This window comes from Halocynthiibacter styelae, assembly GCF_016123485.1.
GTDB classification, from domain to species: Bacteria; Pseudomonadota; Alphaproteobacteria; order Rhodobacterales; family Rhodobacteraceae; genus Halocynthiibacter; species Halocynthiibacter styelae.
Genome location: NZ_JADCKQ010000008.1, coordinates 113738 through 171408 on the forward strand (window position 1 = coordinate 113738; position 57671 = coordinate 171408).

Consider the following 57671-nt stretch of genomic DNA (forward strand, 5'->3'; position numbering starts at 1 on the left):
GCCAGCTGAAACGCGATAAAGGTTCCCACAAGGAACCCCACAACGCCCCAGAATGCCGTTGCGATTACGCCGAATCGTACGACGTCATCCATATATTCTGCGCTGGACGGTTTACGCGGCTCATCCGCGCGCCGTACCTGCCAGAGAAAAAGTCCGCCCGCGACAAGCATAATAATCACCGCGTGTACCTGGTAGGCGATGTCGCGCGCATAGGATGCCGCTATCGCTGCCAGCAGGGTGATCACTGCAAGCGCAGCTATTTTCACATAGTCCCACATGAAGTTGCTCCTTCCGTCGCGCCCCCGGATTCGGAGACGCATTTTCCCGTGTATCAGTGCTATGGAATGAGGGGGTCCTTCATTCCTTGATCCATGTCAAACATTTAACCCTGGCTGCGGGTTAATGTCGCTACAGTTATTCTGGAACATGGAGACCTCAGATGGGGTATAACTCAGTTTTGAGCGTCCTGCCGGACACGGACCCTGGACAGTCGGCTCTTTCCGCTGCGATCGAAATTACACGGCAGGCAGATGCGCATCTTGATGTGCTGGCGCTTGGCATTGACCGCACACCGACCGCCCACCTCTACGCAGGCGCTAACGCATTGATTCAACAGGATGCCCGCAATGATGCGGTGCAGAAAGCAGCGGATATTTCTGATGCTGCAAAAGCCCGGCTTCAGGCCGAAGATATCCGCTGGGCGGTGGATGACGGGGTGGTGCATTTGCCGCTTCTTAATCGCTTTGTCGCCAGTCGCGCGCGCTTTGCAGACCTGGTGATCATGCCACAACCTTACGGCGAAGGCAAAGGCGCGGAACACGAGGCAATTTGCGAATCGGCCCTGTTTGATGCGCGTGTACCCCTGCTGGTCTGCCCGCAGGAGTTTGAGAAAATCGACGCCCGCCGCATTGTGATCGGCTGGAACGAAAGCCCCGAGGCCCTGGCCGCAATTCGCGCGGCCCTGCCGGTGATGCAGGCGGCGGATCTTGTGTCGATTGCAGTGATTGATCCACCGGCACACAGCCCGGATCGGTCTGATCCCGGCGGCCCATTGTCAAAAATGCTGGCGCGTCACGGGATTAATGCCGAGATTTCTGTTCTGTCGAAATCCATGCCGCGCGTGTCTGACGTGTTGATGCGTCATATGTCGGATATTGATGCCGGATTGCTGGTGATGGGGGCTTACGGGCATTCCCGTTTCCGTGAGGCGATCCTGGGCGGTGCAACACGCGATATGTTGCAGAACATTAAACAGCCTGTGTTGTTTGCCCACTAAGAAAAAAGGCCCGCTATTGCGGGCCTTTTCTTTATCCTACGTGGCGTAATCGTCACCGGTTTCCCGATAGAGCAGTTCTATATTGGGAACGCTGACGTTTCGGTTTTTTTCAACCGCAATAATGCCTTCACGCTTCAGGGCTGAAATTTGACGGCTGACGGTTTCCAGGGTCAATCCCAGATAATCCGCCATCGCTTCACGTGTCAGCGGCAGTTCAAAGTTGATTTCGATCCCCAGAGGATCCGCAGTTTTTTCGTGCTGTCGGCGGGCGATGAATGTCAGCAGGCTTGCGATTTTTTCGCGTGCGGTTTTGCGCCCCAGCAGCAGCAGCCATTCCCGCGCGGAATCCAGTTCATCCAGCGTCATTTCCAACAGACGCTGGCTGATATGCGGGGTTTTCGCAAGCAGGGTCTCAAAGGGGGCAAGGCGGAAACAGCACATGACCACATCGCTGGTCGCTGTCACATCATAAGGCGCGGTTTCACGCCCCGGACGACCGACAAAATCTGATGGCAACAGAAGACCGGTCATCTGCGTACGCCCGTCTTCCATCGTCTGGGACAGGGCGGCAACCCCTTTGACAACAGATCCGACAAATTCCAGTTTATCACCGGCAAAAATAATCGGCTGGCCAGCCTCATAAGTGCGGTAATACTTAACTTTATCAAGCTCTTCCAGTTCCGCGCCATTGCAATGGGCACAGACCGCGCGTTCACGGATCGGGCACATATCGCAGGCCCTGGGCCGGATATCCGGTGTCATATTATCCATCATATGGTCTTGTCCTGTCGCGCATTTCGGAAACAAGATACTGTTTCACACCCGCCTATAACACGCGGGGCTGATTATGAAATGACATAGATTCCTTTAAATCTCAACCGTATCTGCGGCAGAGAGATCAAACGCCGCAGCCATCAGGGCACGGGTGTATTCGGTTTCCGGCGCCTCAAAGATCTGCTGTGCCTCGCCGCTTTCCACGACATCGCCATTGCGCATGACAATCATCTTGTGGCTGAGCGCACGCACAACCTTCAGGTCATGGCTAATGAACAGATAGGCCAGTCCGTATTTCTTCTGAAGATCGCGCAGAAGGTCCACAATCTGCACCTGAACCGTCATATCAAGAGCAGAGGTCGGTTCATCCAGCACCACAAGTTGCGGACGCAGGATCATGGCACGGGCGATGGCGATGCGTTGGCGCTGACCACCGGAAAATTCATGCGGGTAGCGGTCCATCATGGATGGATCAAGGCCGACTTCCTGCATGATTTCAGAAACCATTTCCCGTTTGCCACGTCCATCCGTCATGCCATGCACATCCAGCCCTTCGGCAATGATCTCCATCGCGGACATACGCGGGGACAGCGACCCGAAAGGATCCTGAAACACGATCTGCATATCTTTACGCAGATCCCGCAGGGTTTTGCCCCTGCGCGCGCGAATGTCTTCTCCGAGAAACACAATCGGGCCTTCAGAGCGGATCAGTCGCATGATCGCAAGGGCAAGGGTCGTTTTCCCCGAACCGGATTCACCCACAATGCCCAGGGTCTCCCCTGCCCGGACGCTGACGCTTGCCGCGTTCACAGCTTTCACATGCCCCACGGTTTTACGCAGAAGCCCGCGATAGATCGGGAACCAGATGCGCAGATCATCGGTTGAAATGATTTCCTGCGCGTCTGCGTCGACCGGCACCGGATCGCCCGAAGGTTCGGCTGACAGAAGGGTTTGCGTGTAGGGGTGTTGCGGGTTGGTGAAAATGTCTTCCACCGGGCCGCTTTCAACCACCAGGCCTTTTTCCATCACATAAACCCGATCCGCAAACCGGCGCACGATTTCAAGGTCATGGGTGATGAACACAAGGCTCATGCCTTCGGACTTCTGAAGATCGGCCAGCAGTTCCAGGATCTGGGCCTGAATGGTGACGTCAAGCGCGGTTGTCGGCTCGTCCGCGATCAGAAGGTCGGGTTTGTTGGACAGGGCCATGGCAATCATCACACGCTGACGCTGGCCGCCGGACAGCTGATGCGGATAGCTGTTCAGGCGGTTTTCAGCGTCGCGAATACCGACCTTGTGCAGCAGTTCCAGAATACGAGCGTCTGCTTCAGCACCGCGCAGGCCCTGATGCAGAAGCAGGCTTTCCGCCAGCTGTTTGCGGATTGTGTGCAACGGGTTGAGCGATGTCATCGGTTCCTGGAAAATGAAACTGATGTCATTGCCGCGGACTTCACGCAGTTTGGCCTCTGACGCTGTCAGCATTTCGTCGCCGCGATAACGCACATTGCCTGTCACCTCTGCGCTGTCCGGCAGAAGGCCCACGGTGGAAAGCGCAGACACGGATTTACCGGAACCGGATTCACCGACGATGGCGACGGTTTCACCCTGTTCTACATGCCAGGTGACACCTTTCACAGCCCGGGTTTTCTCGCCGTCCTGGGAAAAGCTGACCTCAAGGTTTTCGAGTTCTAAAATCCGGGTCATTTAAACGTCTTTCGCGGATCAAAGGCATCGCGGACACCTTCGAAGATAAACACAAGCAGGGACAGCATCACCGCGTAAACCGTGAAAGCCGTGAAGCCCAGCCATGGGGCCTGAAGGTTCTGTTTTGCCTGCAATGTCAGCTCGCCCAGGGATGGGGCGGAAGACGGCAGACCGAAGCCCAGGAAATCAAGCGTGGCCAGCGTGGCAATCGTTCCAGTGATGATAAACGGCAGGAATGTCAGGGTCGCAACCATGGCGTTCGGCAACATATGGCGGAACATGATCACAGTGTTTGACACGCCCAGCGCTTTGGCTGCACGAACATATTCAAGGTTTCGCGCCCGCAGAAATTCTGCCCGCACAACGCCCACAAGCGCCGTCCAGCCGAATAGAATTGAGACGAAGATCAAGAGTGACAGGCTGCGCCCCAGGATCGCGAAAAGAATGATGATCACGTAAAGCGATGGGGTTGCCGACCAGATTTCCAGGATGCGCTGGAAGATCAGATCCACCCAGCCCCCGAAATATCCCTGAATGGCGCCGGCAAGAATGCCAATGACAGAAGCGATAGAGGTCACCACAAGCGTATAAACAATGGACAGACGGAACCCATAGATCACCCGGGCCAACACGTCGCGTTTGGTGTCATCGGTGCCCAGCCAGTTGTTCGCATCCGGTGCAGAAGGTGCGGCACCCGGGATATCGACGATGGTGTTGTAGCGATAAGGGATCAGCGGCCAGATAATCCAGCCTTTGTTAATTACTTCGCCTTCAATTTCGCCGTCCTGGGCGTCTTCCAGAATGCCTTCGGGATCATCCCAGCAGCTTTCCAGCCCGCCCGTAACGATCAGACATTGCACGTCTTCGTATTTATACTGCGCCTCGGTTGGCAGATCACCCCCGAAAGCGGTTTCCGGGTAGAAGTTGAAGATCGGCATATAGTAGCTGCCATTGTGTTTCATCAAGACCGGTTTGTCGTTGGCGTAGAATTCCGCGAACAGGGATCCGATGAACATCACGCTGAAGATAATCAGCGACCAGAAAGCCCGTTTATTGGCGCGGAAGTTGCGCAGGCGGCGTTGGTTCAGCGGGGAGAGGCGCATTTTACGAGGGGTCTCTGACATCAGGTTTTCCTCGATTCAAAGTCGATCCGCGGATCAATGAAGACATACATCAGATCAGAAATGATCCCGACGATGAGCCCCAGAAGACTGAAAGCAAACAGCGTACCGAAGACCACGGGATAGTCGCGGGAAACCACGGCTTCGAACCCAAGGCGGCCAATGCCATCCAGCGAGAAGAGGTTTTCAATAATCACGGAGCTGCCAAAAAAGACGCCAACAAAAACAGACGGGAAGCTGGCGATCACCAGGAGCATCGCGTTGCGGAAGATATGGCCATACAGTACCTGACCTTCCGACAGACCTTTGGCGCGCGCCGTGACCACATATTGTTTGCGGATTTCATCCAGGAAGGAATTTTTCGTCAACAGTGTCAGGGTCGCAAAGCTGGAAATCGTCGTGGCGATCACAGGCAGGGCAATATGCCAGAAGTAATCACCAATCTGGCCAAGCAGGCTGAGATCTTCGAACCCTTCAGACGTCAGACCACGCAGGGGGAAGATCTTCCAGTAAGACCCGCCCGCAAACAGAACCAGCAATAGGATCGCAAAGAGAAACCCCGGGATCGCATAGGCGACGATGATCACGCCAGACGTCCAGGTGTCAAAACTGCTGCCATCCCGCACGGCTTTGCGGATGCCCAGCGGGATCGAAATGATATACGCGATCAGCGTGGACCAGAGGCCAAGGGTGATAGACACCGGCAGTTTTTCAATCACCAGATCCGTAACAGAGATCGAGCGGAAGTAGCTTTCGCCAAAATCAAAGCGGATATAATCCCACATCATATTCAGGAAACGGATGTGCGCGGGCTTATCAAAGCCGAACTGGACCTCAAGTTCTTTGATGAAATCTTCCGGCAAGCCACGGGAACCGGCGTAAGATTCACCGTCCGACGTATCAATCCCCGCGTCCCCGCCACCAGCGATGGTTTCAAAGGCGTCGCCGCCCCCGTCCATCTGGGCAAGGATCTGTTCAATCGGCCCGCCGGGCACGAACTGGATCAGCGCAAAGTTGATGATCATAATGCCAACAAGCGTTGGGATGATCAGCAGAAGCCGCCTGAGAATATATGCGCCCATTGGGGGGATGCCTCCTGTTTACGGCCTGTTACTGGAAGGCACCGGCGGCTTCAAGCTCTGCCGCGCGATCTGCATTGAACCACCAGAAATCGAGATACCCCAGATCAAAGGGCGGCAGCGGATCGGGGTGTTCATACATGTCGTAATAAGCGACGGTATGAGAATCTTTGTACCATTGAGGCACCCAGAATTTTTCAGCCCGCAGCACACGATCAAGCGCGCGCACGGCAGTGACCAATTCTTCTTCGGTTTGTGCGCGGGTAATGTGACCAATCAGAGCATCAATCGCCGGGCTGTGTATGCCTGACTTGTTAAAAACTGACGTCATAGCGGTTTCGGAGCCGAAAAACTGCTTGAGGTTGTCACTCGGGAACCAACTCATTGGATAAGAGTAAGTAATAAAGTCGTAGTCATGCTTGCGTTCTCTGTCAGTCGCCTGTGCATTATCAACACGGTTGTATTCCGCATTCACGCCCAATGCCCGCAGGTTTTCAAGGTATGGATTCAGGATGCGATCAAAGCTGGGGCTATCGTTCAGAAACTCAATTGTCAGAAGTTCACCCGCAGCATTGCGGCGCATACCCCTGTCATCCACAGTCCAGCCAGCGTCATCCAACAGACGGGAAGCGGCACGCAGATTACGACGATCCAGCTGACGTGTCCCTGACGCCGGTGCAAGAGCAGCTTCCTGATCAAGGACACCATCCGGCAAATGTTCGGCAAGGGGTTCGAGCAAAGCAAGTTCAGCCTCAGACGGCAATCCTGTTGCCTCCCGGTCTGAATTTTCCCAGAAGGAATTCACACGTTCATACAGCCCGTAAAACAGGGTTTCATTGGACCATTCAAAATTGAACATCATGCCAATCGCTTCGCGCACACGCTGATCTTCGAATGGTTCCTGGCGCATATTGAAATTAAAGGACTGAGCCTGCCCCATATCCCCATTTGGAAGTGATACTTTGTTGATCCAAGCCCGATCCATTGCCGGGAAGTCATAGCCTGTAGCCCAGATCCTGGAGGAAGCTTCATTGCGGAACGTATAGCTGCCACCTTTGAAGCCTTCAAAAGCGGCCTGGTAATCTGCGTAATATTCCACACGGATATGGTCAAAATTGTTGCGCCCGATGTTCATCGGCAGATCTGCACCCCAGTAATCCGCGCGGCGGCGATAAGTGATAGACTGACCAACATCGAGTTCATCCAGTTCATAGGAACCAGATCCCAGCAACGGTGTCAGGCTGCTTTCTTCAAGATCCAGACCTTCTGCTTCGTAGTGCGCCTTGGAAAACACCGGCAGACCACCGACCGTCTGCGGCAGATCGCGGGTCGGGATCCCTTCGTGGAAAGTGAATTTTACGCGATGGGTATCAAGGACTTCGGCGCTGGCCACCTGTTGAGACAGTACGGCACGATAGCTGGGAAGACCTTTGGTTACGAATGTTTCATAGGTGAAAACAACATCTTCTGCGGTCACCGTGGAGCCATCGGCAAAACGCGCCTCGGGGCGCATATTGAAGATGACCCAGCTGCGGTCTTCCGGGTACTCCAGGCTTTCGGCCAGCAGGCCATAAGACGCCCCCTGTTCATCGGCTGTGCTGGTCAGAAGGCTTTCAAGGCCGATATTGGCCAGCCCGCCTGCGCGCCCCTTGGTGGAATAGGGGTTCATTGAATCAAAGGAACCGAACCCCCAGATCGAAATCTCGCCGCCTTTGGGGGCTTCGGGGTTTACATAGGGCAGATGGGTGTAGTCCGCGGGCAGGGCCAGATTGCCGAAGGTGGAAATCCCGTGGGAGGTGATCACATCCTCAGATTTCGCAGGCAGGGCCAGTGCCGCCATGGCAAGCGTTGCAAAGGCAAATCCCAGCAGTTTGTTTCCGTCCTGCTTCAACGCGCGTGTGGCGATCTTGGCGTTCATCTGCCTCTCCCTGCTGGTTTTTATTCAATTTAGTTAAAACCCATCCTGATTACGAGGCAATAACAATCAAGTTGATAATCTGTGAACACTGCGTGTTGTGCGTGAAATCGCCTGCAACGGAATCAAAAAACCGCCCCGGAGGGCGGCTTTTCATAATAACAGGTCACTCAGATCAGTTGAGTGTTGCCAGCCATGCGATGATGTTTGCACGATCCGCATCTTTTGGCAGACCGTTGAAGGACATTGCAGTCCCTGGTGCATAGCCTTTCGGGCTTTCCAGGAACGCGTTCAGGGCGTCGATATCCCAGCTGCCTTCCAGACCGGTCAGAGCGCCGGAGAAGCCGAAGCCTTCTTCAACAGCGATACCGCGATCCACAACACCAAAGAGGGATGGGCCTGTGCCGTTTACGCCTGGCTCAACAGAGTGGCAGCTGCGGCATTTGTTGAACACGCGTTCACCCTTGCCGATGTCCGCTTCTGCAACCAGTGTTGCGAAATCAACTTCTTCGACTTCTTCACCACCGTGGCTGTCGCCGGCTTCGATCGGATAGGCATCCGCATGCGCTTCACCATGACCGCCGTGCGCATCAGGACCGCCAGTGTGATACAGGCCTTCTGCCGCCCATTTACCGAGAAGAAAGATCAGGAAAGCGCCACAGAAGCCGCCGAGGATCTTGGTGAAAGTCATAGTGTCGAACATATCGCTTTTCCGTTTTGGATGTCGCTAATACCGTGCCGGACGGGGTTTCAGCCTATCTATCCGCTTCCCCTGGTGTGACGCAAGATGTAGTTTGTGCGACGAACCGCCCCTTTCGTGAAAAATGTGGCGGAAAACGGATCTGAAACAGGACAATAGTGATGAAAACAGGGAAAATCGCATTCCAGGGCGCATTGGGCGCCTATTCCCACGAAGCCTGCGTGAACGCACGCCCGAATCTTGATCCCCTACCCTGTCAGACCTTTGAAGACGTGATTGCGGCCGTGAACAGCGGAAAAGCCGATCTTGGCATGCTGCCGATTGACAATTCCACCTATGGCCGTGTTGCAGATATGCACCGTTTATTGCCTGACAGCGGGCTGCATATCGTTGATGAAACTTTTGTCCGTGTGCGTATCAGCCTGCTGGCACCGGAAGGTGTTGCGCTGGAGGACATTCATACAGTGCGCGCCCATCTTGTGCTGTTGCCGCAATCCGCAGCGTTTCTGAAAGCACATAACATTGAAGGTATTGCTGCGGTGGACAGTGCCGGCGCCGCTGAAGATCTGGCCCGGAACAAAACACCAGGTGAAGGTGTGCTTGCGTCATCCCTGGCCGGGAAAATTCACGGATTGAATATTCTGGCGGAAGGTCTGGAAGACTACGGCCACAACACCACCCGTTTTGTTGTGATGGGGCGTGAGGCCGATACCACCCGCCGGGGCGATGCCGGAATGGGCATGGTCACAAGCTTTATTTTCCGCGTCCGCAATATTCCGGCAGCGCTTTATAAGGCGATGGGTGGCTTTGCGACAAACGGCGTCAACATGACCAAGCTGGAAAGCTATATGGTTGACGGGTCTTTCATGGCGACGCGATTTTATGCTGAAATTGAAGGCCATCCGGATGACGACGGTGTGCGCCGTGCGATGGAAGAGCTGCAGTATTTCACATCAGAGCTGATTCTTCTGGGATCCTATCCCGCCGCACAGAAACGTCACTGAGCTGCCGGGCGCACTGCCCGGCAAAAGCACAGCTTCAGACCTGTTCAACTTCTTCTTCAAGGCGCAACCCGAAGTCAGACAATCGTTTCTTAAGCTTCCTGTTCAGACTGCCTTTTGCCAGCTTCAGTGACTGGATCAGAAGGCGCCCGCCCATCGTTTTAGGCCGGGTATCAATTGCAACGTGAATCCGGGTACGGTTGCGGGCAAGGGACACGAATTCCGTGACCACTTCGGAACGCACACCTGCCCCTTCGATAACATAGATAACGCTGTCAGGGGCGTCGCACCCGACAAGTTCCACCTGAAGATCCCGGGCGCGTCCACGCAATTTAACCCTGACATCCCAGCCCAGCTGTGCACCTGGCTGCGTCAAAACAGACCGTCGCGTCACCTCGACACCGCGTTCAAGGGCAGCCCTTTCAATGGCAGCGAAATCTGAACACCTTGCAAATACGCCTTCAACCGGAGCTTCCAGGTCATGCTTCGCCGTAAATTTCATTTCTCACCACTTCTTTAAAAAACACGATCAGGTTACTTTAACGTATCTGACAGCCAGTGAAACAAAATAAAATGCGCAATTGCGCCTTCCCGTGCAGGCAGAATTTCCGGGTGCTCCCCGCGCATCGCTTTTGCCATCTCTTCCCGAGAGATCCACCTGGCATCTTCGATCTCAGACGGGTCTATCTTTATATCCCTGCTGGTCGCTTCGCCCGCACACCCAAACATAAGCGATGAAGGAAAAGCCCAGGGCTGACTGGCCAGATATGAGACAGGGCCAACGGTAATCCCCGCTTCTTCGTTAACTTCACGCCGAACGGCGGCTTCAAGCGTTTCGCCGGGTTCGACAAAGCCCGCAAGCAAAGAATACATACCTTCCGGCCAACCGGGGCTGCGACCGATCAGAACATCGTTCCCATGCGTGATCAGCATAATCACAACCGGATCAGTCCGCGGAAAATGCGGGGTTTTGCAGGACGGACAGTTTCTCTGCCAGCCGCTTTCCGCCATCTCACTTTTCGTGCCACATTTCGCACAGAACTGATGGCTTTCATGCCAGGAAAAAAGTGCCTTAGCTGTGGCCAGAACTTCTGCATCCGTTGCAGACAGTTGTGTCATCACACTGCGCAATTCCCGAAAACCTGCCCCGTCTGGCACGTTTGGGTGCGTATAGACTGTTGTATCGTGAAACTTGCTGAAACTATCTGCATCAAAATCATCCGGCACCCACGAAGAGATGTCTATTGCAAAGCAGCTGTATTCCCCGTCAAAGCCAAGAAATACCGGGGAGTCCTGCCCATGTTGGAACAAGTCATGCGTGACAGGAAGAGAAACGGACCGGACAGCTGGCGTATCTGACACCAGAACACGCCCGCGCCACAGAGGAAATACCTTCGCCTTTGCACCATTCAGATGGCCCGCGATGACATCAGCCTGCCCCCGCAATTCAGCAGAACGATCAAGACAACCGCCCCCGAAGGTCACAGTTTCAGCGTGTTTCATAACGGTCTCCGGTATTGTGGGTTTGTTTGTAAGATCGCCTGCTCTCTGACTGACATGATCACCCGAAGTTCGCAACTGCCTGAATATCAATTTACAATCCAGGGTTGATTTTTGATTGAATTCCCTGGCAACGTACAAAACATTGGAATGCCAGAAATTCTTTCGCAGAGCTCTGTGCCCATGAACCCGATAGCAATCAGTGCCGATGTTCCCCCTGAACCAATCCGTAGTCCCTGGAGCAACCACGTTGAATATGCATCCGTTTTCCAAACCAATGACCGACACACAGACACATTTACAGATTCTGGAAACAACGGATCTTCATGCGCATATTTTTCCGTATGACTATTACAGCGATCAACCTGTAAAACACTTTGGCCTGACGCGACTGGCCTCTTTGATCCGTCTCCGCCGATCCGAAGCCAGGAATTCCCTGCTGTTTGACAATGGAGACTTTCTTCAGGGCACCCCGCTTGGGGATTATCTGGCGCATGAGGGCCGCCCAAAAAATGACATTCACCCCTTCATAAAAGCGATGAATGTTATCGGCTTTGATGCTGCGGTTCCGGGCAATCATGAATTCAACTACGGGCTGGAGTTTCTGAAACGTACAGCATCCGGTGCACTTTTCCCTTTCGTTTCAGCCAATGTGCTTACAGAAAAGGCCTTATCACCGCGGGAAGACACCCATCTGTTCAGGCCTTACACCATTCTTGAAAAAAAAGGTGGCTGATCGATCTGGGATAGAACGTCTGATCCGGGTTGGTGTGATAGGGTTTACGCCGCCTCAGATCATGATCTGGGATCATCACCTGACGGGACAGATAGAAACGCGGAACATCCTTGAAACCGCCATTGCATGGGTGCCGGAAATGAAAGCGGCGGGTGCTGACCTTATCATTGCGTTGAACCATTCAGGCATTGGTTTCACCGATCATCCTGGGGATCAGGAAGATGCAGGGCTTCAACTCGCGGCTCTGCACGGGATTGATGTCATTTTATGTGGGCACCAACACCTGCTTTTCCCATCTGACAGCTTTTCGGGACGAAAAGGCGTTGATGTAAAGGTCGGCACATTGCACGGCAAACCCGCCGTTATGGCCGGATTTGCCGGTTCACATCTTGGCGTGATTGATCTGAAGTTGGATTTTGAGGGGGGCCAATGGAAAATTATTGAACACAAGAGCAGCCTTTGTCAGGTTGCGCCGCCTGCCCCCAGCCAGGATATAACCCCTTGTGTTCCCGAAAGGCCCGAGGTGGCTGCTGTCGCGATTGAAGCACACAAACAAACACTCGCATATATCAGGCGGCCAGTCGGAAGCATTGATACGCCCCTGCACAACTACTTCGCTTTTGCCGGCCACGCACCATCTGTTGACATTATCTGCGCAGCACAAGCCTTTCACATCCGGAACGCATTATCCCGGACAGAATATGCATCGCTGCCTCTTCTGTCCGCCTCAGCCCCCCTGAAAGCCGGCGCCCGTGGAGGCCCCGACTATTATACGCATGTTAAGCCGGGCAGTATCACATATCGGGATATCGCTGATTTATATTTGTATCCGGACACCATCTGTGCCGTCTGTGTGACCGGGGCGGGCCTGCGCGCCTGGCTTGAACGTTCTGCCGCAGCTTTCAGAAGGATCACGCGAGGCATGAAAAACCAGCAGCTGATTCAGCCCGATTTCCCAGGGTATAATTTCGATATAATTCAGGGCGTGCAGTACCAGATTGACCCCGTGCGCCCGGCCGGATTTTCACCCGAAGGAAGCGCGCTGGCATCCTCATCCGGGCGCATCCGGAACCTGACGTGGAAAGGCGTGCCGGTCCGTGACACCCAGAAATTTGTGGTGGCGACAAATCACTATCGGGCCTCTGGCGGTGGGAATTTTCCGGGGTTAAGTCGCAATTCCGTAATTTATGACAGCCGTGACAGCATCCGGGACATTCTTGTAACGTATTTCAGATCGCACCCGGATCTGCGATTTACTGCCCGTAGCCCCTGGCAGTTTTCTTCACATCCAGACACCAAGGCTGAGTTTGAAAGTAACCCCGAAGCCGTACGATACCTTTCAAAGACCGGGACTCCCGGCATCATCGCCGCGGGGCCCGGCCCTGACGGATTTGGAAAATATCAGCTTCGCTTTTTCTGAACATCCGTCAGAAGTAGCTGCGTACAAGTGCGCCTGATAAAAGCGTCCAGCCGTCAGCAACCACAAAGAACGCCAGCTTAAACGGCAGGGAAACCACAGCCGGCGGGACCATCATCATGCCCATCGACATCAGTATCGCGGCGACAACCAGATCAATGATCAGGAAGGGCAGGAATACCAGAAATCCGATTTCGAAGGCTCTGGAGATTTCACTGAGCAGAAAAGAAGGCACCATAACAGATAAGGCGGTATTCCGATTCAGATCAGCCGGGTCCCCGGGCCGCAGTTCTGCAAGGGCTTCATATGTGTCTGGTTCAATTCTGGCGATCATAAACCCCCGGAACGGATCCAGCGCCTGATTAAAGGCCTGTTCTACCTCAATATCTCCGGCAAGGAGCGGATCTATCCCGCCCCGCCAGGAGGCAGTAAACACAGGTTCCATAACAAAATATGTCAAAAACAACGCCAGACTGACAATCAGCATATTCGGCGGCGCCTGCTGCAACCCAATGGCCTGACGCAGAATGGACAGAACCGTCACAATAAACGGGAAGCAGGTGATCATGATAGCCAGCCCCGGCACAACGGATAGCAATGTGATCAGAATAAACAGCTGAATACCGCGTGCCGTCAGTGAACTGCCTTCTCCGAACGACACACTCAGGTCCTGTGCGGATGCAGGTTGGGATAATACGATAAAAAGCAAACTAAAAATCGCGATATATATGTCAAAAGAAGGCAGGATCTGCCTTAGTCGCACAGGTCTCATGTTACAGTCCGTTCTGCAGATCTGCAATTTCTGTCAGACGGACAGCAAGCTGACCATTCGGATCATCTTCGACTTCCTGAAGCTCCCCGCGTGCAATCAGCTTATCACCGACGTATAGCTCCACGGGGTCATCCACTCCCCGATCCAGCGGCAGAACAGCATCCGGCCCAAGCAACAGCAGTTCTTTGACCATCGGGCGCGCACGGCCCACCGAAATCGTAATTTCGATCGGAACCTGGTTAAATGGATTGTCCTGATTTGACAGTTCATTCAGGGCATCAGTATCAAGATTATCATTCATTTATACGACCTTTTCATTCAGATTGAAAAATCCCTCAGTTTTCTCCTGTGCCGCAGCAAGGACCCCCGAAAGATCCACAATCTGCTCCCCTTCAGCGAACACCAGCCGTGCCTGTCCTTCCCCAAGCGAAGCTTCGCCAACGACGACCACATCAAGACTATTTTGCGCGGGCAGAAGGTTTTCCACACTTTGTGCATTGGCAGGATGAACCTGCAGTTCAATCCTGGTATTCACGTCGGAACGGGCAATCTCAGTGATTTGTTCGGCGATCATGGCCGGCAGATTTTCCGCCGCAATCCGGGGCATTATCTTTTCCATAAGCTCACTGAAAACAGCGCGCATGTCCTTCAGAACCTGTGCGCGGGCCTCATGAAAGGTGAAGGAAAGCTCCTGCAGGTTCCGCGCCAGTTCAACCGATACATTGTCAAGGTTTTCCGCATGCGATTTTGCGGCATCATCCCAGCCAGCTTTGTAGCCGTTTTCAAAGGCCTCAAGCTTTGCCTCTTCTGACTGAACATGATCCTGAGCCGCCGGTTGAGCGCCTGCAGGTGCCGACGCCCTTACTGGCTGTATGTCAAATTCTTCCAGCTTCAGAGGTGCCATCAGGTGGTTTCCTCAGATGTTTCCATCCAGCTGCGCAGCACTTCAACTGCTTCTTCCTGGCGGTCTTCAATCATATCCTTCAGCCGTGCGACCGGGTCACCGCCTGTGAAATCATCAGGCAAATCAAAATCATCAACAACCGACATCCCGCCTTCTGGTACAAAGCTGCTGTCAATTTCGCCTGTCAGGATCTGCCCTGGCAGTTCTGGCAAACTGCCAGGCGGCGGAGGAGAGACATTAAATTCAGGAATCTGAGGTGCCGGCGCATCCGATGCCGCAGGGGCCGGAAGCCCTGCTGGTGCAGATGCGACTGTCTGCTGAACCAGCGGCGCTGTCAGAATTGGTTTAACAACAAAAATCCCCAAAAGAATTGCGGCAATCGCCAGAACGGTCAGCTGAACAATTGTCATAACGTCGATATGCATATTCTGCATAAACCCGGAGATCGGCTCTGATCCGGCAGTGGCAACAGGTTCAAACTGAAGCGAGCGGATGGTAATTTCATCTCCGCGGGATTCCGTAAATCCAACTGCAGAGGCCACCAGTTCCCGAAGCACAGCCAGTTCTTCATCGCTCCGGGGTGTCAGAACTGTTTCCCCCACGCCATCCAGAGTGGACACACCATTCACGAGAACTGCAACACTCAGCCGTCTGATTGCACCCGGCTGGCGCAGCACTTCCCTTTGTGTTTCAGATATCTCGAAATTTGTACGCTCGCGGGTTTCGTTCGCCCGGGCATTCGAAGAACCACCGGCCCCGGCGACATCACCTTCCGGAAAATTGCTGGCAACAGACACCCCGCCACTGCGGCTGTCTTCAGTATTATTTGACGTTTCGGTGGTGTCAGTGCTGATCGCCACACGGGATTCCGGGTCAACCGTGCGCTCAACAATGGTTTCCTGTTCGGTCACAGTTTCTACGCTGACTTCGACCACCGCATTGCCTGGCCCGACCCTCGCTTCCAGCAAACGGCTGACAGCATCTTTCAGCATGGCTGCCCTGTCGTTCCCGGCGATCCGGGATGTGGCATCATCTGCGCCGATAACCTTGCCGCTTTGCGCATCGATCACGGATACGGAATCGGGGTTAAGCCCGGAAACAGCAGAAGCTACCAGATTGCGCAAAGCCTGGGCATGCGCCGTCGAAAATCCGCTGCCTGAAGGGGTTACAGTTACAGAAGCTGAACGCCGAGATTCCCGGCGAAAAGACCCTGTCGCCATGTTTGAAATGTGAACCCGGGCATTGCGCACCGCAGAACTTGCAACAATCGTACGCGCCAGTTCACCTTCTTTTGCACGCCAGTAGGCCGCGTCAAACATCTGTGACGTGGTTCCGAATCCAGACAGATTATCAAGCAATTCATACCCGGCTCCACCGGTCGCGGGCAGCCCTTCGCTGGCAAGCGTCATACGCAATGTATCGCGTTGGTCACCTTCGACATAAATCGAATTGCCGCGCACTTCATATTTCACCCCACGCTGTTCCAGCGCAGACACAACATCCCCAGCAGCGGAAGCTTCCAGCCCCGCATAGAGCAGTGACATGCCTGGTGTGGCAGCAATTCGGGTTAGGGCCAGAACAGCGGCGAACATGGCCAGCGTGGCGACCATAACAGTGATTCGACGGCGACCATCAAGACCGGCCCAGACAGAAATGACCTGCTGCAATTTAATACTCCTGTAAAGACGCGGCTTCTGCCCGTCATGTCTTCACATTCCCTCAACAGCCTTAACAATCGGTTAGCTCTTGGCAGCCTATAGTCGTGAGGAAGCAAAAAACCGGTGCACTATGGCGGACGACGAAACATCAGATGGGACCGAGGAAGACGGTCCGGCAAAAAAATCCAAACTCCCGCTTATCATCGGGGCGGTCCTTGCCTGCGCAGGGGCTGGCGGAGGCTTTTTTGCAGCGTCCAGTGGTCTGATCCTTGGGAGCGACGCCGCACCAGAAATGGCCGAGGAAGAACCCATTCTTGTAGAACCTCTGAATGGAATTGCATTTATTGAACTTGACCCGCTGGTCATCAATCTGCGTCAAAGTTCCCGCACCGCACATCTGCGCTTTGTTGCGCATCTTGAAGTGAACCAACAGGCTGAAGCAGATGTCACGCTTTTGCTGCCCCGTATTCTTGATGTGCTGAACAACTATCTGCGGGCGGTGGATCTTGAAGAACTTGAACAACCCGGCTCTCTGATCCGGCTGCGGTCTCAGATGCTGCGCAGGATACAGATCGTCGCGGGGGAAGAACGGGTCAGAGACCTGCTTATATCTGAATTTGTCGTAAATTAGGGGAACAACATGAACTTGATCGCCGATATTCTTCTTGTTGCTGGTGTCCTGGGGGCATCTCTTTATTGTTTTGTTCTTTCCCGCAGACTGCAGAAATTTAATGATCTCGAACAAGGGGTCGGGGGCGCGGTGGCTGTCCTTAGTATGCAGGTTGATGACATGACCAAAACCCTGAAAGAGGCACAAACCGCTGCGATTTCATCAACTGACTCACTGGGGGAACTGACCGGTCGTGCGGAAACTGCAGCCCGCCGGCTGGAACTTCTGGTCGCATCTATGCATGATCTTCCCGCCCCGCCAGAGACACAGCCACACAAAACATCTGCCCCGGTGCAACCGCCGGCAGCGAAACAACAAAACGCGACGCCCCCGATGCAGGACACAGACAGTGAACCCTCTGACATTCTCTTTCTGCGTCATCCTCGCCCTGCTGCCGAGGTCGCACAATGAAACGCCTTTTCCGAAGAAAGTCAGAAACTGAGAGCGCACATTCAAAGTCGCAACACAGGCAGAAAAAGCGAAGCCGGAAGAAAGGTCGCGGGGCCCTGCTAACGGTCATGATGCTGTTTCTTTTGTCGGCACTGGCCCGTCTGAGCGGAGAAACCGGGCAGGCAATCGCGCGGGAAATTTCGGAGATGACTGAAGAAACATCAGGCAAAGGTCATGTGCGTCAAAGCTGCATTCCTCCGGAAGATGGCATTGCTGACCTGTTACATGACCTGGATCTCAGGCAGGTCAGGCTGGAAGCCAGAGAACGCCACATCGAAGACCGGATGCAGGCCCTGAACGTGGCCCAGGTTGCATATGAAGCAAATATTGACCGTCTGATCGCAGCAGAGAATGCCTTGCAGGCTACAATGTCGCGATCTTCAACCGCTGCAGAAGATGACCTGACACGACTGACTTCGGTTTATGAGAACATGAAGCCCAAAGATGCAGCCGCACTATTTGAGACTATGGATAATGAATTCGCCGCTGGATTTCTGGGCCGTATGCGCCCTGATGCGGCGGCAGCTGTATTTGCCGGCCTTGAGCCAGAAACTGCTTATCGCATCAGTATTGTTCTGGCCGGACGAAATGCCAATGCACCGCGAGAATAAGCACATCTTGTGACAGAATTTTTTAACTATCTTCTGCAAGGTTGAAGAGACTTTCCCCGCAGATTTAATTCTGCCCCTGGTTGGAGCCTGCGTCTTGATTGGCATTGTCGGTATTATAATCATTTTCGTCATGGTCTTTGGCGGATATCTCGCCGCGGGCGGGAAAATGGGTGTTATTCTGAAAGCACTTCCATTTGAGATGATGATGATCGGCGGCGCTGCTGTTGGCGCAACGGCCCTGTCAAACGATATGGGCGGCATCAAACATACGCTCAAAGACATTGGGAAAGTCTTCAAAGGCACGAAATGGGCTCCCGAAGACTATCGGGATCTTCTTTGCCTTCTGTTTGAACTGATCCGGCTGGCCCGCCAAAATCCGGTGGGGCTGGAAGAACATATTGAACAACCAGACACATCGCCGATCTTTGGGAAATATGGAAAAATTCTGTCCGACAAAGAAGCCGTAAACCTGATTTGTGACACGATGCGTTCGGCCTCCATGAACTATGATGATCCCCATCAGGTCGAAGAGGTTCTGGAAAAACGTATGGATTCCAACCTGCATCATGCGCTTCATTCCAGCCATGTTCTCCAATCGCTCGCAGATGGTCTGCCAGCGCTGGGAATTGTGGCCGCGGTTCTGGGCATTATCAAAACGATGGGGTCAATTGATCAACCGCCCGAAGTTCTTGGTAAAATGATTGGCAGCGCGCTTGTCGGAACATTCCTTGGGGTTTTTCTGGCCTATGGCATTGTTGGGCCTATGGCTTCACGGGTAAAAACGGTTGTCGAAGATGACGCCCATTTTTATCAGCTGATCCGGGAAGTCCTGGTCGCAAACCTGCACAACCACGCAACAAACATCTGTATCGAAGTCGGGCGACAGAACACACCAGGCCAGAACCGGCCATCCTTCTCAGAGTTGGAAGATGCTCTCAAAGAAGTTAAGAAAGGAGCCGCCTGATTGCACCTTGCTTCAAAAAGTATTCTGCTTTTCATCATGTTCCTGTCAGCCAACGGCGCTGTTGCAGAAAACGTCACTCTGCGCTCTGGCGAACATCCGGGTTTCTCCCGGCTTGTGCTTGATTTCCAAGGTGAAATTCCGGACTGGCGCTTGGGCCGCAGTGAAGAAGGATACATGCTTCAGATAGATCAGAGTGACTTCACTCCGGATCTGAGTGATGTGTTTCGCAAGATATCCCGCAGGCATCTTGAACAAATCGAATTTCTCCCAGAGAGCAGAAGCCTTTCTCTGACTGTCACCTGTTCCTGCCATATCAGCGCATTTAACTTCCGTGCGAGCAGATTAGTGTTGGACATCAAAGAGGGCGCCGCAAACCTGAATTCCATCTACGAGATACCATTTACGCAGCTTATTGAGGAACCCGCACAACCACGACTGGCCGCGCAACCGGAGTCTGCTCTGCCTGAACATATGGATCAAAAGGCTGCAATCGAACCTTCTGTAACATTGCAGCTTCCACGTTCCACAAATCTGCAACAACCACATAGTAACCTGCCGCCTTTGCTCTTGTCGGTACCGGAAACACCAATGGCGAACCAGGATCCGCCAACACCTGTACCTTCCCCCGCTGGCAATGAACTTTCTGAACCGCGGCCCAATAGAGACCAGAGACGCGCTGAAACTGAACGTGTTTTACTCCGGGAACTTGAACGCGCCGCCAGTCAGGGACTTCTGGACGCCCATTTACCCGACATTCCTGCCCCCCCGCCGTCGGTTCCGGTACAAATGACCGACCCTGAACCAACATCAGCCAGGCCCAGAGAAACCGGAATTCGCTCTCATCTTAACATTGATGCAGACACCAGTATCGACCGTGGGGTTTTGGGTGCTCTTGCGGGTATAGGCGTTATAGATGAACGCCTGAATTGCAGCCTGGGTGATGATCTGGATATCAGAACCTGGGGAACAGAAAGTGAGATAAGCACGGGTTTGGCACAGCAGCGCCGCGGGCTTTTGAATGCGCGCGACGAACTGCAGCAGCCTGCCGCGATCTCGCTCGTGCAGGCGTATCTTTACGCAACATTCGGTGCAGAAGCCTCGCGCACACTGGATCTCCTGCCAAAAGAAACTGATCAAATTCGCGCGCTCCGGCAAATTGCTGCGCTTTCAGACAATCTTCCTCAAATCCCGGACGGCCCCTTACCTTCTTTACAAAATTGCCCAAACGCAGGTGCCTTCTGGGCTATGCTGACAAATCGCGTTGTCCCCGCCCAGGGGGTAGACCATGACGCCGTCATTGAATTTGCAACGTCCCTGCCGCCACATCTGCGTACGCTTTATGGATCGCGATTGATCAGAATATATTCACGTTCAGGCGATACTTCGCGCGCTGAAATGCTAAGAACGGCCATTGAACGCACCCTTGAATATCCTCACCCGGAATTTGAGCTGGCGCAGGCCGAGATAAATCACTCAGAAGGGCAAACTGAAGAAGCCCAAGTGATATTGTCAGACCTCATTCAAGGCAACTCACAATTGTCTCTGGATGCGCTTGAACTGTTCATGAAATCTGCGCTCGAACAACAGACCTCAATTGCGCCGACCATCCTGGAAAATGCAGAAGCACTGGCCTTTGAACATAGTGGATCAGAACAGGGAATCCGGCTTCAATATCTGCTGGCACGTTCATACAGCCAGCAACAACAACTGGGAAAAGCGATACAGCTTCTCCAGTCTCTGACAGGCAAAGTTCAGGATTATGATATGAAATTCGCCTGGGAAGAACTTGCGCGAAAGTTGCTGGAAACCCCATCCGACAGTGATTTTCTGGCATCATATTACCTGCATCGCAACACGATCCAGAACGCCGACATCATGGTAAATACCCGGCGCAACTTCGCTGAACGTCTTATTACCCTTGGCATGGCAGATGCCGGTATAACCATGTTGGACAGCTCCACATCGCTTACAGCTGATGACCGGTTGCTGCATGCGCAGGCGGCGTACATCCTCGGGGATTATACCGACGCGCTTGGTTTTCTTGAGGGGCTCAGCGGGAATGAAGCGGATATGCTCAGGCTGAAACTGCTGGAAAAAAATGCCAATTTCAAGGCCGCTGCCCGGCTGGCGGACAGACAGCAACAAACCGAACGGGCTTCGGAGCTATTGTGGCGTGATGGCGATTGGGCAGCTCTGATCGCAACACCCTCTTCCCCAGCCAGGCAAGCTGCTGCCGATATTATGCTGCGCCAGGAACTTCCCGATATTCCACCAAACGCTGCGACCGGGGATCTGACTTCCGTTCGGGCATTGCTTACGCGCAGTCAGTCAGACCGTGCGACCATTGTAACAATTTTTCAGGAAACCGAGCTTCAGGAAAATCAGTCGGACAATTTCATATCAGAGTAACCCATTATAAAGATTCGCCGCATAGCCTGAGATTATACAAGTCAGTCAGAACGGCGACCCAGATGCATCTAAAAACCTTAAGGCCTATTTTTCATCCGATCAGTTTCTTCGCGAAACCTGTCTCTCTAGTCTTGTTATCACTTTTTCTCGGACTTCCCCTGCAAGGGCTGGCCTCAGCCCCAGGTGATCAGATCTGTGATCAGGTCGCGCATCAGGCAGCAGTCGAAAGTGGTGTTCCCGTATCAGTTCTGCAGGCCATTACACGCACGGAAACCGGCCGCAGACGCGACGGTGAAACCCGTCCCTGGCCCTGGACCGTTAATATGGAAGGGGCCGGCCGGTGGTTCGACGCCCCTTCGGAAGCACTGCAATATGTAAATGAGAACTTTCAGCGCGGTGCCCGAAGCTTTGATGTTGGTTGTTTTCAGATAAATTATCGGTGGCACGGGCAACATTTCTCATCAATCGAGGAAATGTTCGATCCGCTTGCAAACGCGCGCTATGCCGCACGCTATCTGTCTGAACTGTATTCCGAAAAAGGAAACTGGGATGAGGCCGCCGGAGCTTACCACTCCCGAACCCCCAGATACGCCAACCGATATAAAGCACGGTTTCGTCAGTTCCGGGCTGCAGTCATCCGCAATGCGCCGGAAATATCGCCTCAATTGCCGTCCCCTACAGTTGTTGCAAGCCAACCCCCTCAGCAGGTTCCACGACAGAACCTGTATCCCCTGCTTCAGCCGGCATCAGGTGCCCGAACCCATGGCTCACTGGTTGCTCTGCACACCCCCGGGAATGGCAACCGTCTGATTGGATCGTCGGAATAATGTCTGGCCTTCTTCGAGCCGAGGACATCTTTCGTCCGACAATCCTGCTTGCAATTGCACTGATGGCAATCATTGTGATGATGATCCTGCCAGTCCCGGCCTGGATGCTGGATGTCGGCCTGGCAACCTCATTTGCGCTCGCAATTCTGATCTTTACCGTCACGCTGTTTATTCAGCGCCCGCTGGACTTTTCGTCATTCCCAACCATCTTGCTGGCATCGCTCATGTTGCGATTGTCTCTGAATGTGTCTTCGACCAAGCTGATCATCGGAAACGGCCATACCGGTACAAGTGCAGCCGGAGAAGTCATTCAGGGATTTGCAAATTTTGTGATGGGCGGAAACGTCTTTATGGGGCTCGTAATTTTCTGCGTTCTCATGATCGTCAACTTCATGGTCATTACAAAAGGTGCCGCACGCATGGCCGAAGTGGGCGCCCGGTTTGCCCTGGATGCCATGCCGGGCAAACAGCTGGCGATTGACGCCGACATGGCCGCAGGCGCAATCGATCATGCCGAAGCAAAAGAACGACGTGCCACAGAACAGGCAGAAACCACCTTTTTTGGGTCTCTCGACGGCGCGTCAAAGTTCGTTAAGGGCGACGCGATCGCGGGCCTTTTGATCACGCTTCTGAACCTGATTGTCGGCTTGTTGATCGGCGTAACTGTTCATGGAATGGATCTGAGCCGGGCCTTCGAAACATACACGATCCTGACGGTGGGGGATGGGCTGGTCACACAGATCCCAGCGGTCATCATCTCGATTGCTGCTGCATTGCTTCTTGCACGAGGCGGCACAACCGGTTCCACAGATCTGGCACTGGCCGATCAGTTGGGGAAATATCCGCAGGCTCTGGTGACGGTTTCTGTTCTGATGGCTCTTTTTGCGCTGGTGCCAGGCCTTCCCTTTATTCCCTTCATGCTTGGGGCAGGTCTTGTTGGTGGGGCCGCTTATTATTTGTTCCGTAACCCACCAACACAAACATCCGAGGATGACACCCTGGCTGAAGGTGATCTTGTACCGGCTGAAAAATCACTGGGCGATATGTTGGATCTGGATGACCTGCATGTGGAATTTGCGCCGGATCTGGTCAGTATGGTTCTGGACAGCGCCACTGGACTGGACGCCCGTATTAATAATATGCGTTCCCATGTTGCGGAAGAGTTTGGTCTTATACTGCCAGAAATTCGCCTGACCGATAACGCGATCCTGCCGCCTGGTACCTATGTGATGTACATCCAGGGGGTCGAGCAAGCGCGGGACAGGTTGCAACCGGATATGGTCATGGCTCTGATGTCAGACAACCCCGGCCTTTTGCCCCCGGGGGAAGATATTCAGGAACCTGTCTATCAAGCACCGGCCCGCTGGATCAGTCGGGAACATCAGGACGATGCAACTGTCACAGGTGCTACGATTGTCGCCCCGGCAGAGGTTCTGGCAACTCATCTGCTGGAAGTGATCAAAAAGAATTTTTCCCGGCTGCTGACCCTTAAATCTCTGAACCGGTTGCTGACAGAATTTACCAACCTGACAGATCAGACACGAGCGAACAGCAACAAAAGGCTACTGGACGACCTGATCCCTGAAAAAGTACCCCCCGACCTGTTGCTTGCAGTGATGCGGCTCTTGCTGGAAGAACGTGTATCTGTCCGCAATCTGCCTTTAATTCTTGAAAGTATCGCTGAGGCACGCAGCACCGGGGCAACCCCGGAATCCATTTGTGAATATGTGCGTCAACGCCTTGGGTTTCAGCTGATTTCGGAACACAAACGCCCGGATGGCAGCCTTCCATTGTTGCAACTGGCACCAGAATGGGAAGAGAGATTTTCGAGTTACCAGATCGAAGGAGAGCGCGGTCAGGTCGATGTTGCCCTGCCCCCGGATGACTTCAACAAACTGGCAAACAGTGTGGCGGAAAAAATCGCAAATGCCGGGAACGAAGGCATATATCCGGCGGTCATTACCTCACGATTACGCCGCCGTTTTCTGCGAACAGTACTGTCTGCGCGGGGCATTCAGAACCCCGTCTTTTCTTTTGAAGAGGTGGGCAGCGACTGCCAGCCTGCCCTCATCGGTCTCGTGCCTGCATGAATGAACTGATGCAGTTCCTGGCAAATATCGGGTCCCAGACACTCTGGGTTGGCGGGGCTGTTTTCCTTCGGGTTGGTGCTGCCATGGCGGTTTTTCCAGCCTTTGGAGAACAGATGTTACCAGCACGCATCCGTCTTTTACTGGCTCTGATGTTTACAGCAATCCTGGCGCCTGCTGTCAGTCAGTTGTTCCACCTTCCCGAGTCCCCCGCACAGATTGGCATTGGGTTTATGGCAGAAATCATCATTGGTCTCTCGCTTGGGCTTGCGATCCGTTTCTTCGTACTTGCATTGCAAACTGCCGGTACAATCGCAGCACAATCCACGTCATTGTCTCAGATATTTGGCGGCGCTGGCGAACCCGCCCCTGCCATCGGACATATTCTGTTTTTCGCCGGGCTTGCATTGGCTGTCATGAATGACCTTCATGTCCGGTTGGCAGAATATCTCCTGCTGTCATACACAATACTTCCCTTTGGCAGATTGCCCGACGCACAGGCGTTGACCGAATGGGGCGTCAACGGTCTGGTTCGTGTTTTCGCCCTGGCATTTACGCTTTCTGCCCCATTCCTGATCGCGTCTCTCGTGTATAATTTCGCCCTTGGCATCATCAACCGTGCCATGCCGCAGCTGATGGTGACATTTGTAGGTGCGCCGGCGATCACAGCAGGTGGCATGCTTTTGATGATTGCGGCTGCGCCGGTTTTGCTTCTGTCCTGGAAAAGCGCTGTCGAAGCTTTCTTTCTGGCCCCTTTCTGAGGTCACAACATGTCCGCACCTGATGATGATACAGAAAAAGAATATGAAGCGTCACAGCAGAAGCTGGATGATGCACGTAAAAAAGGCGAAGTCCCGCGATCCGCGGATCTGGGCACCGCAGCGCTATATGCGGGATTTCTGCTCAGCTTTCTCATGACTGGCAGCTATATGGTGCAATCGGCCGGGGTGATGATGATGCAGATGCTTGGGAATGCCGATCAGATCTCACGACATTTTTTTGACGGATCTGCCAGCACTTATGCCGGTTCCTGGCTGCGTGTCCTTGGCAGCGGTCTTGTTTCCATCTTTCTTATTCCGGCACTCTTTGTCCTTGTTGCTTTTATCGCCCAACGCGCCCTGATTTTCGCCCCTGAGAAACTCAAACCAAAACTATCAAGAATTTCACCAATTTCCGGAGCAAAGAACAAGTTCGGGCGCGGCGGGTTGTTTGAGTTTTTCAAAAGCTTCACCAAACTCGCGATCTACGGCAGCCTGGCCTGGCTGTTCCTGATCGCCCGGACCGAAGAGATTATCGGAGCCATTCATCTGGATCCAGGCGGGGTCACCCTGTTGCTCACCACGATGACCTTGCGATTTCTTGGTCTGGTTTTTCTGATCGCGCTGACAATCGGTGCGGTTGATTTCTTCTGGCAACGTCAGGAGCATTTGCGCAAACATCGCATGTCACGCAAAGAACTTCAGGATGAACATAAAAACCAGGAAGGCGATCCCCACTTCAAACAACACCGCCGCCAGAAAGGTCAGGCCATTGCGATGAACCAGATGCTGACCGAAGTTGCTACAGCCGATGTCATCGTTGTAAATCCGGAACATTTCGCTGTTGCATTGAAATGGGATCGAGGGTCAGGGCAGGCCCCGGTCTGCGTGGCAAAAGGTGTGGACGAAGTCGCGTTCAAAATCAGAGAGCGGGCACAGGAAGCTGGCATCCCGATACAACGTGATCCGCCCACGGCACGCGCGTTGTTTGCAACGGTAGATATCGGGCAGGAAATTCTGCGCGATCATTACAAAGCCGTCGCCGCAGCCATCCGCTTTGCCGATGAAATCCGTAGCAAAGCGCGCAACGTATTTCGCACAGAAACGCCCGGAGAGAACGGATGAAAGATGTGTTCACACGAATGAAGCAAGTGTCCGATATCATGCTGGACGCCGCATTGGCTGAATTGCACAGCATAAGACAACAACAGGCCGGGCATCAAAAAGCTATCGAAGATCTGCGACGTAAGAAGGCGGAAATACACCGCCTGGCCGTGGCCTCTGAAAACCCCATTGAGGCTATTCTGCACGCAGAAACCTGGAACGCATGGCATCAGAAGAAAATCATCACGCATAACAGCGCGCTGGCCCAGCTGAATGTCATTGCGGAAGAAGCTGAACTAAAGGCCCGGCAGCAATTTGGTCGCCAACAGGCCACTCAGAACCTGCAACAAAAACAACTGTCAGCACAGAAATCAATAGCGCAACGCCGGGCTGCCGAAACCTGACGATCGCCTTAAAATTCAGATGGTATCACAAAGTCAGTGGCAAGCCCGCTTGCAGGTTGAATATCGCTCCAAGACGTCAGATCAAAATCAATCACCGAAATTGCCCCACTTGGGTAGGTCCGGAACTGGGGGTGCGGGAACCGCCCGGCCAGCAGGCCGGCGGCCAGCGCGGCTATTCCGGGGTTGTGTGCAATCATCATAACTGTGTTTTCAGACCGCTGCTGCAGAACAGATAACAGTCGCCCGGGACTGCCAAGATAGAGTTCGGGCAAAAAACCCACCGCACAGTCAGGCATGTTTTCCTGCGCAGCCGTAAGGGTTTCCCGTGTTCGACGGGACGTAGACACCAGGGCAACGTCAGGCAAATGCGCCTTTTTCGCCAGCCACGCCCCGCCAGCATGTGCATCAGAAACACCCTGTTGTGTCAGGCATCGGTCATGATCATCCACTTCAGATCCTTTCCAGCCAGATTCTGCGTGACGCATCAGTATCAGTCGTTTTGTCATTCCTCGGGTTCAATCCTGTACCAGATATAGGGAATGCTGCCTTCCTCTTCAGGAAGAAGGACCAGCTCACTTTCATTACAGGTATACGCTCCGGAGGCTGTTGCAAATATCCCTGATACACCTTCAAGATCATCCTCAGTAAATCTCATCTCCATCGGTGGTATTCCTGCCAGATCGGGAATATGCACTTCGACACTGATCTGCATATGATCAAGAATGGAAATAAAGATCTGATCCTGTGGATCCAATGAAAAAGCAGATCCGCCATTCAGAAACATCACGGTGCGTGGCTGACCCGCGACACGACTGCTGATGAGAAGATCATTCAGGGTGAAACTGCTTTGTCCGTCCGCGCCGACAGACATGACAAGCCCGCCCTCAATAAATGCCTCTTCCGCCCCAGAAACCTGTTTGAACTGCATTTCAAAACTTTCCGGATCAACGCGCCAGGACCCAACGACGCAAGGGTCCATTTCAGAAAAGGCAGGCGATGCAAGACAAGCGCTTGCAATAATCAATCGATAAAACATGTCTTAAACTCCTTTGGTCGCCTTTCATTTCAAAAAGGCCCGCATATGAAATTCAGACTGTTCAGGAAGGCGCCCGCTTTTCAGGCTTACCGGACAGGTTCGCCGGGCAATACAGCCACCTTTCAGACAATCTGCACCTTCAGGAAGGCGCAGGTGGTTCTGACATGCAATAACATCATATGTTTCCCCGGTCAGCGCGTTGACCGGGCAGAACGTTTGGCAGGGCTTATCGACACAGGTTTTACACGGCGAAATTGCAGTAAGCGGTGAAAGAGAAAGCCGCCCTTTCACGCGCAACGCCCCGCGCAAAGACAACATCATGCCCGCTGTTCGATGCACCAGTATCTGAACAGGTGACGACCAGGCCTCGCCACTTTTGATCGCCCATGAAACAAATGGGGGATAAGGTGGCCCGTCGGAAGGGAACGAGGGCTTTGCCTGAAGTTCGTCCCCGATATTCCGGATGACACGTTCAGACCAGCGATCTAACGGATCCGATTTACCGTCCTGGTATTCTTCGGATTGCGTGAAAAGGGACCAGAACCCTGGCTCACGCGTGATCAGCAGGATGACTGTGTCATCCCCGTCCCACAGCATGCCGCCAATCGTCAGACCGGCCGCATTTGCCATATGTTCTATTTTTTTTGAAACGGCAGCCACAGGCTCCACCCCAGTTTTGCCGGACGTTCATCCCGCCACCACAAGCCAATTTCCATGTCGTCATGACCAGCTTCGGGCTGGGCGATATAGGTGCCAAACATCCGATCCCAGATCGACAGGGCAAAGCCATAGTTGCTGTCATGTTCATGGCGGTGCACTGAATGGTGGACGCGGTGCATGTCCGGCGTCACCAGGATCAGGCGTACAATACGGTCAACCGACTGCGGCAAACGCATATTGGCGTGGTTAAACATCGCGGTCCCGTTCAGCATGACCTCAAAGATCACAACTGCAATTGCAGCAGGGCCAAGCGCATAGACCACCCCGATTTTGATCAGCATAGACAGCGCAATTTCAACGGGGTGAAACCGAATTGCAGTGGTGACATCCATGTCACGATCTGCGTGATGGACCCGGTGCAGACGCCAGAGAAGCGGGACTTTGTGGGTCACCAGATGCTGAAACCAAATAGCGAAATCCAGTACAAGGACCGCAATTACAACTTCGACCCAGAACGGCAGTGTAACCGCATTCAACAGCCCCCAGCCCTGCGTCTGGGCATCCGCCGCCGCACCCACTGCAAGCAGCGGCAAGACCAGTGCCATTAGTCGCAATGTCAGCGTATTCAGCAGCGTCATTGACCAGGCCGTAAACCAACGGTTCCGGCGCGGTAATGCGCGGGGGCGACGGGGAATCCAGGCCTCAATGCTGGCAAAAAGCGCAAAGAGGCCCAGAAAAATGCTTAAGCGGATCAGGGCTTCATGTTCCATAGACCCCATATGATCACAGGCACAGAACCGGTCAATAGCCCTTCGCGTATGCTTCATGCATTTGCGGCAGGTGCGACATCACGACTGTGTCAGGCGCGATCATTGCGCCCAGTTCCGCGTTTTCCGGGGCGCGCACAAAGGCTTCGCCGGCGGCTTTTGCATTGGCTTCATTGTTCCAATAAACGAGGTCTTCCCAATGATCCCCGTCTTTCACAAGCGTACGATACATAAAGCCGGGCTGTTGTTTTGCCCAGATGCTTGTCGCTTCTGCGGCTTTCAGGAAGGCAGCCTCATTGGTACCCGGAATAGTTTTGAAACGAACGCGTTCAAGAACAGACATGTTTTGATCTCCTGTTGTCTGGTTGCCCGCAGGATATAAAACACCCCTGCTGACAGCCTTCTGTCAGGAGGATCAGGCGTCAGCGCGAATAATGGACCCGGCACCGTGATCGGTGAACAATTCCAGCAGACAGGCATTTGGCGCGCGCCCATCCAGGATCACCGCAGCCCGAACCCCCCCCTTGATCGCATCCAGACAGGTCTCAGTTTTTGGAATCATGCCACCGGCAATCACACCATCCGCGGTCATCTTGCGGATATGCTCGACTGTCAGTTCAGTCACCACTTCGCCAGACGCGTCACGCACACCATCCACATCCGTCAACAGCAGCAGACGATCAGCTTGCAATGCTGCAGCAACCGCACCCGCGGCAGTGTCGCCATTGATGTTCATCGTTTCGCCATTGCGGCCGACACCAAGCGGAGCAATCACCGGAATCGTATCCGCGTCAAACAGAGTTTGCAGCACGCCTGTGTCGACCTCGGCCGGTGTACCAACAAGACCAAGCGCCGGGTCAGTCACATCACATGTGATCATATTTGCATCTTTGCCAGACAGCCCAACCGCGCGGCCCCCTTCGGCATTTATCGCCTGCGTGATCTTCTTGTTCACGCGACCAGAAAGAACCATTTCAACCACTTCTATCGTGGCCTCATCCGTGACGCGTTTACCGTTCACGAATTCAGATTTAATATCCAGTTTCGCCAACATTTCGTTTATCATCGGCCCACCGCCATGCACGATCACCGGATTCAGGCCCACTTGCTGCATCAACACCACATCGCGCGCAAAGGTTGCGATTGCTTCGTCGTCGCCCATAGCGTGACCACCCATTTTGATCACAACAATCGCCCCATCATAGCGTTGCAGATACGGCAGGGCCTGGGACAATGTGCGTGCGGTGGCGATCCAGTCTCGGTTCATAGCGTCTTGTTTCTTCATCGGTGTTACCTGGTAAAACGGTGGTCTGCGGATCAGATCAATGTCGAAATGATACTGCGCAAGGTTTCAATCCCAAGCCCTTTTTCAGAACTGGTCATGACAATTTCCGGGTAAGCAGCCGGATGTTTCTGCAATTCTTTGCGGATCTGGTTCAGGGTCTTGTCACGTTCAGACACTTTCACCTTATCCGTCTTGGTCATAACAACCTGGAAGGCGACGGCAGAACGATCCAACAGCGACATAATTTCATGATCGACCTTTTTGACCCCGTGGCGCGTGTCAATCAACACAAATGCACGACGCAGGGTGGCACGACCTGACAGGTAGTTTTTCAACAGGCGCTGCCACTTTTCAACAACCGGCAGGGGCGCATTGGCGAAACCATAGCCTGGCAGGTCAACCAGATAGTGGCTGTCTTCGCCTGCACAGAAATAGTTGATCTCTTGTGTCCGCCCTGGGGTGTTTGACGCACGCGCCAGTGCCTTACGCCCGGTCAGTGCGTTGATCAGGCTGGATTTCCCAACATTGGAACGTCCGGCAAAGCAAACCTCAATCCGGTCATCCGGCGGCATGCCATCCATTGCAACCACACCTTTGAGGAAGGTGGTTTCACGGGCGAACAGCAGGCGGCCCTTTTCGCGGGTGAAATCATCTGGTTCTTCGGCCAGGGGGAACTTCACTTCCATCAGAGCACCTCTACTTTGTCATCAACGGTGATCTCACCGGCTTTTGTCACGACCGCATGCACACCCATTTCCTGGATATCCCAGCCACGTTTCAGCGCCCCCAGGGTATCGGCATCACGTGTGCCCGTATCCGGGTTTGCTTCGGTCATGCGGCAACGGGTGATTTCCTTGCGGATGTAAAATTCTGCGCTGCCAATTCGGATATTCTTGCCAATCCAGCCGCGTTCTTCCCAGGGATCAAGCCCCGTCACCAACATATTACCCCGCCAACGCAGCGGAGAAATCTCCTGCCCCAGCAGTTCACCAATTTCCTGGTTGCTGGCAAGGTTCATCAAAGAAAGCGACACAGTCTGACTGTCGGTCATCGCGTTTTGCGCCTTCACGATCTTAACAGGCCTTGGCCGGCCGTCCGGCGTGAAATCCTGTAGCCAGTCAATCAGGCGTGCCTGATCGGCCTCATCGTCAGGGTTCAGCGTAATGCCGGGTTTTGCCGGATGTGTCAGCGTCAGGGTCTGACTTGCCTGATCCACACGACATTCCATCGCTTGCAAAAGTGGCGCAGAAGCTCCGCGCGAAAAATTCGGGCATCGATGCCAGCCATCAGTCGATGCATCCAGCTTTGCCTTTTCATGGGCCACGGCCCACAAACGATCCAATGGTAAAGCGCGGCCGGGTTCCAGTCGCGCGTTTACAATAGCTTCACGCCCATGCGCCTTAATCGGGTGACGCCAGATCTGGGCAAGTGTTCCCATCAACCGTTCTTTTCGCGCTTCTTAAAGCCGGATCTGATATTGCCGAAAATATCCGGTTTATGGCCATGGCTGCGCATAATCGCATATTGCTGGATGAACGTGATGGTGTTGTTCGCGATCCAGTACAGCACCAGACCAGATGCAAAACCACCCAGCATGAACATGAACACCCATGGCATCCAGGCAAAAATCATTTGCTGGGTCGGGTCGGTGGGCGCCGGGTTCAGCTTTTGTTGCAGCCACATGGAAATACCCAGCGCAATCGGCATCACACCGATGAAGACCAGCGCAAACAGGCTTTCTGGTGTGGGCGCAGCCCAAGGGAAAATGCCGAAAAAGTTGAAGATGGAGCTTGGATCGGGCGCAGACAGGTCGCGGATCCAGCCGATCCAGGCAGCATGACGCAGTTCCAGTGTTACAAAGATCACTTTGTAAAGAGAGAAGAAGATCGGAATTTGCACAAGAATCGGCAGACAGCCCGCAGCCGGGTTAACCTTCTTTTCCTTGTAAAGCTTCATCATCTCCTGCTGCATCTTCTGACGGTCATCGCCACAGCGTTCTTTCAGCTTTTCCATCTCCGGCTGGATTTCTTTCATCCGCGCCATGGAAACATAAGATTTATAAGCCAGTGGCAGCACGATCGCCTTGATCACAATGGTCAGTGCGATGATCGCCCAGCCCATGTTGCCGATCATTCCATTCAGCGTGTGCAGCAGCCAGAAGATCGGCTTGGTGAAGAATGAGAACCAGCCCCAGTCAATACTTTCGAGGAAGTCGGTTACGCCTTCATCCTTCTGATAGTTACGGATGGTTTCCCACTCTTTGGCACCGGCAAACAGCCGGGTCTCAATCACAGCCTCAGAACCGGCCGCGACGGAAACAGTCGGCAACAGGGTTTCAGCGATATAGATTTCACGACCGTCGATGTAGCGTTCTTTGGCAGCGAAAGACTGGCCTTCCCCCGGGATCAGCGTGGTCATCCAGTAGTGATCGGTGAAGCCAATCCAGCCGTCACTTTCGACCTGGGTCACTTCCGCACGAGAACCCTCTGCGGCAATGTGATCAAGGCTGGTAATGTCGTCATAATCTGTTTCAGTCAGAATGCCGTCCGCGTTACGGATCGCACCTTCGTGCAGGATGAAGAAACCTTTCAGGTTCTGCGGCTCACCATGACGTGCAATCAGGCCATAGGGTGCAAGTGTCGCCGCTGCTTCGCCATTGTTGGTGACAGACTGGCGAATGGTGAACATGTAGTCTTCATCAACAGAAATCGTGCGGCGGAAAACCTGCCCAACACCATTGTCCCAGATCAGGGTAACCGGAGTTTCAGGTGTAAGAACCTCTCCGTTTTCCAATCCCCAGACAGTTGCCGGCCCCGGCACATTTTCTGGTGCAAGCGAACCGCCCTGCAGCGGACGCCAGCCGTGCTGTGCGTAGTAGGGCGCGTCGCTTCCGTCAGGAGAAAGCAGTGTGACCACTTCGGACTCTTCAGCCTGGGTTTCACGATAATCGTTCAGGCGCAAATCATCGATACGACCGCCGCGCAGGGAAAGGGAACCGGAAACCCGGGCTGTCTGAATATCAATCCGCGGTGCTTCTTCCACCGGTGCAGCTGCAACCTCAGCAGCTGGTGCCACTTGGCCACTTTCTGCAGCCACAGTACCTGTACCTGTCAGATCAACCGCCTCGGTCACCTCAACAGCGTTCGGATCGGTTACAACTGGCTCAGCCGGGAAGAAATAGCTCCAGGACAGCATGACAATCGCACTTAGCGCAATTGCGAGTATGAGGTTCTTGTTCTGGTCTTCCATGCGATCCCGCCCGTATTCCCTGTTAAAACTCAACACGGGTTGAACAAGCACGGGGGCAAAAGGTCAAGGGCTTTCAGTGTTAAAGCCCGTGGCAGAAGCAATTTTCAGCGGGAAAAGAGCCGCAGGCTTCCCGATTACCCAATGCCGCGCCCGATCCGCAAGGCTGCATCCATTTCCGCTTCATGCGCATCAACCCAGGCTGGAAGATCCTCCAGGGGCATCGGACGTGCCACACCAAACCCCTGAACATGGCCACACCCAAGCTGCGCCAGCATGGCATGTTCACCCGGGGTTTCCACCCCTTCTGCCAGCGTTTCCAGCTGCAATTGTTCTGCCATCGTCAGAATTGCTGATATCATGCGCTGTTGCTGCTGATCTGTATCCACTTTGGTTACAAAAGACCGATCTACTTTCAGGCGGCCGATAGCAAAGCGGCGGATGCTGGAGATTGAAGCATGCCCAGTCCCGAAATCATCCAGATCAATATAGCACCCCAGTTCTGAAAGTCCGCGAATGTTTCTGGAAATAATATCATTTTCATGGTCGGCGATCACATTCTCCAGGATCTCGATCCCAAGACGTTGGGGGTCCAGGTCAAATCGATCAAGTTCCCAGCGTATTCGATCAACAAGGCGAGGATCGCGTAACTCCTTGTCCGAAAAATTTACCCCCATAACCGGGATAAAGGTTCCGGATTTCTCAAGAGATTTCAATGCGGTCAAGGCATGAAACAAGATGACTTCACCAAGGCGTGTCGATAATCCCGTGGCTTCAACGATCGGTAGAAAATCAGACGGGGGAATAAGCCCCTGCTCGGGGTGCATCCAACGCGCCAATGCTTCAACCCCGGTTATCTTACCGGTATTTGTCGAAACTTGCGGTTGATACCACGGACGGATTTCACCATTTGAAAGTGCATGTTCCAGCTGCCTGCGCAGTTCCGGGTCTGGAAGGCTTTCAGTCTGCATATCAGCTGCGTAAGCGCGGATAGACCCTGCGCCTTGTTGCTGAGCATAGGCCAGGGCCACACCGGCAGCTTCCATCATCGCTTCTGCAGAAGGTGCCGGACTGCGCGATTGCAGGCAAAAAGCACTACAGGCGGTCAGGTGGATCGTCGCGCCATTCAGTACAAATGGCTCTTCCACCGCTTCATGCAGACGCGCCGACAATTGTATCATAGATTCAAGATCAATCCGCCGCACAGGTGACAGTCCCAGCAAGAACCCACCATTCCCACGCCGCGCCAGAACATCGGTTCCCCGCAAAACAGATTGCATACGCGCCGACACCTGGCGCAGGGCGTCATTCGCAACATCATCCCCGAAACGGGAACGCAATCCACCGAAATCGTCCAACTCCAGAACTAAACAGGCTGTTGAACGCCCGCCTTCGGGCGCCTTCACGATCCAATCGTTCAGGGCCTGCAGGAAGCCCCCCTTCAGGACAAGCCCCGTTGTTCTGTCACGCGCGACTTCAGCAAATCCCGGCGCACTGTTCAGAAATATCAGATACACAACCGGCACCAGAATTGTGCTGACGATCAAACCCGTTTCGCCCAGAATTTCATGGATGATCAGCAGAACAACAGGCAACAAAACAAAACACAGCTTTACATGCCGGTGAAAACTGCGATTCACCGCAAACCTGATCCTGTGGAAAATACCGCTGTCATTCACTCGCATTGATCCGCCCCGTATCCTTACCGGAAACGTCCGGCCCGCAGGCAAACCTTAGTTCAGACGGTTCAGCGATCAGTTAACGCAGCACCGGAATTTGCGTCGCATTTTCATCAACTTCTTCAGACCCATCTTTCGCACTGCTGCGTATAAGGCCTTTGAAATCAAACAATCCCGGATCAAGAAGGTGCGATGGTCGGGTATTCATAAGTGAACGAAACATCACCTGACGACGGCCGGGGCTGTTTTTTTCCCACCCATCCAGGATTTGCTTGACCTGCTGGCGCTGTAATCCGTCCTGTGACCCACAAAGATCGCAGGGAATCACAGGGTATTTCATTGCAGCAGAAAACTTTTCGCAATCGGCCTCTGCCACATGGGCCAGCGGACGATACACAAACAGATCGCCTTCCTCATTGACCAGCTTGGGCGGCATGGTCGCCAGGCGTCCACCATGAAACAGGTTCATAAAGAAGGTTTCCAGGATATCATCCCTGTGATGGCCAAGAACCACCGCAGAACAGCCCTCTTCCCGGGCGATACGATAGAGGTTTCCACGCCGCAGGCGAGAACACAGCGCACAATAGGTCCGGCCTGCGGGCACCTTATCCTTCACAATCGAATACGTATCTTCATATTCAATGCGATGCGGAACCTGCATTTTCTCAAGAAATTCAGGCAGAACCGTCGCAGGAAAACCAGGCTGTCCCTGATCCAGATTACAGGCCAGAATTTCCACCGGCAGAAGCCCACGCCATTTCAGTTCATGCAGAACGGCCAGCATTGTGTAGCTGTCCTTCCCACCTGACAGGCAGACAAGCCAGCGCGTGCCAGGCTCAATCATCCCGTATTGTTCAATCGCCTCACGGGTCGCACGTACAATGCGCTTGCGCAATTTCTTGAACTCAGTGGTTGAGGGCGCGCCGTAAAACAGCGGATGGATATCGTCAGCTTCTTCATACATGCTGGCGGCTTTAAGCTATGCACGCGACGGCATCAATATACTATGAGGTGCTATCTTCATTGCATTTGCAATCCGGCACGGGATCATATCCTTCGCCCCCCCATGGATTGCAGCGGCACAGGCGATGGGCGGTCAGATAGCTTCCTTTGACCGCGCCATGTTTTTCCAGCGCTTCCATGGCGTAGGCAGAACAGGTGGGTTGAAAGCGGCAACCGTGCCCCACCCAAGGCGACAGTAACAGGCGATACGCCCGGATCGGCAGTGAGATGATGAACGCCAGTGGGCTCACGTCCCGGCCCCTTCCGGATTGCCTTCCTGTGGCCTGGGCTTGCGCTTTTCATGCACTTTCTTCAAAGCGCGGCGCAGATCTGCACGCAATTCAGCAAAGTCACGTTCTGCCGTAACTTTCGCCCGGCCAATCAGCACATAATCACACCCGTTGTGGCCCAGCGCAGGCAATTCCATCCGCGCAATTTCGCGCAAACGCCGTTTCGCACGATTCCGCGCCACAGCGTTGCCCACCTTTTTAGAACAAGTGTAGCCAATACGCATACCTTCTGCTTCGCCAGGCTGGCGATGGCGCATCTGCAGAATAAAAGCAGGTGCAACCGTACGTTTTGCACGCGCGGCTTTCATAAAGTCGCGACGTTTTTGCAGGACCGTCAGACAAGCAGAAACCGCCGCGGGTGTTTCCACCCCGGCGGTTACAGCTTTATCAGCTTCGGGCCCGGTCATATCAGAACCCTGCACTGAAAACCTTAAGCTGTCAGCTCTTTACGGCCGCGTGCGCGACGTGCATTGATGATCTTACGACCAGCTTTGGTTGCCATGCGTGCGCGGAAACCGTGACGGCGCTTGCGCACGAGATTGGAAGGTTGATAAGTGCGTTTCATTCCGCGTCTCCATCGTAATGGCCGGCGATATCCAAAATAGATTCGAAGGCCCTGTATCTCTGAAGTCCGGTCTTTAGGCTGCTTCCGGGGGGAAGTCAATTCACGCAACAGGGTTTTCTGGCTGCCACGCCATAAATCTTTAAAGTTTTGCAACATTCACAGAGCATAACTTTAAAATATTACAATCTCATACAGATTTACAGTGTTTTAACACTCTTTCCTTCACCTCTGATCAACCCCGCGTGAGGTCCCTGTCACTTTGCCCCCAAACACCGCATGTTATCCCTAACGCAAAAACACGGATGATGTCATGTCAGAGAATACCACCAAGACCAGCGCAAAGCGTCTGCTGCCGCTGCTTGTGATCCTTGCGGTGGCTGTGATCGGTGCCTTTACACTGCGCGACCACCTGAACTTTGAAGCCCTGTCAGAAAACCGGGAAGCGCTGACAGCCTTTCGGGACACAAACTTTGTACTGGCCGCGCTGATCTTTATTGCTGTCTATATCGTGATTGTCGCCTTCTCCCTGCCCGGAGCAACGATCGCGACACTGACCGGCGGTTTCCTGTTTGGTGTCTTTCCCGGCGCGCTCTTTAACATCACCGCAGCCACAATCGGGGCGATGATCATTTTTCTGGCTGCAAAATGGGGACTTGGCGAAAAGCTTGCCGCAAAGATGGACGGATCAGACGGGGCTGTGAAGCGTATCAAAGACGGGATTGATGAAAACCAGTGGTCCATGTTGTTTCTGATCCGCCTGGTGCCCGCCGTGCCGTTCTTTGTTGCAAACCTGATCCCGGCGCTTGTCGGCGTATCCCTGTGGCGCTTTGCCGTTTCAACTTTCCTTGGCATTATTCCGGGCGGTGTTGTCTATACTTCTGTTGGCGCAGGACTGGGGGAAGTCTTTGATCGTGGTGAAACCCCGAACCTGGGAATCATCTTTGAACCCCATATCCTGCTGCCGATCCTGGGGTTGTGTGCCCTGGCTGCCCTGCCCGTTCTGCTGAAAACCCTGTCTAAGAAGAAAGCCTGATCCATGAAGCGTATCAAAACTGACCTTTGTATCATTGGTGCCGGTTCCGGCGGGCTGTCAATCGCGGCGGGCGCCGTACAGATGGGTGCGGATGTTGTCCTGCTGGAAGGCCACAAGATGGGCGGCGACTGCCTGAACTATGGTTGTGTGCCCTCCAAAGCGCTGATCGCAGCCGGGAAAGCGGCCCATGCGCTGGAAGCCGGTGAAAAATACGGGGTGGCGAAAGCTGTGCCCCAGATCGACTTCGCGGGGGCAAAAGCCCATGTGGCGGATGTGATCAAAACCATCGAACCGCACGATTCTGTCGAACGATTTGAAGGCCTGGGCGTGAATGTCATTCAGGAATACGGCAGCTTCCTGTCCCCAAAAGAAGTTCAGGCGGGCGATACAGTGATCACAGCACGTCGCTTTGTCATTGCCACCGGATCGTCCCCCCTGGTGCCCCCTATTCCTGGTCTGGAAGATGTGCCTTACGACACGAATGAAACCATCTTTGAACAACTGGAACGTCTGGATCACCTGCTGATCATCGGCGGCGGCCCGATTGGCATGGAAATGGCCCAGGCCCATCGTCGCCTGGGATGTCAGGTGACAGTGATTGAAGGCGCCAAAGCCCTGGGTAAAGACGACCCGGAAATGGCCGCGATCGTGCTTGAGAACCTGCGTGCGGAAGGAATCGAGATTGCCGAAGATGCCCTCGCTGCTGAAATTCGTGGCAAAGCCGGCGCGATTGAGATCGAGGCACAGGACGGCCGTATTTTCAAGGGCACACATCTGTTGATGGCTGTTGGCCGCAAGCCAAACATCGACAAACTAAACCTTGAAAAAGCGGGGATCAGCACCGAACGTGGCTTGATTAAAGTGGACGCAGGCCTGCGCACAGACAACCGCAAAGTCTATGCTGTGGGTGATGTGGCCTCTCCGCTGCAATTCACACATGTGGCAGGCTATCACGCGGGTATTGTCATTCGCTCTGCCCTGACCGCCATGCCTGCCAAAGCCCGCACGGATCACCTCCCATGGGCGACCTACACCGATCCGGAACTGGCACAGGTTGGCCTGACCGAGGCGCAGGCACGTGAAAAACATGGCGAGAAGCTGGAAGTGTTGCGATTTGATTTCAGCGGAAATGACCGCCTGATTGCAGAAGGAAAAGCAAAGGGCCTGATTAAGGTTATGGTCGTAAAAGGAAAACCAGTCGGCGCATCCATCGCCGGGCCGCAGGCGGGCGAGTTGATCAACACCTGGGCGTTGCTCATCGCAAATGGCCTGAAAATCGGGGCCGTGGCAGCGATGGTTGCGCCCTACCCGACAGTGGCGGAGATAAATAAACGTGCTGCAGGTGTTTACTATACGCCCAGATTGTTCGATTCTACTCTCGTAAAACGCGTAGTAGGCATGATCCAGAAATGGATCCCGTAAGTGAAATGGCAGGGTAATATGGGTCTGAACACACTTTCCGGGCGTTTCCTGATTCTCACAGTGATCTTTGTGATGCTGGCAGAGATCATGATTTTCGTGCCATCTGTCGCCCGCTTCAGGGAAGATTACCTGCTGTTGCGGCTGGAACGCGCCCAGATTGCGGCCCTTGCTGTCCTGGCAAACGATATGATTGATCCGGAAGTCGAAGCCGAACTTCTGGATTCCGCTGGCGTTTATAACGTTGTCCTGCGCCGTAACGATTCCAGCCAGCTTGTCCTTTCCTCCCCCATGCCTGCCATGGTCAACGAAAGGTTTGACTTGCGCGACGCCCCCGCCGGCATTCTGATCCGAGATGCCATAAAGCGTCTGTTTACCCGGGAACCTCAGGTTATTACCCTTCTGGGGCAACCCGTGCGCGAAGGTGGGTTACTGATCGAAGTCACAATGGGCACAGGTCCGTTGCGCATGGCTATGATGGATTATGGCCTTAACATCCTGATACTTTCCGCAGTTATTTCGGTGATCACAGCCCTGATGTTGTTTATCGCCGTGCGAGGCATGATTGTGATGCCAATCAAACGGGTTGTGGCAACAATGCAGGCCTATGCCCGCGCGCCGGAAGACGCGCGCACCGTGATTATGCCTGATTCCCGCGTGAAAGAGCTGAACGAAGCTGAAACCGCCCTGCAATCCATGCAAACTGAGATCACTGGGGCCCTGCGTCAGAAAGAACGCCTTGCTCAGCTTGGCGGCGCAGTTGCGAAGGTCAGCCATGATCTGCGTAATATTCTGACAGTCACGCAATTGATGGCCGACCGGATGGAAGGGTCCGCTGATCCAGCCGTGCAGAAAGCGGCCCCCAAACTGATCAACTCAGTGTCCCGCGCCGTAAATCTCTGCGAAAGCACTCTGGCATTTGGCAAAGCTGAAGAACCTGCCCCGAACCTGGAACAAATTCCCCTCGGCCCGCTCGTCGAGGATGTCATCGAGTCGGAACGCCTTTCTGCCGGTGCCGACAGTCTTGTGTCAATCAGTGGAACCATCCCGGAGGATCTTGAAATCCGCGCAGATGCAGAACAATTGCACCGGGTACTATCCAACCTCGTACGCAACGCCCGGCAGGCTGTCGCTGCAACGGGCCAGGCTGGCAGTATCTTTATCACTGGATCCGAAGACGCAACTGAATGGTGCCTGATGGTGCGTGACACAGGCCCCGGCCTGCCCCCCAAAGCGCGTGAGAACCTCTTCACGGCATTTCAGGGCAACGCCCGCAAAGGTGGCACGGGCCTTGGCCTGACCATTTCCGCCGAACTGATACGCGGTCACGGCGGGCATCTGGAACTCTCTGGCAGCGATGAAAACGGCACTTGTTTTGCAGTTCACCTGCCACGAAACATGTAAAACACGCGATTTGGGGTGCCCCAGTAGTGAAATGAATTTCTTCTGTAAAAAATGCATTTTGCCCCTTGCGGCCCCCGCCACATAAGCTTAAACCCCAACCCAACGGACCGATAGCTCAGCTGGATAGAGTACCTGACTACGAATCAGGGGGTCGGGGGTTCGAATCCTCCTCGGTCCGCCATATAACATAATGTGAAAAGACACATAGTTTTGCCTTTTCTAACCGAAGTCTTACCTTTAGCGCCACATAGTTTTGCCATTGGATGATTTTCGCTCAAAAATGACCTCCTACAAAATTCGATGATTCTCCGAACTTTCTTTGTGCGAGAATACAACGCTTTGACATTTTGGAGTAAGTTGTCCCTCGACGATCCATTCGGGAAGGTGAGGCACAAAGGGCGGGAAGTGGACCTTTGCTGCGTTCTCCACCAATGTCGGGAATGGGCAGTTAGCGACCTTTGCAAAGTCACTCATACAGTACCAGCCAGCCTTTGCATTGCTTCGATTTCGCTGCATTGCAGCTTCACCAAACCAGCCACTCGTGCATGGCGCAGCATTTTTGTCGGCTAATCTAGGGCATAGGTTACCAAATCATCTAGGGACCGCGGCAGAAGCCTATCGGATATCAATTCCAAAATATCCGGCACGTGCGTGTAGAAACGCCTCAGTTGGTTGTGAGCGACACGATCCCTGTCGCCCATGTAATTGAGTACGGACATTTGATTTTCGTATTCTTCATGCCAATATTTCCCAATCAAGCCTCGGCCAACCGGATTGAAAATGTTAGCATCTGGTGCCGCAAACAGCTTCACTTTGAGCAAAAACTGTTCAGGATCATGACCTGCAGAGTGCCAGACATTGTACAACTCAGTCATGCAGGGAACCGAATGCAGATACTTATTCGTCAAAACTAAAAGAATACGATCCCCTTCCACAAGCTTTTCCATAAACTCTGTAATGCTCTGGCCAAACATTATTTCGTTCTTATCACGACGGATATGCGTGCCTTCTTCTTCTGCGCGCGCACAGAATTCATCTACTATCTGTGCGCGCTCGGGGTCATCATCGTCTCCCCAAGCATAGGACACAAAGAAGCTTTTGGGCGCGTTGGGGTCAAGACCATATTCCAAGTCTGGATATCCTTCTGAATGGTTTGGCGCGAGAGATTTCGGTGTCATGGCAAAAAGCTCCATCACGCTTTCGGAGAGCTTACACAGTGAACCTAGCAGGTCTGCCGCATGTGGGCCTTGTGCAGAGAGATGCAAGCCATGCCCCTTGTCCTCATGGTGGGTCTTTTCGATCCGAAAGCGCGCCTGCCGTCTCTCGTCATAGCCGCTGCATCCATGGCGCCAATATGTGCCATTGATCCCGGCCCGATGCCCGATAGCAACTAGGATCGCGCGCATGAACCCCGGAAACACCTGGTCAAACCAATAGAAATGTTCTTCATCGGGGGTCTCAAAACGGGCTGGATGCTCACCCTCCAAATTCTCGGGCAGTGCATCGGGCGCGATATAGACCGCGCTATCATCGTCTTCACGACCTGAAACCTTAAAACAAATCCCGCTCTGGCACATGAAGGAAACAAAGAGCTTTTGTTCTTCGTCGGTGTAACCTTGCGCGTCCCAGATAAAGCTTCCCATGATCTGACGACTGAATCTGCCACGGTTTTGAAGAAGATTAGTCCAACACTTTCTTTCACGATCATAAATGGCGTAGATTGCCTCGAGCGCCCAAGCCTGATCCAGAATGATGATATCCGCATCGTGACTGCACAGCCAGAAGAGCTCTCCGGCATTGTGAAGAAAAGACAGGAATTGTTCGGGACTGGAGATGCCACCCGTTTTTTCGCAAAGATCGCAAAACTCTGACATCGTTAACGTACGGTTTTGGCGGTCTTTTGAAGGCTTCGCTTGATCCTCTGCTAGCATCTTTTGCAACGTCTTCATTACGGCAAGGCGCCCGGCGCCAATTAATGGCGGATTGAAACGATCTGCCGCGAATTTCAGTCGTTCTTTAAGGCTTGCTAAACCCTCACCTGTCGACGCGCTCATGGCCAGAGAACGACAATAGTCGAGATTATCCCGCATCAAGGCAACTGCCGGGTGATCTCCGCGATCGTACGCGCCTTCCCGATCAATCTGGTTCTGCACGGCAACCAGAGGCGTAGACCGGTCCTTGAAAAGGCCGACAAAATTCAACCACCATTCGACCGGTCGATTCCTGAACTGCATCCCATATACCGGGATATCTTCCTCACTATTGTCGGTTTCCGGCGTCCAGACCAACAGAAACACCGCACGGGTTCGAAAGAAAAGAGCATGGGTTCCATGATAGATCTCCTGCCCGCCGAAGTCCCAAATGCGAAAGCTCCCCTTACCTCCAGGAATGGGGGCATTGACCAGCTGGATGCCATGGGTGCTGTCGGCGTTAGATTCAAACGGCTTATCACGTAAACGATTGCAGATCTGAGTTTTACCAATGCGTCCATTCGGGGAGAAGCCCAGGGGATTGCTGTGATCGGCGCGTCCGGAAGTGGCAAATCCACTATTGTTGAGCGCTTGCTTTCACGCCACCCAGGCTTGCAACGACCAGGCCAATCTAATGAGATTGCAGAGACCGTGGAGCTATTAATCCCGTCGCCAGCCACGCTCAAGCATGTGGGGCTGACGATGTTGACAGCCTTGGGCTATCCGCTCAAGCGAGATCGGCCTTCTGCCTATATTTGGGATCAGGTGAGGCACTTCCTGAAGCTGCGCAAGACACTGTTCATTCACTTGGATGAAGCGCAGGATTTATATGGGGCCACTCGGGCGATACGGCAGGATTCTGCAGTTAATACGCCTAAAACCCTGATGAACCAGAAGGATTGGCCCGTTGGGCTGATCCTGTCCGGAACCCCGGAGTTGGCGCGGTTGATCAATTCAGATGTCCAGTTGATGCGCAGGCTTTATGTGGTCATCCTGCCTGCGGTTAGTTGGGCGACCCATCCAAAAGAAATCACTATCATTTTCCAGGGTTATCTTGCTGAGGCTCGGCTTGAAGCGGATGGTGATCTGGATCTCAAAGACTTCCTGCCAAGGCTTATACATGCGGGGATGAACCAATTTGGCATTATTCTTAATCTGTTGCTTGATGGGGTGGAGGAGGCCCTGCGAGCCAAAGATTGCACCGTCACTATCCGACACTATGCAGAAGCCTATCGCCGTAAAGTCAGCTGCCCTCCAAGCCTTAATCCATTTCTCGCTGCAGATTGGCGCGCAATTGCCCCATCTCGCATCCATGATTTATCGCCTGACGGAGATGACATATGAAACCCGTTGCAAAGCCGAGATTTCACATAAACGAGTTCGAAACAGCGACATCATTTGCCAGCCGCTTTAGCCGCTATTGCGGCCTGGGCGGCCCCAGAGATCTCTGCCTTGATCAGGGATTTCGATGGCAGGAATTGATCGCGGGAGATGAATTCGCCCTGAATGGTCTGGCGGCAATCACGGGTGAAGATCCTGCCCGTGTTCGGAAGTGGGCTGTTCGCAATGAAGGGGCGAAGCGTTTTAATATTGCGGGCTTTCCAGCATCAGGTAGCGCAGTCTTGCGCACCCGGGTACGCCTTTGTCCGCTTTGCCTGAAAGAGGATGAGGAACGGTTTGGTGCAGATGGGATCTACAGGCGTTTCTTTTGGCAGTTTTCTGCGATCAGAACCTGTGCAGATCACGCAACGCCCCTTATTAACCTTCCCGTGGATGTGCATACCATTCTCAACTACGATTATATTCATAAGGTGCAAAAACACCGATCAATGATTGAGGCCGCAGTACAAGAAAGCTCGACGCGTCGAACTGAATACACAGGGTTTGAGGAGTATGTGTGGCACCGCTCCAGGGGGATGAAACAAATACCATTCCTCGATGATCTGACGCTGGATGTCGCATGTAAACTCTGTGAGACTTTAGGGTACGTGTTGCAATTTGGTGCAGAACGTAAACTCCGTTCTGCCAGCGAGCATGAATTATGGCTGTCCGCTCAAAAGGGTTTTGAAGCGCTGCGCGAGGGCGAGGCAGGCCTGAAGGACGCGCTGCTATCACTGCGCACCAAACAATCGTTTCATATGGGCGGTTACAATAAAGATCTTGGCGCTTTTTATGTCTGGCTACACGGATCATCTCTGAAGAAAGAAATCGATCCTTTGCGTGACTTGATCAGGGAACTCATTGCGCAAAATTACCCGGTCTCTGGAGGGAGAACAGTCCTTGGGAAGCCCTGCGCAGAAAGCCCAATCTATTCGGTTTCTGCTGGTTTGAAGGCTCTGGGAATAAAGCGCTCCAGGATGCACGAACATCTTATAGAACAGGGCCTTGCCACCGCTGTCAATGAAGGCAACTCAGTCGCGCCGCACAGGCAAATCGTCGAGAGGGATTTACGTGCCTTTGAAGAACGTGCTGGCAAGCGATTAACGAGCCAGCAGGCCGCACAATTTTTGAATGTCAGCAAAGACCTCGTGCTGGAATTGAAAGTGGCAGGTCTTATTAAGACCATCGATGACAGCTATTGCCGTGGTCCCCGCTATCATCAGGATCGGTTGAGTGAACTGCTAAATCAACTCGAAACATGCCTGACTGCCCCGTCGCCAGATGAAACCTACATCCCCTTGAATAAAGCTGCTTCCAGGTTGAAGCGTAAAACACCGGTCATCATACGATTACTTCTGGCTGGCAAAATATCAGCCACAAAGGACGGTGACAGCACTGGTTTTGGGCGTATCAAAATTGGCCTGAATAGCAGCCGAACTGTCCTGCACAGTACCAGCCAACCTGGCCTGACGCGGAGCGATACAGCGGTTAAGCTGCACGTCAAACACCAAACGATAAGTTGGCTCATTGAGGCGGGGCTATTGCAAAATATTGACATGCGCAGTGCAAAATCAGGACAACACATAACAGCCATCTGCAAGCGCAGCATTGAGGCGTTTCTGCAAGATCACATCACCCTCGGGCTTCTCGCAAAGCAGCTTACTCGACAGCCCGGACCACTCGGTTGTTTCCTGGATGGTAAGCGCATCTGGCCGATGGAAATGCCCGACGATCTGAGCCGGATATACAAACGATCAAAATTGGAGCGGCAACTGCAACAGTTGGGGATGGGGTTGTCGGAGGAGCAACCAATGTGATTGAAAAGACCCGAGGAACCGGCCGTCCCCTTGAAAACGCAGATGCAAGTCCTTTATCTCAAACCCAGACCTCATGACCTGGAAAACTCCGTTGAATAAATTTGGGCATCTAAGCATTTTGCCAAAAGGGCCTTTTCGTTTTATCGCGCTCGACGTTGAAACTGCGGGTAAAACGGCCGGGGGCATATGTCAGATTGGCCTGTGTTTTGTCAGCAGCGCTGGCGATTTACAGTCCTATTCAGTCCTGGTTGATCCGGAAGAGCCGTTTGAGAAATTCAACTCGGAACTGCATGGAATTTCCAGTGAAACTGTGGCGGGTGCGGGGACATTTCCGACTGTCTATATGGCGTTGTTTGAGATTTTGAACAGCCACTCCCTCGTCCAACACAGTACCTTTGATGAAAAGGCCCTAACGGCAGCTTGCGCACGATATGATCTGCCCATGATCACGTCACACTGGAGCAACAGTGTGACGGTCGCGCGACGGGCATGGCCTGAATTGAAGGGGGCTGGTGGCCATGGCCTGGCCAATCTCAAAAAGCACCTGGGCCTCTCGTTTCATCACCATGATGCCGGAGAAGACGCGCGCGCTTCTGCGTCGGTGATTTTGAAAGCGGAGAAGGTTTTAGGCAAGCCGCTGTCGTATCTCGCGATAAACCGTCAGTTGGCATTTCAGTTTGAAAATCCGGCACGAGAGTGACTTCGAACCACCCTGCCCTCCTCCCAATCCATTGCCTGCATACGCACTCAACATTCAACCCAGAGACGTGTTACATAACACCCGATAGAAGAGCTTCGCAATTTGTTGCGTTAGGTAAACTATCATTGTAGCAGCTGCAGCAAGGGCCATTCAAAGCAATTTAGCGAACGGCATTACAGATTGTTACTTCCACGGGGCTTCAGCGGAAACAATTCCATATATTGTACAGACCGAATTTGCTTGCGTGTGACAGCGCCCCACATAGTATATCCAAAAACCTTTTTGAGAGAGTACATGTCAGAAATCATTAATCAAAATATTTCTCAGATTATCGAACGTATCTCAGAAATAATCGAGAACGCCAGTGAGCAACTCGTGGAACGCCGCGTTTTGTTCGAGTTGGTTGTTCTCGGGATTATCACAAAAGAACATGTCTTGTTTATCGGCCCACCCGGCACGGGAAAATCAGCGGCGGTTAAATCTGCAGCTCGACAATTTTCCGGAACGTATTTTGAATATCTCATTGGGCGCTTTACAGAACCGGGTGAACTTTTTGGCGCGCTAGACCTCGCCGCTCTAAAGGACGGACAGGTCCGTCCGGTGGTACAAAATATGTTGCCAGAGGCGAATATTGCGTTTTTGGACGAAATTTTCTTGGGTTCCACGGCAATCCTGAATTCCCTTCTTGGTGTGCTCAATGAGCGGGTCTACAAACGTGGCACTTTCGAATGTAAGGTTCCCCTCTGGAGCTGCGTCGCAGCATCAAACGCCTTGCCCGAAGATCCAATGTTACAGGCCTTTGCTGACCGATTTTTACTGACCAGCTTCGTCGAACCCGTCAGCGAAGAAAACCTCAATGCATTGCTTTCCGCAGGCTGGGCGCGGGCAACAAACGAGTCAGTTACAACATCAGCGACGGCCCCCACGAAACTGTCTGCGCAAGATCTGCAACATCTGACCGACGCGGTTTGTCAAGTCGATCTAACGGACACTCTAGAATCTTATGCACATATTGTACGAAAGCTACGTGTTCGCGGGGTGGCAATGTCGGATCGTCGCCTTGTCAAAGGTCAAAAACTGATTGCTGCCGCTGCCCTTCTGGGCGGCCGAAGCAAAGCCAGCGTGGCTGATTTGTGGCCCGTCATATATATGATCCAGGACCCTGACCTGCAGAATGAAGTGAAAGACCTTTTGGCTGCAGAACTGGGCAAAGGCGAGAATATCCTTCTAAGTGAGAGCGTGAAGCAAAGCAGCTCGGGCCCGCAAGCGCGCGCAGTAGATCTGACTAAATACGGACAGGATTTGCTTTCCCAAAAACCCGCCTTAACGTCAGATCCTGGCTTTGAAATCTGGCAGGTCAAACTTGAATCTCTGCTGACCCGCATTGATGCCGGCTTCAGTGCTGAGGATATGCCTCAGACACTATCGGTGCTTCGTACGGGTCTCATTGCGTCTGTTTCTTCGGATGATACGCCAGCCCCAAAGGCAACAGGCACCGACTAGATGCCAGAACTTGCATTGCAACCCACACATATACGCGAAACCGTAGCCGCCATTTTTGTGGAAAAGGATGACCGTCAGGCACTTTTCGCAAAAATAGGCGCCCGGGTTGAGCATTACAAAGACCTGTCACTGGCAACAGGAAATGACTGGACAGTTCTGTTCGCGGATGACAGCGACAGCACCGTGAACCTGCCATGGTTGCAGACTGATCCGGTTTATCTGTACCAACTGGTGCCAAAATGTCTGTGCGAAGTCGGCTATAAACCGAATATTCCCACACCACTTCTTCGAACATTCGCCGCGAAAATACAGACAACGTATTCTTTTCAGGGCAGCTTTGCCTTGCTCTCGGGGCATCCCAACGCAAGGCTCATAGATCTGTCCAATGCGCGCTCGGTTGCGACGATTAACATGGCGGCCCTACAATGAAGGACAAAACCACCAAGGGTATTCCCAAGGCATATAGCAGGTTTTCCGCCCTTTTTTCCCAGATGGATACGCCTTTGCTTCAAGTCATGGGGGGTGTATTGCGCGCGCTCCCAGATGCGACATTCCGCGAAGGTGATTTCGAGAACCAGCCAACCGGCGAATTTGTTGGATATGACGGGCTGGACACACGTGGCTCTTTGTCCAACCTGACAGAAACAGAATGGTTGATGCGTGAACTTGCCCCGGATGATTTTATTCGTCGCGTCGCTGAAGGCGAAGTCCTGTTTCGTAAGCGTAATTTTGAAAACTCTGGCAAACGAAATACCTGTGCGGTGATCTTAGATTGCGGCGCTTGGATGTTGGGGCACAATCGTCTTGCCGGGCTGGCGTCACTTTTCCATCTCGCGATCCGGGCGGAACGGATGAATGCTGAATTGGCTTGGATTGTGCCGGGGCTTCCCGATCAAGAATGGAATAAGGACCTGACGTTGGAAACCGTTCAACGCTATCTCGGTCAGATAGTTCAGACCCCTTTGAGTGGCGAAATCATTGGTACAGCACTTGCAGCTTTGGACGTCGATGGACGCCTTGAGTGCTGGTACGTTGGTGCTGGGCAGACAGCTTCTGCCGCAGACCATCGTGAGGTGACCGGAGCGATGATTATCACCTCTCTTTATGATGAGGCCCCTGTTCATACCGCTGAAATATCTGTCCGCAATCGTGGCCGTATTCTGAAACGCACAAATGTCACATTTGAAGACGACAGCACATGCATTGCAGCCCTGCGCCGCCCTTTCCGCCCAGAGGTCCGTCGTGCCGACCCTCAGATCAAACATGACACGAATGAAACTGTTCTTTCGAGCTTACCCTATAAGACCCGCTGGCGATTTGATCGGTTTAATAAGGCTGTAGAGGTTCACCTTGAGGAAGGTGTTCTATGGCAGCCCGTTGGATCTGGGCAACTTAATTCTGGGATCTGGATCCCGAAGAAAACCGGTGAAACCTTGATAGGGTTTCAAGTCCGTTCTGAGGGGCGCTTGTCAGCTATGACCGCCCGCACATCTACTTCAAAGAAGCCCGGCATCTGTGACGTTGTGCTTTATGAAGCCAATCTAAAGCATGGTTCAACGGCGCCAAAACCCACGGCCACGGGTTCTCTCCAGGTCGACATCTCACATTTGACCGGACAGCCCGTCGGCAACATGCATCATGAAGGGAATACGATATCGCTCGTACACAGCGACGGTATTCGCCACGCGTTCATGATCTTAGACAACGGAAACCTCACGGGTCCGAAGGGCATGCAGCCACGTGTTGTCATGAGCAACGAAACCTATCTTATTCAAATTCACACCGACGGAACGCCAAGACCCTTGATTGAGGCTCATAGTGTGAACCGACATAAGACGCTGCTGCAAAAACCACTTCTGGACCCCGAAAAACACCTCGGCGATACTCCTCGACACGTGCTTTATGACCCGCAATCAAAAACCGTCGCGATTTCGTTTGATGGCAGAGAATATGAGATTTATGGCTTTGAAAATCAGGCCTTTCAGATTATCCCGGATGGCTTGGCGCTTTTGCATATGGAAGGCACGTCATATGGCTTGGCTTGGAACTCGAAAAGCTCTGAATTGATAAGACTGTCATTCCATTATGGCAAAGCGCATCAACAGGTGATGACACAATATCACGGCCTCCCAGTGAGTTTGCCACGTTATTGTTCCTTCATGGGTGTCACCTTGGCTATACAAACCGATGAGGACGGGCAACCAGAACATATTGTACCAATTCACGGCAAAAAAGGTTGGGGCAAAACGAAGCCAATCAACATTCATGACGCCATAGAAAGAGCCCGGACAATATGGTTAAACTCCTGAAATCAGGCCCATTGCCAAACCGGATTCCCCCGCCAACCCACATTCGTGACTGGTTGTGGTCAGAGGCGCGTGCCTATGATGGCATTCTTATCCCTGCCAACAAGCCCGCGAAGCTTATTCCATTTCTGGAACATGAAGGAACTCTGGTCCAGATCGACGCTTATCTGTGTTTCAGATTCGCATCCCCGGTGTTCCTTGACCCGGCTAAAATCGGGGTGGCGATGCCGCTGTTGGCGGTTAAATCTGCCGGGCTTTGCTCATATGATCTTGGCGACAATCATCTTGCGCATCCGGGATCAAACCAGCTGCATATTGTGCAACATGGCAAGCCCGTAAGCTATGATCTGCACAGTGCCACCCATTTGGACCCTCTAACGTTTTGGGAGTTTAGTGACCTGACAGTGCTGTCTTCCGTGCCACTGCCAGAACATATCAAACCAACACAAACCGCCCCACCCGAAAAGCCCCAGACACCAAAACTAAGCGTCTCACTGGATGCGCTTGGAAACGGCGGGCCGGTTTTTGGCGACATCCGAAACGCTGTTGAAGCCACCAGTTCCCGAAACACCGGGGATATCATCAGGCAAGGCGCGCGGTTGCTACGTGGGATATTCGCAAGCATTCTGATAGTCGTTTTGGGCCTCGTCGTCATCATGGGTAGTCTTGGCATCCTTACCACAGGGGCGCGGGGTGGCTTCGTTGGCCTTCTGTTTGCCGTTGGGGTGATCTACATGCTTTGGAAGCTGTTTTCCGGGTTTGGCACGATTGGAGTTGGACAAGGCACCCCAAGATCAGGGCAATGGGGAACACCGCAACGACATCGTGGTCCCGGTATGTTTGAGCGCCTAAAGTCATGGGCCCTGTGGAACACGAATTTAGGCGATAAGCTGCGGGATCAAATCTCGCGTAATATCAACGACGTCAGCCGGATGATCAAAAATGGTGAAATTGACCGTGCATTAAAGCACGCCATCGCACTGGGTGAACAGCAGGAGAAAGTAAGGAAACCTAGGACATTCGGCCCCACATCCGCCCCCAAGCCACGCGCGTCACTGGATATGGATATCTCTGGTATCGAACCATCCACGTCCTCAATATTGAATGACACGTCATTTCTTCACATTGCAAACCAGTATCGCCAGCTGGCGAGTAAGTTGTCATCCGAAGGTGATCACAAGCGTGCGGCCTTTATCTATTCAGAACTTCTGAAAGACGTCCCTAAGGCGTTGGATGAGCTCGAAAAGCTCAGGGCTTATGAAGATGCCGCAAAGCTCGCCACGGCCCGTAAAAGCCCAGGAGCTGTCATCGCACGTCTCTGGTTCCTTACCGGCAAAAAGGAAATTGCTCTGACCTTTGCGCGACGGCATGACGCAATGGAGTATATCGCCAATATTTCAGAGAAAACTGATCCAGCCTTTGCCGCATTTCTGCGCGGGCATTGGATACAGGATTTAATTGCGGCTGGGGATTTGGCCCGAGCAGTGGAACAAAGTGCAGGGCGACCGGAACTACGCACGCTGCATGTCGCCGTTACCAAACAGGCCGTCCTCGCGGGGCTTTTAGATGAAGCCGCTGTATTGCTCGCGGCGACGTGTACGCTTGAATGGCGTTTGTGCGCGTTGACAGACTGCAATCCGAACATTTCCGGGGATGCAATCCAACAACTTGAGGCCCGGCTATACCAGCTGGCCCAAAATGCTGATCCGCAATTTGCCTCAATGCGCAGGGATCTGCTAGCGGGTCTCGTGAAAAATAAACCAAAAGACATTAGGACAGAGGATCGCTTCTGGTTGCGGCGGGTGACCCCATTGACGGATGCAGTCATTCGCGCAGTCCTTGCATTTGATCGTGACGATCCTGCGGCCGCGCAACTGCCTGAACTTCAACGTACTGCACGGGCAATGGACGCTTCTGTTCTCGCAGAAGATTTACGCCATATCATTCGAAAAAAGCCCACGAATGCGCCGCAGAAAAATCTATTCACATTGCCGCCCCCGCCTGCAAACATGCATCAAGATTGGTCAATGATTGCTTGTGTCAGCAATCACCGCACCCTTGTCGGCAGTACAAACGGAGAGTTGGTTCTTCTGGATGAAAATGGCAAGCGCTGTTGGACGGATCAACTCAATGCCCTTGTCGACATCATTCCGATCGGCCCCGGAAGGCTTGTAATCCTGATCCAAGAGCACGGCATTGAAAGGCGGCTGACGTTGCTGGATACAGCCTTGCATTCCTACCGTGATCTTGGGCACTGCGAATTGCTTTCCTGGCATCATAGCGCAACAGCGGCGGCTTGGATGGTTCAGACGCGGGATGCTGTGGGCGCATTAGATATCTCAGCCCTTCTTGGTGACACGCCCGATCTGAAACTCTTGTGGTCAACGACGCAAACCGTCCCGCTTATCGTGCGTGCGTTTCACATTGGCACAGACCGCGTTCAGTGGCTGTCACAACGCCTGAACAATGGCACGCCTGGTCTGATCGAAACATGGTCTTATACTTTTGCTCAAGAGACTCTGACAGTAAGGCTTATAGAGCCAGAGCTGCATGACGGAGCCCTGTTATACGAGGCGCAAAATCTGTGGACTACAAATGGGCAGTTCTGGCCCACAAGCCAAACCGTGTCGCAACAGTGGCAACCAAAGCAACTCGTGACAAAGTCTGTTTTGTATAGCTTTGATGAGGAAAAGCGCATGACTGGCCGTTATCAGAGCTATTTTGACGAACTCCCAGGTTTTGCCCAAATCGCTCCTTCGTCTGATCAGGGGAATTGTCTGAACAATGATACCTCATCACCTGAACCGACCCTCTTGATGTGGCAGCATTCACGGCAACCATTCGTAATCCTAAAAGGGGTCAAGTTCGTCGCACAGTCCACCAAAAGCACAGGTCGTCGGCTTGCTCTGATAGATAGTCATCAACGTATTGTTCTCTGTGACTTCCACGACAGAACCATGACTCTTGCTTCAATCTGAACCCTTCCACCTTTCAGCAATGGCAGAACTATGTGGCGCAAAAGGCAGTTCCTCTGTAGTGATCCATGATATTACCCATTAAAATCAAGCAGTGGAATTCGGTGAAATGGAAGAACTATGTGACGGCTGACACATAAATTCCCCTTTCTTTACTTACGGTTGTTTGTGGTTTTGACGAACCCACCCGAAGGGTTCGCCATCTTACTATCAGCAGCTGGGTGATTCAGAAGCTTTTCAATTGCTGAATCTGCCATCCCTTCCCGCCCAGCCGCCTCAGTATAGAGCTGAACAAGCGCCAGCGTTTTGTGGCCGGTACAGTGTAAGTTCCAGCATATAGAGATGGTGGTAGCAATTGGCCCTGTTTTGAGCATGTCGACGAAGACCAATGTGGCAAATAGTTACCAATGAAATCAGAGCTTGAAGATCTTTTACGTTCAGATTTCCAACACACACATTTGTTTTTGCAGGCGAACGCTCGCGCTTCGAATTTGCCTTGGTTCACTCCACCTCGTCGCATTGAGAACAATCCTGAATCAACTCTTCTGAAATCCTTGGCCCTGCCTTGAGGCTTCGATTTAGCCGCACGATTTGCCCTGCCGTGAGCGTCCTGGCATTGCGCTGACGAAGCTCCTTGATCGGATACATCCCGTTTCCGCCCTGTATGTTACGCAAATAGCGGTTGCCTTTTCTGTCAACAAACAGGCAGCGGATGTTCTGGAAATCGCCCCAAATACCAGCCACTGCAGTCAGCAGGATGCCCTGGGGCAGCCTGTCGACCTTGTCATAGTCGCGATAGTCTATTCCGAGATCCATCGCCTCGCGGAAGCTCATGGTGAAGTTTTCGTGTGTATAGGTCATGCCGTGTCCTTTCTTCGTTACCTTTCAAACCCGTGGTCTTGTTCGCGCTCCACGCTCCGGCCAGTCATCTCTGTTTCAAACGCGCTTCGGCGTGTTTCGCTAATTTCAAGCTGGCCTCTAAGCCCTCTTGAAGCGTCTCGTAGGTCTGCTCCTCTCTCAGCAAGTCGGCCAATGTGGCGACCGACAAGAGATGCGATTTCATCAGCAGCGCCACGCAATGCGCCAACCCATTCACTTTGCTCTCGATCCCGTTCGTCGAGCGTGCTTCCAAAGCGCGCAATTCCTGCGCTGAGGTTTCGCAGGCCGTCACCAACCGCTCGACGCAGGCGAGCAAATCGCGTTCCAGGGCTGTCAGAGGCATCGCCATCTATTGCCCCCTGATTTCGATGCAGATGATCGGCGTTCCGGCCATCGTGCAGGTTTTCAGCTCGGCCTGTTCGGGATCCAGCGTCAGCCAAATCTGTCCGGCCTGTTCTATCCGTGTCAGGCCCAGCTCGGTCAGCTCCGAGGGCGTCAACAGGACCATCCAGAGCCAGTTCGCCGCCATTGTCGAGGCGATCCACGCTATAAGCAGCCCCGCAATCACCCAGGGCGACACCGTCAGCCAGCGCCGGATCACCTCGCGGCGCGATGTTCAGGCTGTTCCCTGCAGTCAGCTCCAGCCGGGGCGTGCAGAAATGCAGCTCAACGCGATCTTCGTGGGTATGGCGGACCCAGAGCATGTCATATAGAGCATTAAAGGGATATCTCGAACGACTAGGCTTTATCCGTCCAGATCTTTGGCAGCTTGGAATATTTTATGCGCTGCTATTTGGGCGAGATGGCACAACGATGGTTTCGGATGGCAAGGCTGTTTCTGATTGGATACACACAGGAATTCTGGAAAACGCGAGATCCGAACTGAAACCCAAAGATTTCGCCCATATGGTTAAAGCTGAGTTCGCATATTTTGAGAGCCTGCCGGATACCTTTGCAGCTTTTGGGTCTCACCGAGATGCAATCAAAAAAGCAAAACAAAACCTGTTGGGGCAACTAGGATGGCGTTTGTGGGATAGACGATTATCATCAGGGCTTTCTGACTGATCGTCAAGGCGGTCTTTCATACAACGTGCAGCATCGGTCATTCTGGGCTCAATTCTGTCATTCGCCGCGCTCCAGAACAATGACTGCTTAAGGCTGGGATTTAGCGTTATAACTTCAAAGTCAGAGACTCAGTCTAGGTGTTAAGAGCTACGCAGATGCGAGTCAAAGGCAAGACTATGTGGCGCAAAAGGCAGTTCCTCTGCAGCGATCCGTAAAGTTTCCCTTTAAAATCAATCCGTAAAACTCGAATAAATGGAAGAACTATGTGACGCCTGACACATAATGTGAAAAGACACATAGTTTTGCCTTTTCTAACCGAAGTCTTACCTTTAGCGCCACATAGTTTTGCCATTGGATGATTTTCGCTCAAAAATGACCTCCTACAAAATTCGATGATTCTCCGAATTTTCTTCGTGAGAGAATACAGTGCTTTTACATTTTGGAATAAGTTGTCCCTCGACGATCCGCTCGGGAGGGTGAGGCACAAAGGGCGGGAAGTAGCCATTCGCTGCACCTGCACGCACTGTAGCTCGCCACAGATATTTTCAGTTTCTGACACACTAAGTTGCAGCACCGTTTTTTGCAAAGTACTGCAATTAACTATTACAAATAGACAGTTATCTCGATATCTACCAGCGCAGTGGCGCGGATAAATCTAACCCATTGCCGGCCGGTATTGGTGTCGAAGGTGCGGGGGTGATTGAGGCGCTTGGGCCAGAGGCAACAGGTTTTTCTGTCGGGGATCGTGTGGCCTATATTGGTGGACCTGCCGGGGCCTATTCTGAGCTGCGCAATATCCCCATCGCGCGCCTGGTAAAGCTGCCCGACTGGATAACAGATGAGATTGCCGCTGCGACGATCTTTAAGGGTCTTACTGCAGAATACCTGATCCATCGCTGTGTTCCGGTACAGGCCGACCAATGGGTTTTGTTTCATGCTGCTGCAGGTGGCGTCGGCTCCCTTGCTTGCCAGTGGCTGCGGGCAACCGGGGCGCGTGTTATCGGAACAGTAGGATCGGAAGAAAAGATCGAAATTGCACGTGCAAACGGTTGTGAACATGTGTTTCTGTCCCACGATCCTGATCTTGCGCAAAAGGTACGGGACCTGAGCGGAGGCGTTCATGTGGTTTACGACTCGATTGGGGCGGATACTTTCATAGCGTCGTTGGATTCCCTCCGACCGCGAGGCTCTATGGTCAGCATTGGCGCAGCCTCTGGTCCGCCGCCTGAAGTAAATGTGGGGGAACTCGTGCGCCGGGGATCATTGCATCTGACGCGTCCTTCCATTGCACATTATACCGCAGATCCCCTAGAGTATCAGGAAGCCTCCAATCGCCTATTCGATGCTTTGAAGGAGGGCTCTGTTCAGCCCGCAAAAATTACGGAGTTTACCCTTTCAGATGCCGCAAACGCCCAGCGATTGATTGAAGCACGCAAAACAACAGGATCCGTTGTTCTGCGGCCAAACTAACTGCGCTGAGCTTACAGTTAAGCGTTGGGATTCGGGGCAATACTGTTTTGTTTTCAACAGTATTGCCTCAAACAAGTTATAGTCCACGGGCCTGCTTTGGGGCAGCGTACCGTCAAACGTTGAGGCGAAATCTGTGCTATTATCCGCTGCCGAGGTAAAACGTATCGCTGAAACGCCGCAAGTCGGCTTGGAGCCCTTAGTGACAATGTTCTGCCATGCGGCTAATGACGGCTTACAGGACTGAAGACAAAAGAGAAAAAACCATGTTCAAACGAATTTCAGGCCTATTAGTGTCAACAGCTGGGAAGCTGTACTCCCGGGCGTGAGTCAACTAAGAATACCATAAAGTATGACAAACGTCGGTACAAACGGCACAACT

57 protein-coding genes and 1 tRNA gene (1 of these 58 cut by a window edge) are annotated in these 57671 nt (G+C 53.1%); 28 read left to right on the forward strand and 30 right to left on the reverse strand.

From position 1 onward, the window contains the following. Positions 1 to 278: the start of a cytochrome-c oxidase, cbb3-type subunit I gene (gene ccoN, locus H1D41_RS11815; protein ID WP_228849097.1), read on the reverse strand. The gene continues 1324 nt to the left of window position 1, outside the view; only the first 278 of its 1602 coding nucleotides appear in the window; its start codon is at positions 276 to 278; its stop codon lies off the left edge, out of view. A 161-nt stretch (positions 279 to 439) separates the two neighbouring features. Here ccoN and H1D41_RS11820 point away from each other — a divergent pair, with 161 nt between their 5' ends. Then, a complete protein-coding gene (locus tag H1D41_RS11820; RefSeq protein ID WP_228849098.1) occupies positions 440 to 1276 on the forward strand; it encodes a universal stress protein in 837 nt (278 codons plus the stop codon). A gap of 36 nt (positions 1277 to 1312) precedes the next feature. On the opposite strand, the gene fnrL is transcribed toward H1D41_RS11820, so the two are convergent. The 6 genes from fnrL to H1D41_RS11850 all read right to left on the reverse strand — a co-directional run bounded on the left by fnrL (position 1313) and on the right by H1D41_RS11850 (position 8572). Beyond that, positions 1313 to 2047, reverse strand: coding sequence for a transcriptional regulator FnrL (fnrL, locus tag H1D41_RS11825; RefSeq protein WP_228849157.1), 735 nt, complete (start codon positions 2045 to 2047; stop codon positions 1313 to 1315). A gap of 96 nt (positions 2048 to 2143) precedes the next feature. Further along, positions 2144 to 3754, reverse strand: coding sequence for an ABC transporter ATP-binding protein (locus H1D41_RS11830; protein ID WP_228849099.1), 1611 nt, complete (start codon positions 3752 to 3754; stop codon positions 2144 to 2146). After that, a complete protein-coding gene (locus tag H1D41_RS11835) occupies positions 3751 to 4857 on the reverse strand; it encodes an ABC transporter permease (protein ID WP_324250277.1) in 1107 nt (368 codons plus the stop codon). Before H1D41_RS11835 ends, H1D41_RS11830 begins: the two co-directional genes overlap by 4 nt. A gap of 20 nt (positions 4858 to 4877) precedes the next feature. Continuing rightward, complete coding sequence (locus tag H1D41_RS11840) at positions 4878 to 5957, reverse strand: microcin C ABC transporter permease YejB (protein ID WP_228849101.1); 1080 nt, start codon at positions 5955 to 5957, stop codon at positions 4878 to 4880. A 28-nt stretch (positions 5958 to 5985) separates the two neighbouring features. Further along, positions 5986 to 7872, reverse strand: a complete 1887-nt coding sequence (locus H1D41_RS11845) for an extracellular solute-binding protein (RefSeq protein WP_228849102.1) — start codon at positions 7870 to 7872, stop codon at positions 5986 to 5988. 172 nt (positions 7873 to 8044) lie between these two features. Continuing rightward, positions 8045 to 8572: a c-type cytochrome gene (locus H1D41_RS11850; RefSeq protein WP_228849103.1), complete on the reverse strand. Its 528-nt coding sequence runs from the start codon at positions 8570 to 8572 to the stop codon at positions 8045 to 8047. Between the two features lie 158 nt (positions 8573 to 8730). On the opposite strand from H1D41_RS11850, the gene H1D41_RS11855 reads away from it, so the two are divergent. Then, positions 8731 to 9573 (forward strand): prephenate dehydratase, encoded by an 843-nt coding sequence (locus H1D41_RS11855; RefSeq protein ID WP_228849104.1) that lies wholly within the window; start codon positions 8731 to 8733, stop codon positions 9571 to 9573. Positions 9574 to 9607: 34 nt separating this feature from the next. On the opposite strand, the gene H1D41_RS11860 is transcribed toward H1D41_RS11855, so the two are convergent. Both H1D41_RS11860 and nudC read right to left on the reverse strand, forming a co-directional pair. Further along, positions 9608 to 10072: an SRPBCC family protein gene (locus H1D41_RS11860; RefSeq protein ID WP_228849105.1), complete on the reverse strand. Its 465-nt coding sequence runs from the start codon at positions 10070 to 10072 to the stop codon at positions 9608 to 9610. Between the two features lie 32 nt (positions 10073 to 10104). Next, positions 10105 to 11073: an NAD(+) diphosphatase gene (gene nudC / locus H1D41_RS11865; protein ID WP_228849106.1), complete on the reverse strand. Its 969-nt coding sequence runs from the start codon at positions 11071 to 11073 to the stop codon at positions 10105 to 10107. 253 nt (positions 11074 to 11326) lie between these two features. Here nudC and H1D41_RS11870 point away from each other — a divergent pair, with 253 nt between their 5' ends. Beyond that, positions 11327 to 11806 carry a metallophosphoesterase gene (locus H1D41_RS11870; protein ID WP_228849107.1) on the forward strand — a complete coding sequence of 160 codons (480 nt, stop codon included), beginning with the start codon at positions 11327 to 11329 and terminating at the stop codon, positions 11804 to 11806. Further along, complete coding sequence (locus H1D41_RS11875; RefSeq protein ID WP_228849108.1) at positions 11799 to 13226, forward strand: 5'-nucleotidase C-terminal domain-containing protein; 1428 nt, start codon at positions 11799 to 11801, stop codon at positions 13224 to 13226. The genes H1D41_RS11870 and H1D41_RS11875 overlap by 8 nt, the downstream gene beginning before the upstream one ends. 7 nt (positions 13227 to 13233) lie before the next feature. Here H1D41_RS11875 and fliP read toward each other — a convergent pair whose 3' ends face one another. The 4 genes from fliP to fliF are packed head-to-tail and all read right to left on the reverse strand — an operon-like array spanning position 13234 to position 16566. After that, the gene (fliP, locus tag H1D41_RS11880; RefSeq protein WP_267473673.1) at positions 13234 to 13995 is read right to left on the reverse strand and encodes a flagellar type III secretion system pore protein FliP; all 762 of its coding nucleotides are present in this window, start codon (positions 13993 to 13995) and stop codon (positions 13234 to 13236) included. Between the two features lies 1 nt (position 13996). Continuing rightward, positions 13997 to 14296, reverse strand: a complete 300-nt coding sequence (locus H1D41_RS11885) for a FliM/FliN family flagellar motor switch protein (RefSeq protein WP_107495020.1) — start codon at positions 14294 to 14296, stop codon at positions 13997 to 13999. Beyond that, positions 14297 to 14899 carry a hypothetical protein gene (locus H1D41_RS11890; protein WP_228849109.1) on the reverse strand — a complete coding sequence of 201 codons (603 nt, stop codon included), beginning with the start codon at positions 14897 to 14899 and terminating at the stop codon, positions 14297 to 14299. It lies immediately after the preceding gene. Next, positions 14899 to 16566: a flagellar basal-body MS-ring/collar protein FliF gene (fliF, locus tag H1D41_RS11895; RefSeq protein ID WP_228849110.1), complete on the reverse strand. Its 1668-nt coding sequence runs from the start codon at positions 16564 to 16566 to the stop codon at positions 14899 to 14901. Before fliF ends, H1D41_RS11890 begins: the two co-directional genes overlap by 1 nt. A gap of 121 nt (positions 16567 to 16687) precedes the next feature. On the opposite strand from fliF, the gene H1D41_RS11900 reads away from it, so the two are divergent. The 10 genes from H1D41_RS11900 to H1D41_RS11945 all read left to right on the forward strand — a co-directional run bounded on the left by H1D41_RS11900 (position 16688) and on the right by H1D41_RS11945 (position 26841). Further along, positions 16688 to 17188: a flagellar basal body-associated FliL family protein gene (locus H1D41_RS11900; protein WP_228849111.1), complete on the forward strand. Its 501-nt coding sequence runs from the start codon at positions 16688 to 16690 to the stop codon at positions 17186 to 17188. Positions 17189 to 17197: 9 nt separating this feature from the next. Next, entirely contained in the window at positions 17198 to 17638 is a 441-nt protein-coding gene (locus H1D41_RS11905; protein WP_228849112.1) for a hypothetical protein, read from the forward strand. Between the two features lie 107 nt (positions 17639 to 17745). Next, complete coding sequence (locus H1D41_RS11910) at positions 17746 to 18288, forward strand: MotE family protein (RefSeq protein ID WP_228849113.1); 543 nt, start codon at positions 17746 to 17748, stop codon at positions 18286 to 18288. Positions 18289 to 18382: 94 nt separating this feature from the next. Further along, entirely contained in the window at positions 18383 to 19252 is an 870-nt protein-coding gene (gene motA / locus H1D41_RS11915) for a flagellar motor stator protein MotA (RefSeq protein WP_228849114.1), read from the forward strand. Next, positions 19253 to 21661, forward strand: coding sequence for a tetratricopeptide repeat protein (locus H1D41_RS11920; RefSeq protein WP_228849115.1), 2409 nt, complete (start codon positions 19253 to 19255; stop codon positions 21659 to 21661). It abuts the gene before it with no gap. Between the two features lie 131 nt (positions 21662 to 21792). Next, positions 21793 to 22488 (forward strand): transglycosylase SLT domain-containing protein, encoded by a 696-nt coding sequence (locus H1D41_RS11925; protein WP_228849116.1) that lies wholly within the window; start codon positions 21793 to 21795, stop codon positions 22486 to 22488. Further along, positions 22488 to 24578 (forward strand): flagellar biosynthesis protein FlhA, encoded by a 2091-nt coding sequence (gene flhA / locus H1D41_RS11930; RefSeq protein ID WP_228849117.1) that lies wholly within the window; start codon positions 22488 to 22490, stop codon positions 24576 to 24578. Before H1D41_RS11925 ends, flhA begins: the two co-directional genes overlap by 1 nt. 8 nt (positions 24579 to 24586) lie before the next feature. Further along, the gene (locus H1D41_RS11935) at positions 24587 to 25336 is read left to right on the forward strand and encodes a flagellar biosynthetic protein FliR (RefSeq protein WP_228849118.1); all 750 of its coding nucleotides are present in this window, start codon (positions 24587 to 24589) and stop codon (positions 25334 to 25336) included. A gap of 9 nt (positions 25337 to 25345) precedes the next feature. Beyond that, positions 25346 to 26458 (forward strand): EscU/YscU/HrcU family type III secretion system export apparatus switch protein, encoded by a 1113-nt coding sequence (locus H1D41_RS11940; RefSeq protein ID WP_228849119.1) that lies wholly within the window; start codon positions 25346 to 25348, stop codon positions 26456 to 26458. Further along, positions 26455 to 26841, forward strand: a complete 387-nt coding sequence (locus H1D41_RS11945) for a hypothetical protein (protein WP_228849120.1) — start codon at positions 26455 to 26457, stop codon at positions 26839 to 26841. The genes H1D41_RS11940 and H1D41_RS11945 overlap by 4 nt, the downstream gene beginning before the upstream one ends. A gap of 8 nt (positions 26842 to 26849) precedes the next feature. Here H1D41_RS11945 and H1D41_RS11950 read toward each other — a convergent pair whose 3' ends face one another. The 14 genes from H1D41_RS11950 to rpmH all read right to left on the reverse strand — a co-directional run bounded on the left by H1D41_RS11950 (position 26850) and on the right by rpmH (position 37371). Then, positions 26850 to 27347 carry a SixA phosphatase family protein gene (locus tag H1D41_RS11950; RefSeq protein WP_228849121.1) on the reverse strand — a complete coding sequence of 166 codons (498 nt, stop codon included), beginning with the start codon at positions 27345 to 27347 and terminating at the stop codon, positions 26850 to 26852. Further along, positions 27344 to 27877, reverse strand: coding sequence for a hypothetical protein (locus tag H1D41_RS11955; RefSeq protein WP_228849122.1), 534 nt, complete (start codon positions 27875 to 27877; stop codon positions 27344 to 27346). The genes H1D41_RS11950 and H1D41_RS11955 overlap by 4 nt, the downstream gene beginning before the upstream one ends. A 24-nt stretch (positions 27878 to 27901) precedes the next feature. After that, positions 27902 to 28507 (reverse strand): ferredoxin, encoded by a 606-nt coding sequence (locus tag H1D41_RS11960; protein ID WP_228849123.1) that lies wholly within the window; start codon positions 28505 to 28507, stop codon positions 27902 to 27904. A 5-nt stretch (positions 28508 to 28512) separates the two neighbouring features. Then, positions 28513 to 29307, reverse strand: a complete 795-nt coding sequence (locus tag H1D41_RS11965) for a sterol desaturase family protein (RefSeq protein WP_228849159.1) — start codon at positions 29305 to 29307, stop codon at positions 28513 to 28515. A 31-nt stretch (positions 29308 to 29338) separates the two neighbouring features. Beyond that, positions 29339 to 29647 carry a hypothetical protein gene (locus tag H1D41_RS11970; protein ID WP_228849124.1) on the reverse strand — a complete coding sequence of 103 codons (309 nt, stop codon included), beginning with the start codon at positions 29645 to 29647 and terminating at the stop codon, positions 29339 to 29341. A 72-nt stretch (positions 29648 to 29719) separates the two neighbouring features. Then, positions 29720 to 30589, reverse strand: a complete 870-nt coding sequence (gene argB / locus H1D41_RS11975; protein WP_228849125.1) for an acetylglutamate kinase — start codon at positions 30587 to 30589, stop codon at positions 29720 to 29722. Positions 30590 to 30621: 32 nt separating this feature from the next. After that, positions 30622 to 31275 carry a ribosome biogenesis GTP-binding protein YihA/YsxC gene (gene yihA / locus H1D41_RS11980; protein ID WP_107495037.1) on the reverse strand — a complete coding sequence of 218 codons (654 nt, stop codon included), beginning with the start codon at positions 31273 to 31275 and terminating at the stop codon, positions 30622 to 30624. Then, positions 31275 to 32027: an MOSC domain-containing protein gene (locus tag H1D41_RS11985; RefSeq protein WP_228849126.1), complete on the reverse strand. Its 753-nt coding sequence runs from the start codon at positions 32025 to 32027 to the stop codon at positions 31275 to 31277. Before H1D41_RS11985 ends, yihA begins: the two co-directional genes overlap by 1 nt. Continuing rightward, positions 32027 to 33838 (reverse strand): membrane protein insertase YidC, encoded by a 1812-nt coding sequence (yidC, locus tag H1D41_RS11990; protein ID WP_228849127.1) that lies wholly within the window; start codon positions 33836 to 33838, stop codon positions 32027 to 32029. The genes H1D41_RS11985 and yidC overlap by 1 nt, the downstream gene beginning before the upstream one ends. Before the next feature lie 134 nt (positions 33839 to 33972). After that, entirely contained in the window at positions 33973 to 35475 is a 1503-nt protein-coding gene (locus tag H1D41_RS11995) for a putative bifunctional diguanylate cyclase/phosphodiesterase (RefSeq protein ID WP_228849128.1), read from the reverse strand. 118 nt (positions 35476 to 35593) lie between these two features. Continuing rightward, positions 35594 to 36478 (reverse strand): tRNA 2-thiocytidine(32) synthetase TtcA, encoded by an 885-nt coding sequence (gene ttcA / locus H1D41_RS12000; RefSeq protein ID WP_228849129.1) that lies wholly within the window; start codon positions 36476 to 36478, stop codon positions 35594 to 35596. 40 nt (positions 36479 to 36518) lie between these two features. After that, positions 36519 to 36767, reverse strand: coding sequence for a membrane protein insertion efficiency factor YidD (gene yidD / locus H1D41_RS12005; protein WP_228849130.1), 249 nt, complete (start codon positions 36765 to 36767; stop codon positions 36519 to 36521). Then, positions 36764 to 37213: a ribonuclease P protein component gene (gene rnpA / locus H1D41_RS12010; RefSeq protein WP_228849131.1), complete on the reverse strand. Its 450-nt coding sequence runs from the start codon at positions 37211 to 37213 to the stop codon at positions 36764 to 36766. The genes yidD and rnpA overlap by 4 nt, the downstream gene beginning before the upstream one ends. A 23-nt stretch (positions 37214 to 37236) precedes the next feature. Further along, positions 37237 to 37371: a 50S ribosomal protein L34 gene (gene rpmH / locus H1D41_RS12015; RefSeq protein ID WP_107495044.1), complete on the reverse strand. Its 135-nt coding sequence runs from the start codon at positions 37369 to 37371 to the stop codon at positions 37237 to 37239. A 310-nt stretch (positions 37372 to 37681) separates the two neighbouring features. Between rpmH and H1D41_RS12020 the strand changes: the two genes are divergently transcribed. From H1D41_RS12020 to H1D41_RS12035, 4 genes are all read left to right on the forward strand, one after another. After that, a complete protein-coding gene (locus H1D41_RS12020; protein ID WP_228849132.1) occupies positions 37682 to 38404 on the forward strand; it encodes a TVP38/TMEM64 family protein in 723 nt (240 codons plus the stop codon). 3 nt (positions 38405 to 38407) lie between these two features. Continuing rightward, complete coding sequence (locus H1D41_RS12025) at positions 38408 to 39826, forward strand: dihydrolipoyl dehydrogenase family protein (RefSeq protein WP_228849133.1); 1419 nt, start codon at positions 38408 to 38410, stop codon at positions 39824 to 39826. Positions 39827 to 39844: 18 nt separating this feature from the next. Next, positions 39845 to 41227, forward strand: a complete 1383-nt coding sequence (locus tag H1D41_RS12030; protein WP_228849160.1) for a sensor histidine kinase — start codon at positions 39845 to 39847, stop codon at positions 41225 to 41227. 104 nt (positions 41228 to 41331) lie between these two features. Beyond that, positions 41332 to 41408: transfer RNA gene (locus H1D41_RS12035), tRNA-Arg, on the forward strand. A gap of 385 nt (positions 41409 to 41793) precedes the next feature. On the opposite strand, the gene H1D41_RS12040 is transcribed toward H1D41_RS12035, so the two are convergent. Continuing rightward, positions 41794 to 43734: a COR domain-containing protein gene (locus H1D41_RS12040; protein WP_267473681.1), complete on the reverse strand. Its 1941-nt coding sequence runs from the start codon at positions 43732 to 43734 to the stop codon at positions 41794 to 41796. Here H1D41_RS12040 and H1D41_RS12045 point away from each other — a divergent pair. The 7 genes from H1D41_RS12045 to H1D41_RS12075 all read left to right on the forward strand — a co-directional run bounded on the left by H1D41_RS12045 (position 43717) and on the right by H1D41_RS12075 (position 53881). Then, positions 43717 to 44541 carry a TniB family NTP-binding protein gene (locus tag H1D41_RS12045; RefSeq protein ID WP_324250278.1) on the forward strand — a complete coding sequence of 275 codons (825 nt, stop codon included), beginning with the start codon at positions 43717 to 43719 and terminating at the stop codon, positions 44539 to 44541. The genes H1D41_RS12040 and H1D41_RS12045 overlap by 18 nt on opposite strands. Beyond that, positions 44538 to 46394 carry a TniQ family protein gene (locus H1D41_RS12050; protein ID WP_228849135.1) on the forward strand — a complete coding sequence of 619 codons (1857 nt, stop codon included), beginning with the start codon at positions 44538 to 44540 and terminating at the stop codon, positions 46392 to 46394. The genes H1D41_RS12045 and H1D41_RS12050 overlap by 4 nt, the downstream gene beginning before the upstream one ends. Positions 46395 to 46467: 73 nt before the next feature. Further along, positions 46468 to 47094, forward strand: a complete 627-nt coding sequence (locus H1D41_RS12055; protein ID WP_228849136.1) for an exonuclease domain-containing protein — start codon at positions 46468 to 46470, stop codon at positions 47092 to 47094. A 294-nt stretch (positions 47095 to 47388) separates the two neighbouring features. Beyond that, on the forward strand, positions 47389 to 48597 hold the full coding sequence (locus tag H1D41_RS12060) for an AAA family ATPase (protein ID WP_228849137.1): 1209 nt from the start codon (positions 47389 to 47391) through the stop codon (positions 48595 to 48597). Then, the gene (locus H1D41_RS12065; protein ID WP_228849138.1) at positions 48598 to 49026 is read left to right on the forward strand and encodes a hypothetical protein; all 429 of its coding nucleotides are present in this window, start codon (positions 48598 to 48600) and stop codon (positions 49024 to 49026) included. Beyond that, complete coding sequence (locus H1D41_RS12070) at positions 49023 to 50906, forward strand: hypothetical protein (protein ID WP_228849139.1); 1884 nt, start codon at positions 49023 to 49025, stop codon at positions 50904 to 50906. Before H1D41_RS12065 ends, H1D41_RS12070 begins: the two co-directional genes overlap by 4 nt. Next, positions 50891 to 53881, forward strand: coding sequence for a hypothetical protein (locus H1D41_RS12075; RefSeq protein WP_228849140.1), 2991 nt, complete (start codon positions 50891 to 50893; stop codon positions 53879 to 53881). Before H1D41_RS12070 ends, H1D41_RS12075 begins: the two co-directional genes overlap by 16 nt. Before the next feature lie 498 nt (positions 53882 to 54379). On the opposite strand, the gene H1D41_RS12080 is transcribed toward H1D41_RS12075, so the two are convergent. Further along, the gene (locus H1D41_RS12080) at positions 54380 to 54739 is read right to left on the reverse strand and encodes a hypothetical protein (protein WP_228849141.1); all 360 of its coding nucleotides are present in this window, start codon (positions 54737 to 54739) and stop codon (positions 54380 to 54382) included. A 64-nt stretch (positions 54740 to 54803) separates the two neighbouring features. Beyond that, the gene (locus H1D41_RS12085) at positions 54804 to 55106 is read right to left on the reverse strand and encodes a hypothetical protein (RefSeq protein WP_228849142.1); all 303 of its coding nucleotides are present in this window, start codon (positions 55104 to 55106) and stop codon (positions 54804 to 54806) included. A 19-nt stretch (positions 55107 to 55125) separates the two neighbouring features. Between H1D41_RS12085 and H1D41_RS12090 the strand changes: the two genes are divergently transcribed. The 3 genes from H1D41_RS12090 (at position 55126) to H1D41_RS18410 (ending at position 57292) form a co-directional block, all read left to right on the forward strand. Continuing rightward, positions 55126 to 55470 carry a hypothetical protein gene (locus H1D41_RS12090; RefSeq protein WP_228849143.1) on the forward strand — a complete coding sequence of 115 codons (345 nt, stop codon included), beginning with the start codon at positions 55126 to 55128 and terminating at the stop codon, positions 55468 to 55470. Further along, positions 55460 to 55822: a hypothetical protein gene (locus H1D41_RS12095; protein ID WP_228849144.1), complete on the forward strand. Its 363-nt coding sequence runs from the start codon at positions 55460 to 55462 to the stop codon at positions 55820 to 55822. Before H1D41_RS12090 ends, H1D41_RS12095 begins: the two co-directional genes overlap by 11 nt. A gap of 627 nt (positions 55823 to 56449) precedes the next feature. Continuing rightward, on the forward strand, positions 56450 to 57292 hold the full coding sequence (locus H1D41_RS18410) for a quinone oxidoreductase family protein (protein ID WP_324250279.1): 843 nt from the start codon (positions 56450 to 56452) through the stop codon (positions 57290 to 57292). The last annotated feature ends 379 nt before the right edge of the window (positions 57293 to 57671 follow it).

Coding starts and splice junctions, on each gene's coding strand:
- H1D41_RS11820 (WP_228849098.1), top strand. CDS start 440: ATGGGGTATAACTCAGTTTTGAGCGTCCTGCCGGACACGGACCCTGGA.
- fnrL (WP_228849157.1), bottom strand. CDS start 2,047: ATGGATAATATGACACCGGATATCCGGCCCAGGGCCTGCGATATGTGC.
- H1D41_RS11830 (WP_228849099.1), bottom strand. CDS start 3,754: ATGACCCGGATTTTAGAACTCGAAAACCTTGAGGTCAGCTTTTCCCAG.
- H1D41_RS11835 (WP_324250277.1), bottom strand. CDS start 4,857: ATGCGCCTCTCCCCGCTGAACCAACGCCGCCTGCGCAACTTCCGCGCC.
- H1D41_RS11840 (WP_228849101.1), bottom strand. CDS start 5,957: ATGGGCGCATATATTCTCAGGCGGCTTCTGCTGATCATCCCAACGCTT.
- H1D41_RS11845 (WP_228849102.1), bottom strand. CDS start 7,872: ATGAACGCCAAGATCGCCACACGCGCGTTGAAGCAGGACGGAAACAAA.
- H1D41_RS11850 (WP_228849103.1), bottom strand. CDS start 8,572: ATGTTCGACACTATGACTTTCACCAAGATCCTCGGCGGCTTCTGTGGC.
- H1D41_RS11855 (WP_228849104.1), top strand. CDS start 8,731: ATGAAAACAGGGAAAATCGCATTCCAGGGCGCATTGGGCGCCTATTCC.
- H1D41_RS11860 (WP_228849105.1), bottom strand. CDS start 10,072: ATGAAATTTACGGCGAAGCATGACCTGGAAGCTCCGGTTGAAGGCGTA.
- nudC (WP_228849106.1), bottom strand. CDS start 11,073: ATGAAACACGCTGAAACTGTGACCTTCGGGGGCGGTTGTCTTGATCGT.
- H1D41_RS11870 (WP_228849107.1), top strand. CDS start 11,327: ATGCATCCGTTTTCCAAACCAATGACCGACACACAGACACATTTACAG.
- fliP (WP_267473673.1), bottom strand. CDS start 13,995: ATGAGACCTGTGCGACTAAGGCAGATCCTGCCTTCTTTTGACATATAT.
- H1D41_RS11885 (WP_107495020.1), bottom strand. CDS start 14,296: ATGAATGATAATCTTGATACTGATGCCCTGAATGAACTGTCAAATCAG.
- H1D41_RS11890 (WP_228849109.1), bottom strand. CDS start 14,899: ATGGCACCTCTGAAGCTGGAAGAATTTGACATACAGCCAGTAAGGGCG.
- H1D41_RS11900 (WP_228849111.1), top strand. CDS start 16,688: ATGGCGGACGACGAAACATCAGATGGGACCGAGGAAGACGGTCCGGCA.
- H1D41_RS11905 (WP_228849112.1), top strand. CDS start 17,198: ATGAACTTGATCGCCGATATTCTTCTTGTTGCTGGTGTCCTGGGGGCA.
- H1D41_RS11910 (WP_228849113.1), top strand. CDS start 17,746: ATGATGCTGTTTCTTTTGTCGGCACTGGCCCGTCTGAGCGGAGAAACC.
- flhA (WP_228849117.1), top strand. CDS start 22,488: ATGTCTGGCCTTCTTCGAGCCGAGGACATCTTTCGTCCGACAATCCTG.
- H1D41_RS11935 (WP_228849118.1), top strand. CDS start 24,587: ATGCAGTTCCTGGCAAATATCGGGTCCCAGACACTCTGGGTTGGCGGG.
- H1D41_RS11940 (WP_228849119.1), top strand. CDS start 25,346: ATGTCCGCACCTGATGATGATACAGAAAAAGAATATGAAGCGTCACAG.
- H1D41_RS11945 (WP_228849120.1), top strand. CDS start 26,455: ATGAAAGATGTGTTCACACGAATGAAGCAAGTGTCCGATATCATGCTG.
- H1D41_RS11950 (WP_228849121.1), bottom strand. CDS start 27,347: ATGACAAAACGACTGATACTGATGCGTCACGCAGAATCTGGCTGGAAA.
- H1D41_RS11955 (WP_228849122.1), bottom strand. CDS start 27,877: ATGTTTTATCGATTGATTATTGCAAGCGCTTGTCTTGCATCGCCTGCC.
- H1D41_RS11960 (WP_228849123.1), bottom strand. CDS start 28,507: ATGGCAAATGCGGCCGGTCTGACGATTGGCGGCATGCTGTGGGACGGG.
- H1D41_RS11965 (WP_228849159.1), bottom strand. CDS start 29,307: ATGGAACATGAAGCCCTGATCCGCTTAAGCATTTTTCTGGGCCTCTTT.
- H1D41_RS11970 (WP_228849124.1), bottom strand. CDS start 29,647: ATGTCTGTTCTTGAACGCGTTCGTTTCAAAACTATTCCGGGTACCAAT.
- argB (WP_228849125.1), bottom strand. CDS start 30,589: ATGAAGAAACAAGACGCTATGAACCGAGACTGGATCGCCACCGCACGC.
- yihA (WP_107495037.1), bottom strand. CDS start 31,275: ATGGAAGTGAAGTTCCCCCTGGCCGAAGAACCAGATGATTTCACCCGC.
- H1D41_RS11985 (WP_228849126.1), bottom strand. CDS start 32,027: ATGGGAACACTTGCCCAGATCTGGCGTCACCCGATTAAGGCGCATGGG.
- yidC (WP_228849127.1), bottom strand. CDS start 33,838: ATGGAAGACCAGAACAAGAACCTCATACTCGCAATTGCGCTAAGTGCG.
- ttcA (WP_228849129.1), bottom strand. CDS start 36,478: ATGTATGAAGAAGCTGACGATATCCATCCGCTGTTTTACGGCGCGCCC.
- rnpA (WP_228849131.1), bottom strand. CDS start 37,213: ATGACCGGGCCCGAAGCTGATAAAGCTGTAACCGCCGGGGTGGAAACA.
- rpmH (WP_107495044.1), bottom strand. CDS start 37,371: ATGAAACGCACTTATCAACCTTCCAATCTCGTGCGCAAGCGCCGTCAC.
- H1D41_RS12020 (WP_228849132.1), top strand. CDS start 37,682: ATGTCAGAGAATACCACCAAGACCAGCGCAAAGCGTCTGCTGCCGCTG.
- H1D41_RS12025 (WP_228849133.1), top strand. CDS start 38,408: ATGAAGCGTATCAAAACTGACCTTTGTATCATTGGTGCCGGTTCCGGC.
- H1D41_RS12030 (WP_228849160.1), top strand. CDS start 39,845: ATGGGTCTGAACACACTTTCCGGGCGTTTCCTGATTCTCACAGTGATC.
- H1D41_RS12050 (WP_228849135.1), top strand. CDS start 44,538: ATGAAACCCGTTGCAAAGCCGAGATTTCACATAAACGAGTTCGAAACA.
- H1D41_RS12055 (WP_228849136.1), top strand. CDS start 46,468: ATGACCTGGAAAACTCCGTTGAATAAATTTGGGCATCTAAGCATTTTG.
- H1D41_RS12060 (WP_228849137.1), top strand. CDS start 47,389: ATGTCAGAAATCATTAATCAAAATATTTCTCAGATTATCGAACGTATC.
- H1D41_RS12065 (WP_228849138.1), top strand. CDS start 48,598: ATGCCAGAACTTGCATTGCAACCCACACATATACGCGAAACCGTAGCC.
- H1D41_RS12070 (WP_228849139.1), top strand. CDS start 49,023: ATGAAGGACAAAACCACCAAGGGTATTCCCAAGGCATATAGCAGGTTT.
- H1D41_RS12075 (WP_228849140.1), top strand. CDS start 50,891: ATGGTTAAACTCCTGAAATCAGGCCCATTGCCAAACCGGATTCCCCCG.
- H1D41_RS12080 (WP_228849141.1), bottom strand. CDS start 54,739: ATGACCTATACACACGAAAACTTCACCATGAGCTTCCGCGAGGCGATG.
- H1D41_RS12085 (WP_228849142.1), bottom strand. CDS start 55,106: ATGGCGATGCCTCTGACAGCCCTGGAACGCGATTTGCTCGCCTGCGTC.
- H1D41_RS12090 (WP_228849143.1), top strand. CDS start 55,126: ATGCAGATGATCGGCGTTCCGGCCATCGTGCAGGTTTTCAGCTCGGCC.
- H1D41_RS12095 (WP_228849144.1), top strand. CDS start 55,460: ATGTCATATAGAGCATTAAAGGGATATCTCGAACGACTAGGCTTTATC.